The organism is Bradyrhizobium sp. 153 (assembly GCF_023073835.1).
In the GTDB taxonomy this organism is placed as follows: domain Bacteria; phylum Pseudomonadota; class Alphaproteobacteria; order Rhizobiales; family Xanthobacteraceae; genus Bradyrhizobium.
In genome coordinates, this window is the sequence record NZ_JADPKH010000082.1 from 1 (window position 1) to 55,782 (window position 55,782).

Annotated in this window: 57 protein-coding genes and 1 pseudogene (1 of these 58 only partly in view); 20 read left to right on the top strand and 38 right to left on the bottom strand. The window is 64.2% G+C overall.

What is annotated here, in order from left to right:
* Positions 1-132 precede the first annotated feature (132 nt).
* Positions 133-393: a hypothetical protein gene (locus tag IVA91_RS19240; RefSeq protein WP_247277783.1), complete on the bottom strand. Its 261-nt coding sequence runs from the start codon at positions 391-393 to the stop codon at positions 133-135.
* A 142-nt stretch (positions 394-535) separates the two neighbouring features.
* Here IVA91_RS19240 and IVA91_RS19245 point away from each other — a divergent pair, with 142 nt between their 5' ends.
* The gene (locus tag IVA91_RS19245; RefSeq protein WP_247277784.1) at positions 536-2,032 is read left to right on the top strand and encodes a sensor domain-containing diguanylate cyclase; all 1,497 of its coding nucleotides are present in this window, start codon (positions 536-538) and stop codon (positions 2,030-2,032) included.
* Positions 2,033-2,204: 172 nt separating this feature from the next.
* Here IVA91_RS19245 and galU read toward each other — a convergent pair whose 3' ends face one another.
* Positions 2,205-3,080 carry a UTP--glucose-1-phosphate uridylyltransferase GalU gene (gene galU, locus IVA91_RS19250; protein WP_247277785.1) on the bottom strand — a complete coding sequence of 292 codons (876 nt, stop codon included), beginning with the start codon at positions 3,078-3,080 and terminating at the stop codon, positions 2,205-2,207.
* A gap of 200 nt (positions 3,081-3,280) precedes the next feature.
* Between galU and IVA91_RS19255 the strand changes: the two genes are divergently transcribed.
* Positions 3,281-4,678 (top strand): lytic murein transglycosylase, encoded by a 1,398-nt coding sequence (locus IVA91_RS19255; RefSeq protein ID WP_247277933.1) that lies wholly within the window; start codon positions 3,281-3,283, stop codon positions 4,676-4,678.
* Positions 4,679-4,848: 170 nt separating this feature from the next.
* Positions 4,849-6,543, top strand: a complete 1,695-nt coding sequence (locus tag IVA91_RS19260) for an SGNH family hydrolase (RefSeq protein WP_247277786.1) — start codon at positions 4,849-4,851, stop codon at positions 6,541-6,543.
* A gap of 74 nt (positions 6,544-6,617) precedes the next feature.
* On the opposite strand, the gene IVA91_RS19265 is transcribed toward IVA91_RS19260, so the two are convergent.
* Positions 6,618-6,986: a CsbD family protein gene (locus tag IVA91_RS19265; protein WP_247277787.1), complete on the bottom strand. Its 369-nt coding sequence runs from the start codon at positions 6,984-6,986 to the stop codon at positions 6,618-6,620.
* Between the two features lie 64 nt (positions 6,987-7,050).
* On the bottom strand, positions 7,051-7,788 hold the full coding sequence (locus IVA91_RS19270; RefSeq protein ID WP_247417957.1) for an SDR family oxidoreductase: 738 nt from the start codon (positions 7,786-7,788) through the stop codon (positions 7,051-7,053).
* A 97-nt stretch (positions 7,789-7,885) separates the two neighbouring features.
* On the opposite strand from IVA91_RS19270, the gene IVA91_RS19275 reads away from it, so the two are divergent.
* Positions 7,886-8,665, top strand: coding sequence for an SDR family NAD(P)-dependent oxidoreductase (locus IVA91_RS19275; protein ID WP_247277789.1), 780 nt, complete (start codon positions 7,886-7,888; stop codon positions 8,663-8,665).
* A 97-nt stretch (positions 8,666-8,762) separates the two neighbouring features.
* Entirely contained in the window at positions 8,763-9,650 is an 888-nt protein-coding gene (locus tag IVA91_RS19280; RefSeq protein WP_247277790.1) for a TauD/TfdA family dioxygenase, read from the top strand.
* Positions 9,651-9,811: 161 nt separating this feature from the next.
* On the opposite strand, the gene IVA91_RS19285 is transcribed toward IVA91_RS19280, so the two are convergent.
* The gene (locus IVA91_RS19285; protein ID WP_247277791.1) at positions 9,812-10,456 is read right to left on the bottom strand and encodes a YqgE/AlgH family protein; all 645 of its coding nucleotides are present in this window, start codon (positions 10,454-10,456) and stop codon (positions 9,812-9,814) included.
* A gap of 141 nt (positions 10,457-10,597) precedes the next feature.
* Here IVA91_RS19285 and IVA91_RS19290 point away from each other — a divergent pair, with 141 nt between their 5' ends.
* The 3 genes from IVA91_RS19290 to IVA91_RS19300 all read left to right on the top strand — a co-directional run bounded on the left by IVA91_RS19290 (position 10,598) and on the right by IVA91_RS19300 (position 14,062).
* Complete coding sequence (locus IVA91_RS19290; RefSeq protein ID WP_247277792.1) at positions 10,598-11,437, top strand: protein-disulfide reductase DsbD domain-containing protein; 840 nt, start codon at positions 10,598-10,600, stop codon at positions 11,435-11,437.
* Between the two features lie 247 nt (positions 11,438-11,684).
* Entirely contained in the window at positions 11,685-13,052 is a 1,368-nt protein-coding gene (locus IVA91_RS19295) for a flippase (RefSeq protein WP_247277793.1), read from the top strand.
* Between the two features lie 185 nt (positions 13,053-13,237).
* Positions 13,238-14,062, top strand: a complete 825-nt coding sequence (locus IVA91_RS19300; RefSeq protein ID WP_247277794.1) for a sulfite exporter TauE/SafE family protein — start codon at positions 13,238-13,240, stop codon at positions 14,060-14,062.
* Between the two features lie 219 nt (positions 14,063-14,281).
* On the opposite strand, the gene IVA91_RS19305 is transcribed toward IVA91_RS19300, so the two are convergent.
* From IVA91_RS19305 to cysG, 12 genes are all read right to left on the bottom strand, one after another.
* The gene (locus tag IVA91_RS19305) at positions 14,282-15,070 is read right to left on the bottom strand and encodes a 3-hydroxybutyrate dehydrogenase (RefSeq protein ID WP_247277795.1); all 789 of its coding nucleotides are present in this window, start codon (positions 15,068-15,070) and stop codon (positions 14,282-14,284) included.
* A 1-nt stretch (position 15,071) separates the two neighbouring features.
* Positions 15,072-16,247 carry a DUF3734 domain-containing protein gene (locus tag IVA91_RS19310; protein WP_247277796.1) on the bottom strand — a complete coding sequence of 392 codons (1,176 nt, stop codon included), beginning with the start codon at positions 16,245-16,247 and terminating at the stop codon, positions 15,072-15,074.
* Positions 16,248-16,324: 77 nt separating this feature from the next.
* Complete coding sequence (locus tag IVA91_RS19315) at positions 16,325-16,828, bottom strand: CAP domain-containing protein (protein ID WP_247277797.1); 504 nt, start codon at positions 16,826-16,828, stop codon at positions 16,325-16,327.
* Positions 16,829-16,917: 89 nt separating this feature from the next.
* Entirely contained in the window at positions 16,918-17,955 is a 1,038-nt protein-coding gene (locus IVA91_RS19320) for a sulfate ABC transporter ATP-binding protein (protein ID WP_247277798.1), read from the bottom strand.
* Entirely contained in the window at positions 17,945-18,856 is a 912-nt protein-coding gene (gene cysW / locus IVA91_RS19325; RefSeq protein ID WP_247277799.1) for a sulfate ABC transporter permease subunit CysW, read from the bottom strand. Before cysW ends, IVA91_RS19320 begins: the two co-directional genes overlap by 11 nt.
* A gap of 9 nt (positions 18,857-18,865) precedes the next feature.
* Positions 18,866-19,702, bottom strand: coding sequence for a sulfate ABC transporter permease subunit CysT (cysT, locus tag IVA91_RS19330; protein ID WP_346015508.1), 837 nt, complete (start codon positions 19,700-19,702; stop codon positions 18,866-18,868).
* 38 nt (positions 19,703-19,740) lie between these two features.
* Positions 19,741-20,730: a sulfate ABC transporter substrate-binding protein gene (locus IVA91_RS19335; RefSeq protein ID WP_247277800.1), complete on the bottom strand. Its 990-nt coding sequence runs from the start codon at positions 20,728-20,730 to the stop codon at positions 19,741-19,743.
* A gap of 124 nt (positions 20,731-20,854) precedes the next feature.
* Complete coding sequence (locus IVA91_RS19340) at positions 20,855-21,580, bottom strand: phosphoadenylyl-sulfate reductase (protein WP_247277801.1); 726 nt, start codon at positions 21,578-21,580, stop codon at positions 20,855-20,857.
* Positions 21,577-22,092 (bottom strand): DUF934 domain-containing protein, encoded by a 516-nt coding sequence (locus tag IVA91_RS19345; RefSeq protein WP_247277802.1) that lies wholly within the window; start codon positions 22,090-22,092, stop codon positions 21,577-21,579. The genes IVA91_RS19340 and IVA91_RS19345 overlap by 4 nt, the downstream gene beginning before the upstream one ends.
* Positions 22,079-23,734, bottom strand: coding sequence for a nitrite/sulfite reductase (locus IVA91_RS19350; protein ID WP_247277803.1), 1,656 nt, complete (start codon positions 23,732-23,734; stop codon positions 22,079-22,081). The genes IVA91_RS19345 and IVA91_RS19350 overlap by 14 nt, the downstream gene beginning before the upstream one ends.
* Before the next feature lie 11 nt (positions 23,735-23,745).
* The gene (locus IVA91_RS19355; RefSeq protein ID WP_247277804.1) at positions 23,746-24,063 is read right to left on the bottom strand and encodes a DUF2849 domain-containing protein; all 318 of its coding nucleotides are present in this window, start codon (positions 24,061-24,063) and stop codon (positions 23,746-23,748) included.
* Complete coding sequence (gene cysG, locus IVA91_RS19360) at positions 24,060-25,496, bottom strand: siroheme synthase CysG (protein ID WP_247277805.1); 1,437 nt, start codon at positions 25,494-25,496, stop codon at positions 24,060-24,062. The genes IVA91_RS19355 and cysG overlap by 4 nt, the downstream gene beginning before the upstream one ends.
* 244 nt (positions 25,497-25,740) lie before the next feature.
* On the opposite strand from cysG, the gene cysD reads away from it, so the two are divergent.
* The 4 genes and pseudogenes from cysD (at position 25,741) to IVA91_RS19380 (ending at position 31,201) form a co-directional block, all read left to right on the top strand.
* The gene (gene cysD, locus IVA91_RS19365; RefSeq protein WP_247277935.1) at positions 25,741-26,535 is read left to right on the top strand and encodes a sulfate adenylyltransferase subunit CysD; all 795 of its coding nucleotides are present in this window, start codon (positions 25,741-25,743) and stop codon (positions 26,533-26,535) included.
* Positions 26,536-26,557: 22 nt separating this feature from the next.
* The gene (cysC, locus tag IVA91_RS19370) at positions 26,558-28,474 is read left to right on the top strand and encodes an adenylyl-sulfate kinase (protein ID WP_247277806.1); all 1,917 of its coding nucleotides are present in this window, start codon (positions 26,558-26,560) and stop codon (positions 28,472-28,474) included.
* A 267-nt stretch (positions 28,475-28,741) separates the two neighbouring features.
* Positions 28,742-30,907, top strand: coding sequence for a malate synthase G (locus IVA91_RS19375; RefSeq protein ID WP_247277807.1), 2,166 nt, complete (start codon positions 28,742-28,744; stop codon positions 30,905-30,907).
* A gap of 94 nt (positions 30,908-31,001) precedes the next feature.
* Positions 31,002-31,201: pseudogene (locus tag IVA91_RS19380) on the top strand (CsbD family protein).
* Positions 31,202-31,263: 62 nt separating this feature from the next.
* Here the strand turns inward: IVA91_RS19380 and IVA91_RS19385 are convergent.
* From IVA91_RS19385 to IVA91_RS19395, 3 genes are all read right to left on the bottom strand, one after another.
* Positions 31,264-31,419 (bottom strand): Thivi_2564 family membrane protein, encoded by a 156-nt coding sequence (locus tag IVA91_RS19385; RefSeq protein WP_008546817.1) that lies wholly within the window; start codon positions 31,417-31,419, stop codon positions 31,264-31,266.
* Positions 31,420-31,666: 247 nt separating this feature from the next.
* On the bottom strand, positions 31,667-32,317 hold the full coding sequence (locus tag IVA91_RS19390) for a DUF2865 domain-containing protein (RefSeq protein WP_247277809.1): 651 nt from the start codon (positions 32,315-32,317) through the stop codon (positions 31,667-31,669).
* A 16-nt stretch (positions 32,318-32,333) separates the two neighbouring features.
* The gene (locus IVA91_RS19395) at positions 32,334-33,107 is read right to left on the bottom strand and encodes a L,D-transpeptidase (protein ID WP_247277810.1); all 774 of its coding nucleotides are present in this window, start codon (positions 33,105-33,107) and stop codon (positions 32,334-32,336) included.
* Positions 33,108-33,316: 209 nt separating this feature from the next.
* Between IVA91_RS19395 and IVA91_RS19400 the strand changes: the two genes are divergently transcribed.
* The 5 genes from IVA91_RS19400 to IVA91_RS19420 all read left to right on the top strand — a co-directional run bounded on the left by IVA91_RS19400 (position 33,317) and on the right by IVA91_RS19420 (position 37,460).
* A complete protein-coding gene (locus tag IVA91_RS19400) occupies positions 33,317-34,429 on the top strand; it encodes an AI-2E family transporter (protein ID WP_247277811.1) in 1,113 nt (370 codons plus the stop codon).
* A 79-nt stretch (positions 34,430-34,508) separates the two neighbouring features.
* A complete protein-coding gene (locus tag IVA91_RS19405) occupies positions 34,509-34,880 on the top strand; it encodes a DUF883 family protein (protein ID WP_247277812.1) in 372 nt (123 codons plus the stop codon).
* A gap of 92 nt (positions 34,881-34,972) precedes the next feature.
* On the top strand, positions 34,973-35,428 hold the full coding sequence (locus tag IVA91_RS19410; protein ID WP_247277813.1) for a hypothetical protein: 456 nt from the start codon (positions 34,973-34,975) through the stop codon (positions 35,426-35,428).
* A gap of 187 nt (positions 35,429-35,615) precedes the next feature.
* Entirely contained in the window at positions 35,616-36,758 is a 1,143-nt protein-coding gene (locus IVA91_RS19415) for an OpgC domain-containing protein (RefSeq protein WP_247277814.1), read from the top strand.
* Between the two features lie 90 nt (positions 36,759-36,848).
* Entirely contained in the window at positions 36,849-37,460 is a 612-nt protein-coding gene (locus IVA91_RS19420) for a TetR/AcrR family transcriptional regulator (RefSeq protein ID WP_247277815.1), read from the top strand.
* Positions 37,461-37,469: 9 nt separating this feature from the next.
* On the opposite strand, the gene IVA91_RS19425 is transcribed toward IVA91_RS19420, so the two are convergent.
* The 16 genes from IVA91_RS19425 to urtA all read right to left on the bottom strand — a co-directional run bounded on the left by IVA91_RS19425 (position 37,470) and on the right by urtA (position 51,820).
* The gene (locus tag IVA91_RS19425) at positions 37,470-39,119 is read right to left on the bottom strand and encodes an HWE histidine kinase domain-containing protein (RefSeq protein ID WP_247277816.1); all 1,650 of its coding nucleotides are present in this window, start codon (positions 39,117-39,119) and stop codon (positions 37,470-37,472) included.
* A gap of 295 nt (positions 39,120-39,414) precedes the next feature.
* On the bottom strand, positions 39,415-40,038 hold the full coding sequence (gene ureG / locus IVA91_RS19430; protein ID WP_247277817.1) for an urease accessory protein UreG: 624 nt from the start codon (positions 40,036-40,038) through the stop codon (positions 39,415-39,417).
* Positions 40,039-40,083: 45 nt separating this feature from the next.
* Positions 40,084-40,812, bottom strand: coding sequence for an urease accessory protein UreF (locus IVA91_RS19435; RefSeq protein ID WP_247277936.1), 729 nt, complete (start codon positions 40,810-40,812; stop codon positions 40,084-40,086).
* Positions 40,793-41,389, bottom strand: a complete 597-nt coding sequence (locus IVA91_RS19440) for an urease accessory protein UreE (RefSeq protein ID WP_247277818.1) — start codon at positions 41,387-41,389, stop codon at positions 40,793-40,795. Before IVA91_RS19440 ends, IVA91_RS19435 begins: the two co-directional genes overlap by 20 nt.
* Before the next feature lie 13 nt (positions 41,390-41,402).
* Positions 41,403-41,702, bottom strand: a complete 300-nt coding sequence (locus tag IVA91_RS19445) for a putative quinol monooxygenase (RefSeq protein WP_247459087.1) — start codon at positions 41,700-41,702, stop codon at positions 41,403-41,405.
* 112 nt (positions 41,703-41,814) lie between these two features.
* The gene (ureC, locus tag IVA91_RS19450) at positions 41,815-43,530 is read right to left on the bottom strand and encodes an urease subunit alpha (protein WP_247277819.1); all 1,716 of its coding nucleotides are present in this window, start codon (positions 43,528-43,530) and stop codon (positions 41,815-41,817) included.
* Positions 43,531-43,564: 34 nt separating this feature from the next.
* Positions 43,565-44,104, bottom strand: a complete 540-nt coding sequence (locus IVA91_RS19455; protein WP_247277820.1) for an HD domain-containing protein — start codon at positions 44,102-44,104, stop codon at positions 43,565-43,567.
* Between the two features lie 3 nt (positions 44,105-44,107).
* Positions 44,108-44,548 carry an endonuclease domain-containing protein gene (locus IVA91_RS19460; RefSeq protein WP_247277821.1) on the bottom strand — a complete coding sequence of 147 codons (441 nt, stop codon included), beginning with the start codon at positions 44,546-44,548 and terminating at the stop codon, positions 44,108-44,110.
* Between the two features lie 117 nt (positions 44,549-44,665).
* A complete protein-coding gene (locus IVA91_RS19465; protein ID WP_247277822.1) occupies positions 44,666-44,971 on the bottom strand; it encodes an urease subunit beta in 306 nt (101 codons plus the stop codon).
* Positions 44,972-44,979: 8 nt separating this feature from the next.
* Entirely contained in the window at positions 44,980-45,282 is a 303-nt protein-coding gene (locus IVA91_RS19470) for an urease subunit gamma (RefSeq protein ID WP_027553946.1), read from the bottom strand.
* Between the two features lie 24 nt (positions 45,283-45,306).
* Complete coding sequence (locus IVA91_RS19475; RefSeq protein WP_247277823.1) at positions 45,307-46,137, bottom strand: urease accessory protein UreD; 831 nt, start codon at positions 46,135-46,137, stop codon at positions 45,307-45,309.
* 31 nt (positions 46,138-46,168) lie between these two features.
* Complete coding sequence (gene urtE / locus IVA91_RS19480) at positions 46,169-46,864, bottom strand: urea ABC transporter ATP-binding subunit UrtE (RefSeq protein ID WP_247277824.1); 696 nt, start codon at positions 46,862-46,864, stop codon at positions 46,169-46,171.
* Positions 46,865-46,867: 3 nt separating this feature from the next.
* Positions 46,868-47,629 carry an urea ABC transporter ATP-binding protein UrtD gene (gene urtD, locus IVA91_RS19485; protein WP_247277825.1) on the bottom strand — a complete coding sequence of 254 codons (762 nt, stop codon included), beginning with the start codon at positions 47,627-47,629 and terminating at the stop codon, positions 46,868-46,870.
* Between the two features lie 4 nt (positions 47,630-47,633).
* Positions 47,634-48,803: an urea ABC transporter permease subunit UrtC gene (gene urtC / locus IVA91_RS19490; protein WP_247277826.1), complete on the bottom strand. Its 1,170-nt coding sequence runs from the start codon at positions 48,801-48,803 to the stop codon at positions 47,634-47,636.
* Entirely contained in the window at positions 48,800-50,407 is a 1,608-nt protein-coding gene (urtB, locus tag IVA91_RS19495) for an urea ABC transporter permease subunit UrtB (protein WP_247277827.1), read from the bottom strand. The genes urtC and urtB overlap by 4 nt, the downstream gene beginning before the upstream one ends.
* Positions 50,408-50,491: 84 nt before the next feature.
* On the bottom strand, positions 50,492-51,820 hold the full coding sequence (urtA, locus tag IVA91_RS19500; RefSeq protein WP_247277828.1) for an urea ABC transporter substrate-binding protein: 1,329 nt from the start codon (positions 51,818-51,820) through the stop codon (positions 50,492-50,494).
* 480 nt (positions 51,821-52,300) lie between these two features.
* Between urtA and IVA91_RS19505 the strand changes: the two genes are divergently transcribed.
* From IVA91_RS19505 to IVA91_RS19515, 3 genes are all read left to right on the top strand, one after another.
* Positions 52,301-53,872 (top strand): DEAD/DEAH box helicase, encoded by a 1,572-nt coding sequence (locus IVA91_RS19505; protein ID WP_247459088.1) that lies wholly within the window; start codon positions 52,301-52,303, stop codon positions 53,870-53,872.
* Between the two features lie 23 nt (positions 53,873-53,895).
* On the top strand, positions 53,896-54,186 hold the full coding sequence (gene infA / locus IVA91_RS19510) for a translation initiation factor IF-1 (RefSeq protein WP_011084263.1): 291 nt from the start codon (positions 53,896-53,898) through the stop codon (positions 54,184-54,186).
* A gap of 264 nt (positions 54,187-54,450) precedes the next feature.
* Complete coding sequence (locus IVA91_RS19515) at positions 54,451-54,663, top strand: cold-shock protein (RefSeq protein WP_247277830.1); 213 nt, start codon at positions 54,451-54,453, stop codon at positions 54,661-54,663.
* A gap of 113 nt (positions 54,664-54,776) precedes the next feature.
* Here the strand turns inward: IVA91_RS19515 and IVA91_RS19520 are convergent, their stop codons facing one another.
* Positions 54,777-55,355: a TadE/TadG family type IV pilus assembly protein gene (locus tag IVA91_RS19520; protein ID WP_247277831.1), complete on the bottom strand. Its 579-nt coding sequence runs from the start codon at positions 55,353-55,355 to the stop codon at positions 54,777-54,779.
* A 23-nt stretch (positions 55,356-55,378) separates the two neighbouring features.
* Positions 55,379-55,782, bottom strand: partial view of a TadE/TadG family type IV pilus assembly protein gene (locus IVA91_RS19525; protein WP_247277832.1) — the 3' portion only. It continues 175 nt past the right edge of the window; only the last 404 of its 579 coding nucleotides appear in the window; its start codon lies beyond the right edge, outside the window — the gene reads right to left on this strand; its stop codon occupies positions 55,379-55,381.

Sequence of the window (55,782 nt, forward strand, 5' to 3'; positions counted from 1 at the left end):
TCACCCTGACACCACCATCTCCTTGCGCCTCAAGCTCAAGCGCGCCGGGTGGAACGATGCCTTTCTTTTTGAGCTCCTCGGCCACATGCGATAGCCCTGCCCTCCAGGGGAGGGTGGCAGCGCGCCGCTGCACTAACGCCGCCGCTCGCTCTTCTTCCTGAACCGGACGCTCACACCGTCAGGCATGCGCGTCGCCACGAAGCCGGCGGCGAGGCAGGCTTCGCGTTGCGGCATCTGGATGTCGGGGCTGCGCAGGCTGTCCCACCAGGAGGCACGATGCGCCGCGCGCGGCAGAGCCGCGCCGATGATCTCCTCGATCTGCTCGAAGCTCAGCACCAACTCATCCTGCTTCTGCCGCATCAGATAGTCGCGCAACGCGTCGTAGTCGTTCACAATCGTCCTCTCGTCCCGCTCGCATGAGGCTGCCCAAAACCGTGCGCCTCATAAACCGATTCTTAACTCATTGCGGCAAGGCCGTCCTGCCTTAAACACTACTCAAGCTTTCGGGCGCATCCACTAGGATCGGGAGCAAGCGATGCTGTCTCGATGGCGCGAAGTCACGGCCCGCCGGCCGTGGCGGATTTCGGCGAAGCTGCTGATCATCTCGTCCGTGGTGACGGTGATCGGCTTCTCCGCCATTTGCGTCAATGTGATGCTGGACATGCGCCGCGGCGAGGAGTCGCTCGCCCGCCAGACCCTGGAGAATTTGGCGACGACCATCGAGTCCGACGTCAGCCGCAACATCGAGATTTATGACCTGTCGCTGAAGGCGGTCGCCGCCAACATGCTGCTGCCCGAGCTTGCGACGGTCTCGAAGCCGATCCGTCATCTGATCCTGTTCGACCATGCGACCACCGCGAGGCATTTCGGCGCCATCCGGGTGTTCGATGCCGAGGGCCGGCTGACCATCGACGCCTCCACCCTCGACCCGCTGCCGGAGGTCAGGAGCGAGGAAGATTACTTCAGGGTTCATCGCGACAATCCGGACATCGGGCTCTTCATCAGCCGTCCCATGCTGTTTCGTGGCGCCTATTCCATCGTGCTAAGCCGGCGCGTCAGCGATACCGACGGCGGCTTCATGGGCGTCGTCGCCGGCTCGATCCGATTCAGCTATTTCCACGAATTGTTCGAGCGGCTGAACCTCGACCCCGACGACAGCATCACCGTGCTGAAGCGCGACCGCACCATCATGATGCGACGGCCGTTCGATCTCGACGTCATCGGCAAGAATCTCGGAACGCAGCAGAGCTGGAAGGCCGACAATCTCAAGGCCGGCGGGTCCTATGCCGGCCAGGGTCCGGTAGACGCGACGCCGCGGCTCTATTCCCGAAGCGGCGACAGCGGGCCGCTGTTCGTGGTGGCGGGCAAGCCGCTGACCGCCGTGTTCGAGCTCTGGCAGAGGGAAGCCTATCGCATCGGCGCCGTGGTCCTGGCGCTGATCCTGTTCATGCTGGCCTCGACGCTGGTGCTCGCGCGCGAGATTGGCCGACGTGCCGAGGCCGAGCACAAGCTCGAGGAGATGGCGACGACGGACGCGCTCACCGGCCTGAAAAACCGCCGCAAGTTCGATTCCGTCATCGACGTCGAATGGCGCCGCGCGATGCGCCAGAAGGCGCCGGTCGCACTGTTGATGATCGATGCCGATCACTTCAAGGCTTACAATGACACGTTCGGTCACCAGGCCGGCGACCAGGTGCTGGTCGGCATCGCCATCTGCATTTCCGACTCGGTGAGCCGCGCCGGCGACTGCGCCGCGCGCTACGGCGGCGAAGAATTCGCCGTACTGCTGCCGAACATTTCGGCCGCGGATGCCTACAAGATCGCCGAGACGATCCGGCTCAAGGTGCAGGGCTGGTCCGACGATCAGGCGAGCACAACGGTCTCCTGCGGCATCGCCAGCCTCGTTCCCAGTGCCGGCATGGACTGGCCGGTCCTGGTCGCCGCCGCCGACAAGGCGCTCTATGCCGCCAAGGCCGGTGGGCGCAACCAGTCGGTGGTCGCGAGCTTGCCGCAGTTGTCGCTGGTGGCGTGAGACGGCTGCCGTCGGCGACGAGCAGCGTGCCTAATTTCGGTGTCGTCCCCGGCTAAAGCCAGGCCCCCTTACCCAAAAAGAGTCGTGGCACGAGCTGATCACCACGCGCCTGCGCCAAACACCGTCTCGGGGTAATGGTCCTGGAGCGCTTGTCCAGGACGACGCGAAGGAGCTACTGCCCCAGATACTTCTTCATCTCCGCGATCAGCCCATCGCGCAGCTCCGGGCGCTTCATGCCGTAGGCGATGTTGGCGCGGAGGAAGCCGGGCTTGGAGCCGCAATCGTGACGCTCGCCCTCGAACTCGACGCCATAGAATTTCTGGGCCTTGGCAAGACCGATCATGGCGTCGGTGAGCTGGATCTCCCCGCCGGCACCGCGCTCCTGGGTTTCGAGGATCTTGAAGATCTCGGGCTGGAGGATGTAGCGGCCGGTGATCGAGAGGTTGGAGGGCGCGGTGCCCTTGGCCGGCTTCTCGACCATGCCGTCGACCTCGAACATCTTGCCGTTGCGCTTTCCGACCCCGCAGATGCCGTATTGATGCGTCAGGTGATCGGGCACCGCCTCGACCGCGACGAGATTGGATTTCTCGCCGAGCGACGATGCCATATCGATCATCTGCTTCAGGCAACCCGGCGTGTTGAGCACGAGCTCGTCCGGCAGCACGACTGCAAACGGCTCGTTGCCGACGATGTCGCGCGCGCACCAGACCGCGTGACCGAGGCCGAGCGGCGCCTGCTGGCGCGTGAAGCTGACGGCGCCAGCGTCCGGCTGGTTCTGCGCCAGGATCTCCTGCTCGGCCGTCTTGCCGCGCGCCTCCAGCGTCGCGTCGAGCTCGAACATCCGGTCGAAATGATCTTCGATGACGTTCTTGTTGCGGCCGGTGACGAAGATGAAGTGCTCGATGCCGGCCTCCTTCGCCTCGTCATAGACGTACTGGATCAGCGGCTTGTCGACGATGGTCAGCATTTCCTTCGGCATCGCTTTGGTGGCGGGCAGGACGCGGGTGCCGAGGCCGGCGACGGGGAATACGGCTTTGCGAATTTTCATGGGATCGATCGAATACCTGAGGACGTGAACACAGCAATGGCATCTTGCTAGCCTGTTTGCAGCCGCCAACAAAGGCGGATGTGGGGCCTCGCCCCGACAGAGTTAAGAAAAAGGCCGTCACCAAAATTTCACCTTTGTTAAGCTATTGGCAACGCCTACCAGGCCTCCTGATGGCGGAATTTCAGGCCGATGGGTGGGACATGATGCAATCAGTGGCACGACTGGCAGGACGGACTGGGTCCGTGACCGGCGCGACGATGATTGCGGCGGCTTTGCTGCTGCCTGCATGCGCGCACGCCCAGGCGCAGAACGGCCTATCGAACCTGTTCGGCGGCATCTTCTCCGCCCCGAACGCGGCGCCGTCGCAAGCCTTGCCCGGCCCCGGCAGCGCACAAACTGGAGCTCAACCTTGGAGCGGCGAGGACGGCGCCTCCGGCCATCCGCTGATGACGGCCGCTGCGATCCGCGAGGCCGCGGGCAATTTCAACAATTGTGTCGCCGCGATGTGGCCGGATGCCGCACGCCGCAGCATCACGCAGGAGAATTTCCAGCGCTTCACCGCAGGCCTCAGCCCCGATTTGCGCATCATGGATCTGATGGACTCGCAGCCGGAGTTCACCAAATCGATCTGGGACTACCTCGACATTCTCGTGAACGACAACCGCCTCGCCAAGGGCCGCGAGATCCTCGCCACATACAAGGCGCAGTTCGACGCCACCGAAAAGGCCACCGGCGTCGACCGCTACATCATCGCCTCGATCTGGGGCATCGAGTCCAATTACTCGACGCAGATGGGCGACCGCAGCGTGCTGCAATCGACCGCGACGCTCGCCTGCATCGGCCGCCGCCAAACCTATTTCAAGGACGAATTCCTCTCCGCGCTGGAGATCCTCAACCGCGGCGATCTCAGGCCTGAGCAGCTGCGCGGCTCCTGGGCCGGCGCCTTCGGCCCGACCCAGTTCATGCCGACCGCATTCAAGCGCTTTGCCGTCGACGGCGACGGCGACGGGCGGCGCGACGTCGTCGACAATCCGACCGACCTGATCGCGTCGACCGCCAACAATCTGAAGAAGGACGGCTGGCAGGCCGGCCAGACCTGGGGCTACGAGGTCGTGGTGCCGCAAGGCTTCAACTACATGCTGGCCGACCGCGCCAAGGCGATGACGATCGCCCAATGGGAGAAGCTCGGGCTGAAGCGCCCGAACAACCAGCCCTTCCCGCATCCGGCCGAGAAGGCCTATCTGCTCGCGCCGGCCGGCGCGCAAGGACCAGGCTTCCTGATGCTGCAGAATTATCGCGTCATCATGAAGTACAATCCGGCCGAGGCCTATGCGCTGGCGATCGGGCATTTCGCCGACCGCTTGCGCGGCGGGGGCCCCTTCGTGCAGCCCTGGCCGCGGCAGGAACGGGAGCTGTCGCGCACCGAGCGGCTGGAGCTGCAGCAGCTGCTGGCCCAGCGCGGCTTCTACAAGGGCACCCCGGATGGCCAGTTCGGCGGCCAGACCCGGGAAGCCCTGCGCAATTTCCAGGCCTCAATCGGCGTGCCGGCCGACGGTTTTGCCTCCTCCGACGTGCTGGACCGGCTGCGCGGGCGGTAAAATCGCGCCCAAAGTAACCCTGAACAGGGATTTTGGCAGGCAGCCTTGACCGGGGCGGCTGTTCCCCGGTGTATGGCAGAAGATTCTGCAACAGAATCTGCCCGTTTGGCGCCTGATTCCGTTATTATATTCGAGCCACTTCCAATCCCATTGCGCGTGCCCGAGATCGCATGTCGAAGAAGTCCCTGTTCAAGGCGCTGACCGAGACCGGCCCATTGATCGCGCTGGGGACGGCGCTTGCGATCCTGGTGTCCGTCGCGGCCCCGGCCTCGGCGCAATTCTTCAACTTCCCCGGCTTCGGCGGCCCGCCACAGCGCGCGGCGCCACCGCCACCACGTGGTGGAGGTGGCGGCGGCTGGTTCGGCGGCGACTTCTTCGCACCATTCCAGCAACAACAGCCGCAGGCGCCGCGCCAGGATTTTTCGCGCGCGCCGGCGCCGGCCAAGCGCGACACTATCCCCGACAAGAACGTGCTGGTGATCGGCGACGCCATGGCCGACTGGCTCGCCTATGGCCTCGAGGACGCCTACGCCGAGCAGCCCGACATGGGCGTGATCCGCAAGCACAAGACCACCTCGGGCCTCATCAAGTACCAGCCGAAGGGCGAGCCCGCGGATTGGGCGGCTGCGGCGAAGGGCATCCTCGAGACCGAGAAGCCCGAAATCATCGTGGTCATGCTCGGCCTCAACGACCGCATCGCGATCCGCGAGCCTGTGGCCGACAAGTCGGACAAGGCCTCTGACAAGGACAAGAAGAACGACAAGGGCGCGCGCGGCAAGCCACCGGGCAAGCCCGGCGATGCCAAGCCCGACACCGCTGCCAAGCCTGAGGACAAACCCGCCGCGGATACTGACCTGCCGCAGGATGACGCCGACAACGCCGATACGCCGGCAGCCGCTGCGCCGGAGAAGACGGCGCGCAACCCGAATGGTCTCTACGAATTCCGCGACGAGCGCTGGATCGAGCTCTACGGCAAGAAAATCGAGGAACTGGCCAACGTGCTCAAGGCCAAGGGCGTGCCGGTGCTCTGGGTCGGTCTTCCCGCCATCCGCGGGCAGAAGGGTACGGCGGACATGCTGTTCCTGGATTCGCTCTACCGTGAAGGCGCAGCCAAGGCCGGCATCACCTATGTCGACGTCTGGGACGGTTTTGTCGACGAGGCCGGTCGCTTCCTTCAGAAGGGTCCGGACTTCGAAGGCCAAATTCGTCAGCTCCGCAGCTCTGACGGCGTCTATTTCACAAAACCCGGCGCGCGCAAGCTCGCGCACTATGTCGAGCGCGAGATCACGCGCCTGCTTGCGGGCCGCTCCGGTCCGATCGCACTGCCGAGCGAGCCGGCGACGCCCGACACCAGCGCCGAGCCCGGCAAGCCCGCGCCGCGGCCGCTGGCCGGACCGATCGTGCCGCTGGTCGCGGCCTCGATCTCGACCGATCAATTGCTGGGCGGGCCAGGCTCGCGTCCGGCCGCGGTCGATGCGCTCGCTGCGAAGACGATGGTGAAAGGCGAGCCGCTGAGCGCCCCCGCCGGGCGCGCCGACGACTATGCCTGGCCGCGCCGCGAAGTCGGACGCGAGCAGGCCAAGGGCGATACGCCGATGGCGACGACGACGCCTGACGGCAGCGCTGCTCAGGGTTCACCGGGGGCGGCCGCCGCAATCGCGCCGCCAAAGCTCGCGCCGAAGAAGCCGCAGCAGCTTCCGCCGCAGCAGCCGGCACAGGCAGCGCCGTCATTCCGGGATTTCTTCGGCTTTGGCTCTCCGCAGCCACCGCGTCAACTGGCGCCAGCCCCAGGCTCCCGCAATCCGAATCCGGCGATCCCGCGGCCGCCGGGCAATGTCGGGCGCGCGGCGGAAGCGATCCGGTAAATCGTATCTCTGATTTGAGTCGTCATTCCGGGCGCGCGGAGCGCGCGCCCCGGATGACGGGTCTAGCTGTTAGCCTAATAGCGCCAGCGCGGCGGCGGACGGCGGGCGGGGCGCGACATCAGAAGCGCGAGTGCGAAGCCGATGCCGGCCGCAGTCAGCAGCGCGCCGAGCGGGTTGTCCTGCACCTTGCGGGCGATGGCTTGCGTGCCGTCGCGGAACGTATCGCCGCTGGCCTCATAGGCATCCTTGGCGTAGCTGGAGGCCGTGTCCGCAGCTTCGCGCGCCGCGTCCTTCGCCTGGCCGTACAGGTTCTGCACCGTGCCTGCGGCTTCCCGTGCCTTGCCTGAGGCCTGCGTTTTGGCGTCGCCCGCCATCTCGCCCACGGTGCCTTCCACGCCGCCTGCCATTTCCTTGGCTGATCCAATGATCCGATCCGCGTCCATGATAATCCTCCTCGGTGATCAGCCGAAGTAACCGATCAGAAGCAGCGCGGTTCCTTGCCATGGCCTACAGAATGAGGCCGCCATCGACGACCAGCGTCTGCCCCACGATGTAGGACGACAGCGGCGAGGCCAGGAACAGCGCCGCGCCCGCCATGTCGGCCGGCGTGCCCAATCGCCGGAGCGGGATGCGCGCGAGCGCGCCTTCGAGCCGCTTGGGATTGTCGGTGGTCACCTTCGTCATCTTGGTGTCGACCAGACCGGGCGCGATGCCGTTGACGCGGATGCCGTCCTCGGCCCAGGCCTCGCCCAGCGTACGTGTCAATCCGACAGCGCCGGTCTTCGAGGCGTTGTAGGCGGGATTGCCCATGGTGGAATGATAGGCCGCGGTCGAGGACACCATGATCAGCACGCCCTTCGCATCCCGCAGCATGGAATGAAACCGCGTCGCGCAGGCCATCAGGCTCATCAGATTGACCTCCACGACCTTGCGGAAGCCGGCCATCTCGAATTCGCCGCGGCGATAGAGCACCGCGCCTTGCGCGAGCACCAGGATGTCGAGCCGCTCGAAGGGTGGCTTGAACGCCTCGATCGCCCCGGCATTGCTGACGTCGAGCTGAGCGAAGGCGAGGCCGGTGAGATCAGAGCCTTCCTCAATCGAATAATCCTCGGGCCGAGCGCGCGTGCCGCAGACGGCGACATGCGCACCCCTGGCGCGAAAAGCTTGCGCAATGCCGTTGCCGATACCGCTGGAACCGCCGACCACCAGCACCTGCCTGCCTGAGAAATCGAGCTCGTTTGCCATCGCGGCCTCCCGCTTGTTTTTGCTTGTTTGACCTGTCTGCGGATCGATGCCAGCCTTGTCAATCATAACAAGAACAAGCAGGGCGCGAGGAAGCAGCATGTCCGAATTCAAACAGCTCAGCCGGTCAGTAAAGGGCCTGACCGTCCTCGTCACCGGCGCGGCCAGCGGCATGGGACGCGCCACCGCGCGCGTGTTCGCCACCGAAGGTGCGAACGTTGCCCTGACCGATTATGACGAGCAAGGCGCGCATGCGGTTGCCAAGGAAATCGCGGCAAGCGGCGGAGCAGCGAGGGCGTGGAAGCTCGATGTTGCCGATGGCGACGAGATCAAGCGCGTGGTCGGCGATGTCGCGGCGCATTTCGGCGGGCTCGACATCGTCGTCAACAATGCGGGCATCTCAGTGCGGGTCGCGATCGATGACGAGGCCTATGAGGACGCATGGGCCAAAGGCCTCGCCGTGATGCTGACGGCGCATCCGCGCGTGATCCGCGCCGCGCTGCCGCATTTGCGCAAGTCGAAGTGCCCGCGCATCCTCAACATCGCCTCGACCGAGGCGCTCGGCGCCACTGCCCTGCACAGCCCCTATTCGGCGGCGAAGGGCGGCGTTGCGAGCCTCACCCGTTCGCTGGCGGTGGAGCTCGGCCGCGAGGGCATCACCGTCAACTGCATCTGTCCCGGCCCGATCCGCACGGCCATCACCGATCGCATCTCGGAGGAGCACAAGACCATCTACGCCAAGCGCCGCACTGCACTCGGCCGTTACGGCGAGCCCGAAGAGGTCGCGCATGTGACGCTCAGCCTGTGCCTGCCGGCCGCCTCCTTCATCACCGGTGCGGTGATCCCGGTCGACGGCGGCCTGATGGCCCGGAACGCGTAAGAGCCATGCGCGCGGCGCGTTGACATCGCCGGGCGCGGGAGGCATTTTTTTCGCAAACGGAGCGGGAAAACTGCTCACAGATGCGGGAGAAATCGCCATGACGATCGCCATCCGGCAGCTTCAGAAGCATTTTGTCGGCGAGGTTTCGGGCCTCGATTTGCGCAAGCCACTCACGGCGGATGAGGCGCGCGAAGTCGAGGCCGCGATGGACAAATATGCGGTGCTGGTCTTCCACGATCAGGACATCACCGACGAGCAGCAGATGGCGTTCGCGCTGAATTTCGGCCAGCGCGAGGATGCGCGCGGCGGCACCGTCACCAAGGAGAAGGACTATCGGCTGCAATCCGGCCTGAACGATGTCAGCAATCTCGGCAAGGACGGCAAGCCGCTGGCGAAAGACAGCCGCGCGCATCTGTTCAATCTCGGCAACTGCCTCTGGCATTCCGACAGCTCGTTCCGTCCCATCCCGGCAAAATTCTCGCTGCTGTCCGCGCGCGTGGTGAACCCGAAGGGTGGCAACACCGAATTCGCCGATATGCGCGCGGCCTATGACGCGCTCGACGACGAGACCAAGGTTGAGATCGAGGACCTCGTCTGCGAGCACTCGCTGATGTATTCGCGCGGCTCGCTCGGCTTCACCGAATACACCGACGAGGAAAAGGAGATGTTCAAGCCGGTGCTGCAACGTCTGGTGCGCACGCACCCGGTGCATCGCCGCAAATCGCTGTACCTCTCATCGCATGCCGGCAAGGTCGTCGGCATGAGCGTGCCGGAGGGCCGTCTATTGCTGCGCGATCTCACCGAGCACGCGACGCAAGCAGAGTTCGTCTACGTCCACAAATGGAAGCTGCATGACCTCGTGATGTGGGACAACCGCCAGACCATGCACCGCGTCCGCCGCTACGACCAGTCGCAACCGCGCGACATGCGCCGCGCAACGGTGGCGGGCACCGAGCCAACGGTACAGCAGCAGGCGGCGGAGTAGCGCGTCATTCACGATGCGTGGTCATCGCCCGGCTTGATCCGGGCGATCCAGTACTCCGAGACGGTTGTGATCGCGCCGATAGGCTGCGGCGTACTGCATGCCCCGATCAAGCCGGGGCATGACAGCGAGGGTGACGTACGACACCGGACGACGGCTAACAACTACGCGTGCCCGGCCTCGTTGGAGAGCATGCCGGGATCAATGCCGATTTTCTGCAAAGCGCGGTTGTATTTGTCGTCGACGTCGTCGCCGAAGATCAGATCCGCGTCCGCGTCGCAATGCAGCCAGCCGTTGCTCTGGATCTCGGTTTCGAGCTGGCCCGGCGCCCAGCCGGCATAGCCGAGCGCGAGGATGGCGTGCTTGGGGCCGGAGCCGTTGGCGATCGCGCGCAGGATGTCGACGGTCGCGGTGAGGCAGACGCCATCGTCGATCCGCAGCGTCGCATTCTCGATGTAGAAGTCGCTGGAATGCAGCACGAAACCACGGCCGGTGTCGACAGGACCGCCGCGCAGCACCTTCATGCTTTCGGCATTTTCCGGCAGCTTGATGTGCTCGCCCTTCTTGATGATGCCGAGCTGCATCAGGAGCTCGGGGAAATCGATGGAGCCCGCGGGATGATTGACAATGATTCCCATCGCGCCTTCGGCGGAATGGGCGCAGAGATAGATCACGGAGCGCTCGAAACGGGGATCGCCCATCACGGGCATTGCAATCAGGAGCCGGCCGTCGAGATAACCGGCCGAATTGGGGAGCGCGGGGCCTGCGCTGCGGGTGCTGTCGCCCGTCCTCTTGCCTGTAGGAGCCATGGTGAAGCACTCCGGTTTCAATTCCTATCCTGATGTCGGGCCCGGCCGCTGTCAAATCAAGGCTTGCAGAGACCTGGTTCAGATGCATCCATCACAAGCAATTCAATGGTTTGCCCTAGGGCGCCCCTGTAAAGACGTGCCATGACCAGCATAGTTCCCCTGCGTGCGGCGATTGGCGTCGCGACAACCCTGATCGCAGCGTCGCTGGCATCCGCAGCCCGTGCCGACGACGCTTCGCCGTGGCAGCGCGACGGACATTCCGCAGTGCGGCTGGTTGCGGGCTCGCGCAGCGGCGCTGTCCTGCTTGGCGGTATCGCGTTCCAGCTCCAACCGGGATGGAAGACCTACTGGCGCGTGCCCGGCGACTCCGGCGTTCCGCCGCGGTTCGACTTCTCCAAGTCGGACAATGTCGAAGCGGTGACCGTGATGTGGCCGGCGCCGCTGAAGTTCGACGACGGCGCGGGCGGCCATTCGATCGGCTACCGCGACCAGATCGTGCTGCCCCTGCGCATCGTCGCCAAGGCCGCCGACAAGCCGGTGACCTTGCGCGCCGAGATCAACTATGCGGTGTGCGAGAAGCTCTGCATTCCCGTCGAAGCCCGCGCCGAACTCGGCTTCAACAGCGTCGCCTCGACCGAGGACGCCAATCTGCGCGCGGCGCTGGACACCGTGCCCAAGCCGGCCAATATCGGCGATCCCAATCCGCTTACCATCCGCGACGTCAAGCGCGAGGGCAACAAGGTGGTCGTCGACGTGGTCGCGCCGGCGGACGCGCGCAACATCAATCTGTTCGTGGAAGGGCCGACACCCGATTGGGCGCTGCCGATTCCGGCCCCGGTCCATCACAGCCCGCCGGACGTGAAGCGATTTTCCTTCGAGCTCGAGGGGCTGCCGCCGGGCGCCAAGCCCGACGGTGCGGCGCTGAAGTTCACGCTGGTGGGACCGGACAGGTCGTACGAGTTCAATACGAACTTGGAGTAGCGTCGTCCCAACCCGAGCCGTGGTCCGGGACAAGCGCAGCGAATCGGAGCGCGGACCCACTACCCCAGGGAGTAGTGGTGGCGCGAACTCGTCGCCCCGAGCCTTCGTCCAACTTCTCCCTGGGGCAACGGGTCCTGGCCTTCGCCGGGACGACGTTGCGGTTTCTACAGCACGCCCACCCAACCGAATCTTAACGAGTGGTTGCTAATTCCCGGGCCTGCCGCAGTATGCGGACGGGGAACTCGAATTGGCCGTGATGGATGCACAACCCGCAACGACCGGACCAGCCGGGTTGATCGCGCGGCTGCGCGGCACGCTGACGGGCGGCTCGAGCGAGGCCTCGCTGACGCGGCGGCTGGCCGCCATCATCTTCGTCATCCGCCTCATCAGTGCAGGCCTCGCCTATGTCTCGCAGATTCTGCTCGCGCGCTGGATGGGCACGTCCGACTACGGCATCTATGTCTATGTCTGGACCTGGGTGCTGCTGCTCGGCAGCATGATGGATTTCGGCATCTCCGCTTCCGCGCAAAAGATCATTCCGGAGTACCGCGCCAGCGGCGCGCACGCGTTGCTGCGCGGCTTTCTCTCCGGCAGCCGCTGGCTCACCTTTATCGTCTCGGCGCTGGTGTCGCTCGGTCTTGCCGGCATCGTCAGGCTGCTGTCACCCTGGATCGATCCGGCCGAGGTGCTGCCGCTCTATATCGGCTGCATGACGCTGCCGGCCTTCGTCGTCGCCAACACCCAGGACGGCATCGCGCGCTCGCACGACTGGATGCAGCTCGGCCTGATGCCGCAATTCATCATCCGACAGGCGCTGATCATCGGCATCACGGCGTGCGCCTTCCTGCTCGGCTATCATCTCGGCGCAGTCGCTGCGATGGTCGCGAGCCTAGGTGCGGTGTGGATCGCGATGGCCGGGCAGATGCTGGTGCTGAACCGCAAGCTCGCCGATCACATCGAGCCGGGCCCCAAGGCCTACGACATCGGCGGCTGGCTGGCCGTCTCGCTGCCGATCCTGCTGGTCGAGAGCTTCTACCTGCTGCTGTCCTACACCGACGTGCTGGTGCTCCAGCAGTTCCGCTCCTCTGACGAGGTCGGCGTCTATTTCGCCGTGGTGAAGACCCTGGCGCTGGTTTCCTTCATCCACTACGCGATGTCGGCGACGACGGCGCATCGCTTCGCCGAATACAACGCAAGCGGCGACAAGGCGCGGCTGTCTGCCTATGTGACGCACGCCATCAGCTGGACGTTCTGGCCGTCGCTGGCGGCGACCATCGTGCTGCTTGCGTTCGGCAAGCCGCTGCTCTGGCTGTTCGGGCCGCAATTCACCGTTGGCTACGATATCATGTTCGTCGCCGCGATCGGGCTGGTGGTGCGCTCCGCAATCGGGCCGGTGGAGCGGCTGCTCAACATGCTGGGCCAGCAGAAGATCTGCGCGCTCGCTTATGCGCTGGCTTTCGTGATGAACGTCGTGCTCTGCATCGCGCTGGTACCGCGCTACGGCGGCCACGGCGCCGCGGCCGCGACCTCGATCTCGCTCACCTTCGAGACGGTGCTCCTGTTCTGGATCGTGCGGCAGCGCCTCGGCCTGCACGTGCTGGCGTTTGGCAAATAGCGACCCGCGACCCTGCTCCTGGGGAACGGCGCGTTCGCAGCATGCATGGGAACGAAGCGAAATTCCTACCGATTTGCCGTCCGCAGCATGATTTTTCTTATTGGACCCAGGCAGTTGCATGCGGGAGGAATTTCATTCTACGTCGTGTTGCTCAACCGACGAGATCCACCTAAGATTCCCCTGACATGTTTGATCCACTCTACGTCGCCTCTGGATTCGGCGTCGGCTTGCTCGTCGGCATGACCGGCGTTGGCGGCGGTTCGTTGATGACGCCGCTGCTGATCCTGTTGTTCGGCATTCATCCCTCCACGGCGGTCGGGACCGACCTGCTCTATGCCGCCGCCACCAAGACCGGCGGCAGCGTGGTGCATGGCTGGTCGCGTAGCGTGCACTGGCCGGCGGTGCTGCGACTCGCCTGCGGCAGCATTCCAGCGAGCGCGGTGACGCTGCTGGTGCTGTGGAAGCTCGACCTCAGAAGCGATTCCGAGCGTAGCCTCGTCAATCTCGTGCTGTGCTTCGCGCTGATCCTGACTGCGACGTCGCTGATCTTCCGCAAGGCGATCATGGATCGCTACCGCAAACGCCTCGAGCAGGTCGACGAGCGCACCACCGCGATCGCGACCGTGATCACCGGAATCGTGCTCGGCGTGCTGGTCTCGATCTCGTCGGTCGGCGCCGGCGCAGTCGGCGTCACTGTGCTCCTGCTGCTCTATCCGCGCCTGCCGATGGCGAGCATCGTCGGCTCCGACATCGCCCATGCGGTGCCGCTGACGCTGGTTGCCGGCATCGGACACTGGGCGCTCGGTGACGTCGACTGGGCGCTGATGGGCGTGCTGCTGCTGGGCTCGCTGCCCGGCATCATCGTCGGCAGTTTTAGCGCAACGCGCGTGCCCGAGACGGTGCTGCGCCTGACGCTGGCGAGCGTGCTGTTCGTGGTCGCCGGCAAGATCATGTTCGCGGAATTGAATTTGTCGTCGGCGATCGTGACGGCGCTAGCGTGGACGCATTAGCCAGAGACCGCGCCCCACTCTCAGTGTTATCGCCCGGCTTGACCGGGCGATCCAGTATTCCGAGAAAGCTGTGATTGAATCGATAAGCCGCGGCGTACTTGATGCCCCGGTCCCGTCTCCGCCAAGGCTACGCCGGGGCCACAAGGGTACTCGGCCCGCCGGAGCTTTAGCGAAGGCGGCAAGCCGGGGCATGACAGCGAGCTAGCTGAACCGCGCGAACTACTCCGCCGTCCAGCCGCCGTCGATCGACAGATTGCTGCCGGTGATCTGCGCGGCATCGTCGCTGCACAGGAACAGGGCGAGCGCGGCAACCTGCTCGGAGGTGACGAACTCCTTGGTCGGCTGCGCGTCGAGCAGCACGTCGTTGATAACCTGCTCGCGCGTCAGATTGCGCGCCTTCATCGTGTCGGGGATCTGCTTCTCCACCAGCGGCGTCCAGACATAGCCCGGGCTGATGCAGTTGCAGGTGATCTTGTGGGTCGCGACCTCCAGCGCCACGGTTTTGGTGAGACCGGCGATGCCGTGCTTGGCCGACACGTAAGCCGATTTGAAGGGCGAGGCGACGAGTGAGTGTGCAGACGCCGTGTTGATGATGCGGCCCCAGCCCTTCTTCTTCATGCCGGGCACGGCGGCACGGATGGCATGGAAGGCCGACGACAGGTTGATGGCGATGATCTGGTCCCACTTCTCGAGCGGAAACTCCTCGATCGGCGAGACGAACTGGATGCCGGCATTGTTGACGAGAATGTCGACCGAGCCAAACGTCTTCTCGCCCAGCGCGATCATCCCGGCGATCTCGGCGGGCTTGGTCATGTCGGCGGGCGAGTAGATCACCTTGACCTTGAACTCGGATTCGATCTTGGTGCGCTCCTTCTCGATGTCCTCGGGCGAGCCGAAGCCGTTGATGACCACGTTGGCGCCGGCGGCGGCGAAGGCGCGTGCGTAAGCGAGCCCGATGCCGCTGGTCGACCCGGTCACGACCGCGTTCTTGCCTGACAGACTACCCATTCTATTCGCTCCTTTTTGCCGGGGGTGCGGTGACGTCCCCCGTGAGATCGTAGGTCACCATGGTCTCGCCGGACTGCGGCTTATCGAGCCAATCCTTGTGGCGCATCGACAGATGCACGTCGCGCACCCCGGCTTCCCAATGCTCGACCATGGCGACATGCGAGAAGTCGTAATCCTTGGACGAGGATTCGTAGTTCTTGCTGCGATAGATCAGATGCACCACCGTGACGGTGCTTTCGCGCGAGGCTTTCGCGAGGAATTCGACGGACGGATCGTTCTTCAGGTAATCCGGCAACTTGCTGATGAGATCTCGCACGGCCCTGCGGGCGTTGTGCAGCTGCTTGTTCTTGTCGGTGTTCATCCGCGTGCGGCTGGAATAGCGGATGTCTTTCTCGCGCTCGGCGGCTTCGAGCAGCGAGGTCGGCAGATCGCCGCGCGCGGAAAACAGGTCGACCTGGAAGATCAGCATGTCGCGGTCGACCTCGGCATCGAGCACGTAGTCGAGCGGCGTGTTGGAGGCGATGCCGCCGTCCCAGTAATGCTCGCCCTCGATCACGACGGACGGAAAGCCCGGCGGCAGCGCGCCGGAGGCCATGATGTGCTCGGGCCCGATGGTCTTGCCGAGCTTCTTGAACGCGTAATTGTCGAAATATTTGAAGTTGCCGGAGGTGACGCCGACCGCGCCGACGGACAAGCGCGTCTTCAGATCGTTGATGCGGTCGAAATCGACCAGACGCTCCAGCGTTTTCTTGAGCGGCGCGGTGTCGTAATAGCTTTCCGCCTCGGGGTGCCCCGGTGGCCAGAGCGGCGCCGGCGGAACGCGGGGTACGAAGAAGCCGGGCACGCCGAAGGTCGCGATCAGCGCTGCGCTCGTCGAATTGAACAGCTCGCGGCTGCGATCGCTCTTGCCGATCGGCTTCCACGGCACCGGCGCCGACACCATCTCCCAGAATTCCTTCAACCGCTTGACGCGGGTATGGCCCTCATTGCCGGCGATGATGGCTGCGTTGATAGCACCGATCGAGATGCCGGCGACCCATTCCGGCTCGAAGCCGTAGCCGCATAGCGCCTGGCAGGCGCCGGCCTGATACGAGCCGAGCGCGCCACCGCCCTGGAGGACCAGGACGCGTTGCGCATTCGCGGGGATGCTGGCGGTATCAGGACGATGATCTGTCATGAGGGAACAATAGCAAAAGGCAAGCCACCGTGGCGACACTGCGCCGCGGCGTCAATGCATCCGGGATCAAGTCTGGCTTATCGAGGGTCCGCCGAAGCCAAGATCATGGTCCAGAACACCTTGTATTTGGTGCCGGGAGCATAGCCCGCTGCGATGCCAAGTTTTGTGACACCGCTTTTGAGCATGTTGGCGCGGTGGGGTGGCGAGTCGCGCCAGCCGGAAAACGCTTCGGCGAGCGTATGATAGCCGGCCGAGACGTTCTCGACCGCCACGGTCGCGGGATAGCCGCCGGCGGCGAGCCGCTTGGCGAGTGGCGCGCGAACGTCATGGTCCATCTTGTTGGCGGCCGCCATAGCCTGGGACTGGGATTCGGCGAGCCGCATCAGATCGGGATCGATCACGACGGTGCTGAGCCCGTTGTTCTGGCGATATTGCGAGATCATCACGGCGGCAGCCTGCGCATCGAGCTTGGCGCCCGGGACCGCCATGTCGGTATACATGGACGGCTGCTGGACCGGCGCTTCGTTGCCGGCGCAGCCGGCTAGAAGCAAAGTGATGGATATTGCGGCCGCAGCGCGCATCAATCAGGCCCCCAAATGAGGGGCCGTTGTTGCATATCAACCGTGGCTGAAAGGTGAATTTTGAGGAAAATTTGACCCGACGAGGCGGCTCAAGCGCCCGCAAATATGCGGTAGCGGCGCGGCTCCAGCCCAATCGTGTCGCCGGCGCGCAGTTCCTTGTCGCGGGGGGCGTCGATCTCGATGGTCTCGCCACCTGATAGCGCGACCTCGGCGCGCTGCACGGGACCGAAATTGCGGACATGCCGAATCGCGCCCTCGAAGGCGCCGCTGCCGGGCGGGCCCACCAGCATGTCGTGTCGCCGCACGAACAGTTTTGACGCGCCAGGCGCAAGCCCGTCCGCGGCAAGCCGCAGCGGCCGGTCGCCGAGCCTGATCACGCCGCCCTCGACCTGGATCGGCAGCTCGATGGATTCGCCGATGAAGCCGTGGACGAAGGCGGTCGCCGGACTTTCGTAGACGTCGTCGGGCGAGCCGATCTGCTCGATTCTGCCCTTGTCCATCACAACGACGCGGTTGGCGACTTCCAGCGCCTCTTCCTGGTCATGGGTGACGAAGATCGAGGTGACGTTGATCTCATGATGCAGTGAGCGCAGCCATCGGCGCAGCTCTTTGCGCACCTTGGCATCGAGCGCGCCGAAGGGTTCGTCGAGCAACAGGATGCGCGGCTCGATTGCGAGCGCGCGGGCGAGCGCGATGCGCTGGCGCTGACCGCCGGAGAGTTGGCTCGGATAGCGGTCGGCAAGCCAGTCGAGCTGCACGAGATCGAGCAGCTCCTTCACCCGCGTACGGATCGTGGCCTCGTCCTTGCGAACCGCGCGCGGCTGCACGCGCAGGCCGAAGGCGACGTTCTCGAACACCGTCATGTGGCGGAACAGCGCATAGTGCTGGAACACGAAGCCGACATGCCGTTCGCGCGCGCCCTGCGCCAGCGCGTCCTCGCCGTTGAAGGAGACGTCGCCAGCGTCGGGCCAGTCGAGGCCGGCGATGATCCGCAGCAGCGTGGTTTTGCCGGAGCCGGAGGGGCCGAGCAGCGCCAGCAGCTCGCCGTTGTCGACCTTAAGATCCACGCCGTCGAGGGCTTTAAAGCTGCCGAACTTCTTGACGAGATTCTTGACTTCAATGGTCACGGGGCTCGTGTCCTTCGTTCAGGTGACGTTCGAGAACAGTTTTTGCGATCAGCGTGATCAGCGCCAGCATCGCCAGCAGCGAGGCGATCGCAAACGCGGCGACGAACTGGTACTCGTTGTAGAGGATCTCGACCAAGAGCGGCATGGTGTTGGTCTCGCCGCGGATATGTCCGGAGACGACCGAGACAGCGCCGAACTCGCCCATCGCGCGGGCGTTGCAGAGCAGGACGCCGTAGAGCACGCCCCATTTGATGTTGGGCAGCGTGACCCGGAAGAAGGTTTGCAGACCCGAGGCGCCGAGCGAGATCGCGGCCTCCTCCTCCTGCGTGCCCTGCTCCTGCATCAGGGGGATCAGTGCGCGCGCCACGAATGGGAAGGTCACGAAGGTGGTGGCGAGCGCAATGCCGGGCACCGCGAACAGGATCTGGATGTCGTGCTCACGCAGCCAGCTGCCGAAATAGCCCTGCGCGCCGAACAGCAGCACGAAGACGAGGCCCGAGATCACCGGGCTGACGGAGAACGGCAGGTCGATCAGCGTAATCAGAAAGGTCTTGCCCTTGAAATCGAACTTGGCGATGGCCCAGGCGGCGACGAGGCCGAACACGAGATTGAGGCCCACTGAAATCGCGGCGACCAGCAGCGTCAGCCTGATCGCGGCCAGCGCTTCCGGTTCGGCGAGCGCAGTGAGATAGGCGATGACCCCCTTCGAGAGCGCCTGTGCGAACACCACGACCAACGGCAGCACGACGAAGACGGTGAGGAAGGTCATCGCCAGCGCGATGATGGTGATGCGCACCGCCTTTGGCTCGGTGCGAAGGCTGTCGCGCGCGGCAGCCGCATGGGCACGTGCCTTGGCGTCGGGGGCCGGGAGAGAGACCGAATCTGCAATCTGCATCGTCATGGTCGGCCCTTAGCGCTCCGGAATCCGGCTCTGTGCCCAGCGCTGGAGCCGGTTCACAGCGAAGATGATGACGAAGGAGACGACGAGCATGACCACCGCGATCGCAGTCGCATCCGCGTAGCGGAATTCGGAGAGCCGGATCACGATCAAGAGCGGCGCGATCTCGGAGATGTTAGGCAGATTGCCGGCGATGAAGATCACCGAGCCGTATTCGCCCACCGCACGCGCGAAGGCGAGCGCAAGGCCCGTGAGCAGCGCCGGTGCGAGTGACGGCAGGATCACGCGGATGATGGTTTGCCAGCGGCTGGCGCCCAGACTGCCCGCGGCCTCCTCGATCTCGGGGTCGAGATCCTGGAGCACCGGCTGCACCGTGCGCACCACGAAGGGAATGCCGATGAAGATCATGGCGACGAAGATGCCGACCGGCGTGAATGCGACCTTGATGCCGAGCGCCGCGAGCGGGCCACCGAGCCAGCCCTTCTCGGCGAACAGCGCGGTCAACGCGACGCCGGCGACCGCAGTCGGCAGCGCGAAGGGCACGTCGACAATGGCATCGAACAGCCGCCGGCCGGGAAAGCGGTAGCGCACCAGCGCCCAGACGATGATGCTGCCCATGACGAGATTGACGCAGGCGGCCGCAAAGGCGAGGCCGAAGGAGACGCGGAGCGCGTTCAGCGTGCGGCGACTGGAAAGGATATTCCAGAACTGTTCCGGGCTCAGCTCGAGCGACCTCAGGAACAGACCGGCGAGCGGAATCAGGATGATGACGGACAGCCAGGAAAGCGTCAGCCCCATGGTGAGACCGAAGCCCGGCAATGTCCGGCGTCTTGCTGCGAGTGCGCTCACCAGGCCCCCTGCTAAAAGCCTCCTAAGACGGCGCTCGATCAGTTCTTGTAGATCTGATCAAAGACGCCGCCGTCGGCAAAATGTTCCCGCTGCGCCTTGGTCCAGCCGCCAAAGACGTCGTCGATCGTGAACAGCTCGACCTTGGCGAAGGCACTTTCGTACTTCTTGGCGACCTCGGCATCGCGCGGACGGTAGAAATTGCGCGCGGCGATCTCCTGCCCCTCTTTGGTATACCAATACTGGAGATAGGCGTCGGCGGCGTTGCGCGTGCCTTTTTTATCGGCAACTTTGTCGACGATGGTGACCGGCGGCTCGGCGAGGATCGATTGCGGCGGCGCCACGATCTCGAACTTGTTCGCGCCGAACTCCTTCAGCGCGAGAAACGCCTCGTTCTCCCAGGCGAGCAGCACGTCGCCGACGCCACGCTCGACGAACGTGACGGTGGCGCCGCGTGCGCCGGTATCGAGCACCGGCACCTGCTGATAGAGCTTTCCGATGAAGTCCTTGGCCTTGTCGGCCGAGCCGAACTTTTTCTGCGCAAAGCCCCACGCTGCGAGGTAATTCCAGCGCGCGCCCCCTGATGTTTTCGGGTTCGGCGTGATCACGGCGACGCCCGGTTTGATCAAATCGTCCCAGTCCTTGATGCCCTTGGGATTGCCCTTGCGCACCAGGAAGACGATGGTCGAGGTGTAGGGTGATGAATTTTGCGGCAGCCGTTTCTGCCAATCGGCTGTGGTGAGGCCTTTGGCAGCGATCGCGTCGATGTCATAGGCGAGCGCGAGCGTCACCACATCGGCCTGCAATCCGTCGATCACCGCGCGCGCCTGCGAACCGCTGCCGCCATGCGACTGCTTGATCTCGACGCTCCTGCCGGTTTCCTTCTGATAGGTGGCCGCAAACGCCTTGTTGAACTCGACATAGAGCTCACGCGTCGGATCGTATGACACGTTCAGCAGATTGATGTCAGCGGCGAGAGCCGAGCTTGCCCAGAGGAGTCCTGCAGCGAGCGGAACGATACGGCGCATCATGTCCATCTCCATTCACTTCGGCGACGTCGATGTCAGCGAAGGCGTGCAGGCATAACTCGGGTCGAAACGCTCTTAAGTCAACGGAACCGGATTTTCTTGTTCGTGGCGTGGCAGCGTAACCGTGCTACGAAGTCTTCATCGTGTGAATGCCGCATTCTGTCTTGGCCCGGCCGCGCCAGCGGCCGGCGCGTACATCCTCGCCCTCGGCCGTTCTGCTGGTGCAAGGCATACACCCGACCGACAGGAAACCGGAGGCGACGAGAGGGTGACGCGGCAATTTGGCGCGGACGAACATGGCCTCGAGTTCCTCGCGCGAGACATTGGCAAAGGGATTGAACTTCAATCGGGCGCCATCGTTCTCGACGACCGGAATGTCGGCCCTGGCATTGCCCTGGAAACGCTTGCGGCCGTTGAGCCAGGCATCGAACGGCTTCAGCGCACGCGCCAGCGGCTCGACTTTACGGATGCGGCAGCACGCGTCGGGATCGGAGAACCAGAGGTCGCGGTCGGGATCCTCGCGCAACAGCGTCTCCTCGGCGGGCTGGACCGAACGGACGTCCTTCAGGCCCAGCGTCGCGATCAAGGTGTCGCGATAGGCGAGCGTCTCCTCGAACAACCAGCCGGTGTCGAGAAAGATCACCGGGATCGCCGGATCGACGTCCGCCATCACTTTCAGCAGCGTCGCCGATTCCGTACCGAAGGACGATACCAGGGCGAGCTTGTTGCGTCCGACCGCCTTCAGCGCCGCAGCGATGACCTCTGCGGGCGAGGCATCGCGCAAGCTCCGATCGAGCTCGTCCGCCGGGGGCAGCGCAGAGATGGATGAAACCTGAGGCGCGATCGCGTTCACGTGCCGACACCTTCGGAATGGCGCAACTGCATGCGCCGGTGCAGGGCCGTGATGCGGCCGTCGCCGGTCGGCTGGTAGAACACCGAATAGCGCTTGGCGGTCTGCATGAACGCTTCCGCGTCGGCCTGCTTCTTGACCTCGAAGGCATCGAAGCCGGCGCGCAGCATGAACACGAACTGATCGCGCAGCACCTGGCCGGTGGCGCGCAATTCGCCGCGGTAATTGTAGCGCTCGCGCAGCAACCGGGCCTGGCTGTAGGCGCGTCCGTCACGGAAAGTCGGAAACACCAGCGCGACCGTGGCGACCTTGCTGAGATAGGGCACGAGTTCGGCGACGTCGCGATTGTTCGGCCAGATCACGCCGACCTTGCCGGCGCGCTTGAGCAAGCCTTCCGCTTCACCGAGAAAACGTTCGGCCGGCACCAGAATGTCGCCGCTCTCGGGCAGCGGGGTATCGACGGCGAGCTTGGCGAAGCCGTCGTCGACGATCTTTCCGCCGTTAACGAGTGGCATAGACGCGCTCCTTGAAGGGTTCGACGCCGAGGCGTCTCACCGTGTCCATGAACAGCTCTTCGGGCCGTTCGCGCAGCGCCAGATAAGCTTCCACGATGTCCTCGACGACGTCGGCGACCTCGTCGAACTTCACGCCGGGGCCGATCAGGGTGCCGAGCGCTGCGTTCTCGTCGGCGCGGCCGCCGATGGTGATCTGGTAGACCTCCTCTCCATTCTTCTCGACGCCGAGAATGCCGATGTGGCCGACATGGTGATGGCCGCAGGCATTGATGCAGCCGGAGATGTTGATGTGGAGACGGCCGATCAGGTTGGCGAGCTCGTGATTGGCAAACCGGCGCGTCAGCTCCTGCGCGATCGGGATCGAGCGCGCATTCGCCAGCGAGCAATAGTCGAGGCCCGGGCAGGCGATGATGTCGGTGATCAGATTGACGTTGGGCGTCGCAAGCCCGAGCTTGTCGAGCGCCTTCCAGAGCGCCGGCAGGTCGCGCTTGGCAACGTGCGGCAGCGCAAGGTTCTGCTCGTGGCCGACACGGATCTCGCCGAAGGAATATTTGTCGACGAGGTCGGCCAGCGCGTCCATCTGCTCGGCGGTGGCATCACCCGGAGGCCCACCGGTCGGCTTCAGCGAGATCGTGACGATGGAGTAACCCTGCACCTTGTGCGGGGCCACCGAATTCTTGCGCCACGCCTCGAAATCCGGATCGGCCGCGGCCTGGCGCAGCTCGTCAGGCATGTGCGGCAGCTTCTCGTAAGCCGGGTAGGTGAAGCGCGAGCGGATGTCCTCGATCACCTCGTCGTCGATCTGGAGCGAGGGGTTGCGGATGTGCTGCCACTCGTCCTCGACCTCGCGAGAGAACTTTTCGATGCCGAGCTCGTGCACCAGGATCTTGATGCGCGCCTTGTAGATGTTGTCGCGGCGGCCGTACTGGTTGTAGACGCGTAGGATCGCCTCGATGTAGCTGAGGATGTCGCGGCCATGCACGAAGTGCTTGATGGTCTTGGCGATGAACGGCGTGCGGCCGAGGCCACCGCCGACCAGAACCTCGAAGCCGGTCTCGCCCTTCTCGTTCTTGATCAGCCTCAGGCCGATGTCGTGAATCTTGATCGCGGCGCGGTCGTGGTCGGACGCGGTGATCGCGATCTTGAACTTGCGCGGCAGGAACGAGAATTCCGGATGCAGCGTGGTGTGCTGGCGGATCAGCTCCGACCAGATACGGGGATCCTCGATCTCACCGGGCGCGACGCCGGCCCACTGGTCCGAGGTGACGTTGCGCATGTTGTTGCCGGAAGTCTGCATCGCATGGATGCCGACCTTGGCGAGGTCAGCCAGCGCATCCGGCAGCTCGGCGAGCTTGATCCAGTTGAACTGGATGTTCTGCCGCGTGGTGAAATGGCCGTAGCCGCGATCGTATTTGCGCGCGACATGGGCGAGTGCCCGCAGCTGGTTCGTCGCCAGCGTGCCGTAGGGAATCGCGACCCGGAACATGTAGGCGTGCAGTTGCAGGTAGACGCCGTTCTGGAGCCGCAGGATCTTGAACTCGTCCTCAGTGAGCTCGCCGGACAGGCGGCGCTTCACCTGGTCGCGGAACTCCGAGACGCGCTCATTGACGAGCGTGCGATCGATTTCGTCGTAAGCATACATAAGAGAGCGCCTTAAACCTGGGCGGGCTGTCCGATGGTGACGCCGGAGCGGCGGATCTGTTCGCGCAGATTGCCGGGCTGGACCTTGCCGTCCGCACCGACCTGCACGGGCGCGATATAGGGACCGATCGCGCCGACGTCATCGGCAACGGACTCCGCAAGCAACGCCTTCGCCTCGTCGGAGTTGCGTACGATCGCGGCTTCCGAGAGGTCCGCGGACCAGCTCTTGGCGGCGGTGCGGTAAACCACGATGCCATCCCAGGTGCGGTTGGCGGTCACGACCGAGGGGCCAGCGATTTTGATCTTCTTCTGTTCAAGCGGGGAGGTCATTCGGCTGCATCCAGGAGGTCAGAGATGATTTGCTTTGGGGTTTTCTTGGGAGTTTGGCGGCCAAGCGAGCCGGCATGCCGGACCACCTCGCCGATGATGAGAATGGCAGGACCGCCATTGGTCCGCCGCACGAGCTCGGGCAGATCGCGCAGCGTGCCGATCACGCCTTGCGCATCGGGGCGCGTGACGCGGGCGAACACGCCGACCGGAGTTTCCGGCGAACGGCCGGCGGCGAAGAGGCCGGCGCGTATGGCGGGCGCGGCGGTCGCGCCCATGTAGACCACAACAGTCATCTTGGCGTCGGTCAGCGTCGACCAGTCCACGACTTCCGCGTCGCGCGCCTTGTGCGCGGTGAGAAAGGTGATGCGGGTTGCTTCATGACGGTAGGTGAGCGGCACCTCGAAATCGGCGGCACCGCCGAGACCTGCGGTGATACCGGGAATGATCGAATAGGCGACGCCGGCGGCGCGCAGGGCTTCGATCTCTTCGCCGCCACGGCCGAACACGAAGGGATCGCCGCCCTTCAGTCGCACCACGCGCTGACCGGATTGCGCGGCCTCGATCATGCGCTTGTTGATGGCGTCCTGGCCGATGCCGGGCTTGCCGACACGGCGGCCGACGGCAACACGCGTGGTATCGCGGCGGATGCGGTCGAGAACTTCAGGCGAGACCAGCTCGTCGTGGAAGACGATGTCGGCGTCCTGCAGCGCGCGCAGCGCCTTGATGGTGAGAAGATCGGGATCGCCGGGGCCTGCCCCGACCAGCGCGACCGAGCCTTCCGGCTTGTCGGCACGCGCGAAGGCGGCGGGATCGGCGATAGCCTTTAGCGCAGCGTCCGCCTCGGCCTTGCGGCCGGCGAGCACGGCGGCGCCGATCGGCCCGTCAATGACACGCTCCCAGAAGCGGCGGCGCAGCGGAAATTCAGCGATGCGCTCGTTGATGGATTTGCGGAAGCCGCCGATGAATTCGGCGAGCTCGCCGATGCGGGCGGGCAGCAGCGCCTCGATCTTCTCGCGCAGGCGCCGCGCCACCACCGGCGAGGTACCGCCGGTGCCAACCGCGACCACGACATCCCCGCGATCGACGATCGCGGGGAAAATGAAGCTGGAATGTTCGAGATCGTCCATCACGTTGACAGGCAAACCCAGCGCCTTGGCGCGAACCGACATCGCCACACCAACATCACCCGCGCCTGCGCAGACGATCGCGATGATGCCTGAGAGATCGGCAGTAAGCGGATCGCCGGACATGATTTCGACACGCGCTGCCTCCTCGGAGCTGAGGCTCAGATCACGATCGCCGTCGATCGCATGCACGCGGATGCGCGCGCCGGCAGCGGCGAGCACGCGCAGCTTGGCGCGCAAAAGCTCGCCCGCGCCGATGAGGACCACCGGACCGGCCTTGAGATCGAGAAACACCGGCAAGAACCGCATGCGATACTCGCTTCCCCACAAACGGGGTTGACTGGAATTATTTTCTATATATGTCTCGTTTCGAGCGCGCAAAGAGAAATTTTTTTCTTCTCTTCGGCAGTGCGACTATAGAATTTTCGCCTCCAAACGCAAAGTGGCAGAGATGCATCTTCTCAAGGACGATTCCGCTGCTGATCGACTGAGCAATCCGGCGCTGGCCGAGCGCGTGCGCGCGCAAGAATTTTCTGCCGAGCTTGCCCCAAGCATGGATCATCTCGACCAACTCGAGGCGCAGAGCGTCTACATCTTCCGCGAGGCCTTCGCCCGTCTGAAGAAGATCGCCCTGCTGTGGTCGCTCGGCAAGGATTCCAATGTCATGATCTGGCTGGCGCGGAAAGCGTTCTTCGGCAAAATGCCGTTCCCCGCCCTTCATGTCGACACCGGCAAGAAGTTTCCCGAGATGTATCGCTTCCGCGATCACTACGGGAAGGAGTGGGATCTCGATTTGCGCGTCGAGCCCTGCCCGCCGATCGACGCCGTCGACCCGACGCTGCCGCCGGCCGCACGCTCCGCCGCGCGCAAGACCGAAGGCCTCAAGATGGCGCTCGCAAAGTACGGCTTTGACGGCCTGATCGCCGGCATTCGCCGCGACGAGGAGGCGACGCGCGCCAAGGAGCGCGTGTTCTCGCCGCGCGGATTGGAAGGCAATTGGGACGTGCGCGACCAGCCACCGGAGTTCTGGGATCATTTCAATGCCTCGCCGCCGCAAGGCGCGCATTTGCGCATCCACCCGATCCTGCATTGGACCGAGGCCGACATCTGGGCCTACACCAAGCGCGAGAACATCCCGATCATCCCGCTGTATCTCGCCAAGGACGGCAAGCGCTATCGCTCGCTGGGCGATCAGGACATCACCAATCCGGTCGCTTCGACCGCCTCGAGTATCGACGAGATCCTGATCGAGCTCGAACAGACCAAGGTGCCGGAGCGCGCGGGACGCGCGCTCGACCACGAGACCGAGGACGCTTTCGAGCGCCTGCGCGTCGCCGGCTATCTCTGATTCCCAAGGACGCGAGCGTCGCATGAACATGATCGTCACCACGGCTTCGCCGGCCACTCCGAACGGCACCACGCGTCCGCAAGTGCGCATCGTCATCGTCGGCCATGTCGACCACGGCAAGTCGACGCTGGTCGGCCGCCTCCTGCACGAGACCGGCAGCCTGCCCGAGGGCAAGCTCGAAATGCTGAAAGCCGTCAGCGCGCGGCGCGGCATGCCGTTTGAATGGTCGTTTCTGCTCGATGCGCTCCAGACCGAGCGCGATCAGGGCATCACCATCGACACCACGCAGATCCGCTTCCGCACCAATTCGCGCGATATCGTGCTGATCGACGCACCCGGCCACGCCGAATTCCTGCGCAACATGATTACCGGCGCCTCGCAGGCCGACGGCGCGGTGCTGATCATCGACGCGCTCGAAGGCGTGCGCGACCAGACCCGGCGCCACGGCTATCTGCTGCATCTCTTGGGCGTGAAGCAGGTCGCGATCGTCGTCAACAAGATGGACCGCGTCGACTTCTCCGCCGAGCGCTTCAAGGACATCAGCGACGAGATCTCGGCACATCTGAGCGGCCTCGGCGTGACGCCGACGGCGGTGATCCCGATTTCCGCCCGCGACGGCGACGGCGTTGCGATGCGCACCGACCGGATCGGCTGGTACAAGGGCCCGACGGTGGTCGAGGCGCTCGACGGGCTTGAACCGGCGCGGCCGCTGGAAGCGCTGGCGCTGCGCCTGCCGGTGCAGGCGATCTACAAGTTCGATGACCGCCGCATCGTCGCGGGCCGGATCGAATCCGGCACCCTCATTGCGGGCGACGAGATCGTGATCATGCCGGCCGGCAAGATCGCAAAGATCAAGACTGTCGAGAGTTGGCCGGTGACGCCGGTCGCGGGCCGGCAGGGCGCCGGCCGCTCGGTCGGCATCACGCTCGACCGCGAATTGTTCCTCGAGCGCGGCGACATCATCGCGCATGCAGGCAGCGCACCGCGCGAGACGCGGCGGCTGCGCGCGCGCATCTTCTGGCTGCACGACAAGCCGCTCGCCAAGGGCGACCAGCTCCTGGTCCGCTGCGGGCCGAAGGAAAGCCGCGCCACCGTGGTCGCGATCGAAAAGGCGGTCGATCCCGGCGAATTGTCGAGTGTCGAGAACAAGGCGATCGGCCGCAACCACGTCGGCGAGATCGACATTTCGCTTTCGAATCCGATCGCAACGGATCCCTCTACCGAGAATCCGCGCACCGGCCGGCTCGTGATCGAGGTTTCCGGGCGCATCGCCGGCGGCGGCCTAGTGCTGTCGGTCGACGCCGGCCAGCGCGCCATGCCGGTCGACATCGTGCCGGTGGAATCGGCGCTGCGCTCGGACGAGCGCTCCGCGCGCTACCGCCACAACGGCGCCGTGGTCTGGCTCACCGGCCTGCCCGCCTCCGGCAAATCGACCCTGGCGAAAGCGCTGGAGCGGCGCCTGTTCAGCAATGGCGGCTCGCCGGTCCTGCTCGACGGCGACACGCTGCGCGCCGGGCTCAACAGCGATCTCGGCTTCTCCGCCGCTGATCGCAGCGAGAACATCCGCCGCCTTGCGGAAGTCGCCACCCACCTCGCCCGCAACGGCCATATCGCAATCGTCGCGGCGATCTCACCGGCGCGCGAGGATCGCGCCACCGCGCGCCGGATCGCCGACACCGCGTTCCGCGAGATCCATGTCGCAACGCCGGCTGAAGTGTGCGAGGAGCGCGACCCCAAGGGTCACTACAAGAAGGCCCGCGCCGGCACGCTGGCCTCGTTCACCGGCATTGGCAACGACTACGAGGCGCCGCAGGGGGCCGAGCTTGTGATCGATACATCGACGCGGACGGTCGCCGAAGCGGCAGATGCGATCGAAGAGATGCTGAAGACCACCGGCGTGCTGTTCGACGAAGTCGTGGACCTCGCCGCGAATATTTGAATGCTGTCGTCGCCCGGCTCGACCGGGCGACCCAGCCTTCCAGAGACAGCGCTGGATACGGAGAAGCCGCGGCGTTCCCCGCTTTCGCGGGGAATGACAGCGGTGCGCTGAGCCCAACTCACCTTGACATTTGACAAAGGCCCGGGGGTCTTCTCACGGCCTTGATTTTGGGGCTAATAGGCCCCCGAAAGCTGCCCCTATGGGCGCATTTTGCTGCTGACGGGTGAAAAGCAGCCAAAAACAGCCATTTCCAACAGAAAGCCCATCATGAAACGCGTCGATGCCCACGGATTGAAGATCGCTCCCGTCCTGTTCGATTTCATCGCCAAGGAAGCGGCCCCGAAAACAGGGATCGCGCCGGATGCGTTCTGGGCCGGGCTTGCCGGCATCATCAAGGAGCTGGGGCCGAAAAACCGGTCGTTGCTCGCGTTCCGCGACACGTTGCAGGCCAAGATCGACGACTGGCACCGGGCCAACAAGGGCAAGGCGTTCGACCTCAATGCCTATACCGCCTTCCTGAAGGAGATCGGCTATCTCGTTCCAGAGCCGGCGACGCAGAAGGTCGAGACCGCCAATGTCGACGAGGAGATCGGCAAGATCTGCGGTCCGCAGCTCGTCGTGCCGCTCACCAATGCGCGCTATGCGCTGAACGCTGCGAATGCGCGCTGGGGCTCGCTCTATGATGCCTTCTATGGCACCGACGCGATTCCGCATGATCCGTCCGAGAGCGGCAAAGGCTACAACAAGGCGCGCGGCGACAAGGTGATCGCCAAGGCCAAGGCGTTCCTCGATACCGCCGTGCCGCTCGCGACCGGCAGCCACACCGACGTCACGGCCTATAGCGTCGTCGCGGGCCAGCTCGCGGTGAAACTGAAGAGCGGCAACGCCACCGCGCTGAAGAACGCGGCGCAGTTCGCAGGCTTCCAGGGCGATGCGGCCGCACCGTCCGCCGTGCTGCTCGTCAACAACGGCCTGCACGTCGAGGTCAAGATCGACCGCAGCAGCGCGATCGGGAAAGACGATCCGGCCGGCGTCGCCGACATGATCATGGAGGCCGCGGTCTCCACCATCCTCGACATGGAGGACTCCGTCGCCGCGGTCGACGCCGAGGACAAGGTGCTGGTCTACCGCAACACGCTCGGCCTGATGAACGGCACGCTGTCGGCCGATTTCGAGAAGGGCGGCAAGACGCTGACGCGCTCGCTCAACGCGGACCGCAGCTACAGGACGCCCGATGGCAAGGGCGAGCTCAAGCTGCACGGCCGCAGCCTGCTCCTGATGCGCAATTGCGGTCACCACATGTTCACCGACGCGGTGCTGGACGAGAAGGGCGAGGAGATTCCGGAGGGCCTGCTCGATGCCGCCGTATCGGGCCTGCTCGCCATTCACGACCTCAAGGGCAATTCCAAGGTCAGGAACAGCCGCACCGGCTCGGCCTATATCGTCAAGCCGAAGATGCACGGCCCCGACGAGGTGTCGCTGACCTGCGAGATTTTCGACCGTGTCGAGAAGATGCTGGGCCTGCCCGAGAACACGCTCAAGGTCGGCATCATGGACGAGGAGCGGCGCACCACCGTCAACCTCAAGGCCTGCATCCAGCGCGCGTCCAAGCGCATCATGTTCATCAACACCGGCTTCCTCGATCGTACCGGCGACGAGATCCACACCTCCATGGAAGCGGGCCCGATGATCCGCAAGAACGAGATGAAGGCGCAGGCCTGGATCAAGGCTTATGAGGACTGGAACGTCGACATGGGCCTGATCGACGGCCTGCCCGGACATGCCCAGATCGGCAAGGGCATGTGGGCCGCGCCCGACAAGATGGCGGACATGCTGGCGCAGAAGCTTAGCCACCCGCAGGCCGGGGCCACCACCGCCTGGGTGCCCTCGCCGACGGCGGCGACGCTGCACGCGCTGCACTATCACCAAGTCAACGTCATCGCGCGCCAAGAGGAACTGGCCAAGGGCGGCCCGCGCGCAAAACTGTCGGACATCCTCACCATCCCGGTGTCGAAGTCGAACTGGGCGCCTGACGACGTCAAGCAGGAGATCGACAACAATTGCCAAGGTATTTTGGGCTATGTGGTGCGCTGGATCGACCAGGGCGTCGGCTGCTCGAAGGTGCCCGACATCCACGATGTCGGCCTGATGGAAGACCGCGCCACTTTACGCATTTCCAGCCAGCATCTCGCCAATTGGCTGCACCAGGGCGTCATCACCGAAGCGCAGGTGATGGAATCCTTGAAGCGCATGGCCGTCGTCGTCGACAAGCAGAACGCAGGCGATCCGATCTACAAGCCGATGGCGCCCGCCTTCGACGGCGTCGCCTTCAAGGCAGCCTGCGACCTCATCTTCAAGGGCCGCGAGCAGCCGAACGGTTACACCGAGTACATCCTCACCGCGCGCCGCCGCGAGGCGAAGGCAGCGGGTTAAATAGCTCGGTTCGAAGGGCGAAACCGTCCCGGCGCGCAGCGGAACGGCTGCGCGCTGCTTGCGTTGTAGGGCCATCAACGCGATGGAGATGGTCATGGACTGGAATCGCATCGAAGGAAACTGGAAGCAGTTCAAGGGATCGGCCAAGGAGAAATGGGGCAAGCTCACTGACGACGACCTCAGCTCGATCGAGGGACGCCGCGAGCAGCTCGAGGGCCGGCTCCAGGAACGCTATGGCAAGGCCAAGGACCAAGTTCGTCAGACGTCGACGACTGGCTCAAGTCGCTGCATTGAGGCAGCACGAAAGAAGCCCCGGCCCAAGCCGGGGCTTTTTTGTTGGAATATTCGGAGGCCCGCTAAAACACCGCAAGATATTTCAAGAGCGACACGATACCGATGATGATGACGATCACGCGCGCGATCTGTTTGGCGCGACCGTCCATCGGAAGCATGTTGATGAGATAAAGGACGAGAATAACGACGAGAAAGGTGACGAGTACGCCGACCAGCATCGTGAGGACCCCCCTTCAGGCAAATTTCCAATGAGGACTTAACGCCAGTCTCTCGCTCTGGTTCCATTGCCGCAACCCACTGCAAATTCTAAGGGATTACGTAGCTCTACAATCGGGTCGCGGCCCGAGGTTTCACCTTTCGCTCTCAGATATCTGTGCGCTCGCGCCGAGCGACGTGCGATTGCCGATGCCACCGCTCGACGGCGGAGATTGAGGCGCCAGCGGCGCCGCTCACTCAACGGCTCCCCTACTCCTTCGCCACCACCGGCACCTGACGGAATCTGGCGCGCACCGATTCCGGCAGTGGCGAGAAATTCATCGCGACGCCGCGGCGGTCGTTGGCATTGCGGTTGGCAACCACGAGACCGTTGGCCCCGGCGACGATGTCGCCCTTGCGCAAGGTGGGATCATCCTCGATCTTGACCTGGGCGAGGCCAGCCGGATCCTTGCCGTTGCAAGTGCAGCCCACGACGATCTCGTTGCGGTAACGGAAGGCGTTCGGCAGATCGGAATAGGACTTTCCGTTCTCCGTCGTGGCCTCGTCGATATTGCTGCCGTAGACCAGCGAGGTTTCGGACGCCGGGCAGAAGCTCTTGCAGGACTTCGCCTTGCTTTCGGCATCCGTTCCTTGCGCCGGAAAATAGCGGCCGTCGCATCCGCGCACGCAATAGGCGGTGCCGCCGCCATAGGCGGCTCGCTGGCGCGGCACGTCGTATCGCGGCATGTCATCGTTCGGGAACGGCGTCCGGATCTGCGGAGGCCGCGCGCCGAACGCACCGAACAACGCCGAGAAAAAGTCCTCCGCATGCGCCGGCGGCGTCAGTGCGAGGCCGAGAGAGATGATTGTGAACACGGCCGCCGCACCGCCAGTCAGCTTGCCAATCGAGCATTTACACATCTGACCTCGCTCAATCCTAATTCAGGGCCGACGTCGTGATGTTCAGCGCCTGTCGCCCCGAAGGCAACGCGGTCACCGCAGGACGCTTGCGCACGGAATCGCCGCCGCCTTTCGCCATCAGAGGCGCGTTCTTCGGCAGCACCACGACCTTGGCGCCGACACTGACGCGGTTAAAGAGATCGATGACGTCCTCGTTGGTCATGCGGATGCAGCCGGACGAGACGAACTTGCCGATGGTGCTGGGATCGTTGGTGCCGTGGATGCGGTATTCGCTCGAGCCGAGATACATCGCGCGGGCTCCGAGCGGGTTACCCGGACCGCCCGCGACGAAACGCGGGAGATAGGGCTGGCGCGCGATCATTTCGGCCGGCGGATGCCAGTCCGGCCACTCCGCCTTACGGCTGACGCTCTGCACGCCCGACCAGGTAAAGCCTTCGCGGCCGACGCCAACGCCATAACGAATGGCGCGGCCATTGCCGAGCACGTAGTAGAGATAGGTGTTGTTGGTATCGATGACGATGGTGCCGGCCGGCTCGCTCCTGTCGAAGCTGACGATCTGCCTGCGCAGCCGGTCGGGCAGCTGGGCATCTTCGTCGGCGGCTTGCGGCGCCTCGCTTCCATAGCCCTGTGAATAGCTCTGATCCTGCGGATACGACTGCGGCCGGATCGGCGCAAAGCCGAGGGTTTGCGCACTCGCGCTGCCAAAGGGCACGGTGAACAGAACGGTCGCGAAGGCAAACGCAGTGACGGCACGCGGCGAGAAGCGGCGGACGAGAGAGAAGCTTGTCATGTGCTGCCCCATTGGATGTGTGCATCCGGGTGATGCGCCAGCCAAGCAACGCCATCGGACCGATCTAAGTTCCGGCGCGGAGCGCGGCCGCGACGTCACAGTCAAGCGAGCGTTTCTTCACGAAGGCGCGATGGAACTGCTACCGCGATCGCGCGTTCTCATCCCGTAAATGGGCGCGCGGATCGCGGTTTCCGTGCGGGAGAGATATTGTGCGCGTCCTTCCCAGCGAACGTCTGCTTCCCGGCAAAAGCGAAGGTGAACCGCTTCCCGACAGCCATAGCGAGCTGCCGCCGGTCATCCGCCGCACCGAGTTCGTCGCTTTCGCGCTCGCAGGCCTGCTGCTGATTGCGGTCGTCACCGTACTCTATGTCGGAAGAGCGTTCTTCCTGCCCGTGGTAATGGCCTTCGTGATCGGCACCATGCTGTCGCCGGCGGCGAGCTTCCTGGAGCGATGCAAGGTGCCACGCGCGCTCGCCGCCGTCCTGATCGTGGTCGCTGGGACCGCGGTGGTTGCCTTCGCCCTGGCGCTGATCGCCTCACCGATTATGGAGTGGAGCACGCGCCTGCCGGAGCTCGGCGCGCAATTGAGGGACAAGCTGCACGTGTTCGACCGGCCGCTGGCGCTGTGGCGCGAGCTGCAAGGCATGGTCGGCGGCTCGGAGGCGTTCCCGAGCTTCCAGATGCCGAAGGTCGAGTGGGTGCAACCGACGCTGGAATTCCTGTCACCGACCTTTACTGAATTTCTGCTGTTCTTCGTCACCCTCATTCTGTTCATCGCAAGCTGGCGCGACCTGCGCCGGGCCATGATCATGACCTTCAGCGATCACGACGCGCGGCTGCGCACGCTGCGTATTCTCAACGAGATCGAGGTCCATCTCGGCAACTACCTGCTGACCGTCACTCTTATCAATGTCGGCGTCGGCGTCGCCACCGGCCTGATCTGCGCGCTCACCGGCATGCCCAATCCAGCCGGGCTCGGCGCGCTGGCGGCAACGCTCAATTTCATCCCGATCATCGGGCCAGTCGCGATGTTCGCCGTGCTGGTCGTCGTTGGGCTGGTCGCCTTCCCGACGATCAGCGGTGCCCTCATGGCGGCGCTCGCCTTCGGCGGCCTCACCTTCCTGGAAGGGCACTTCATCACGCCGACCATCATCGGCCGGCGGCTGGCCCTGAACGCGCTTGCGGTCCTGCTCGCGCTCGCGTTCTGGACCTGGATGTGGGGCCCGATGGGCGCGTTCCTGTCGTCGCCGCTCCTGATTGTCGGCCTGATCCTCAAGGAGCATCTGTTGCCGGCGGATTCGCCGCAGCTGCCGCAGGCCTGAGGCGGTTTCCGCAAACGGAACTTCCCCGACGACGAAACGTTCTCCGGCTATCTCAGCCGTCAACAGTTTGGAGCTCCCGATGTCCACGACCAATGCCGAAGCCGGGATGAAAGACTGGACCGACAACGCCACCAGAGAACGCCTCGAGAAGGATGTAGCAGCCGTGAAAAGCGATATCGCCGCCCTCACTGAACAAATCACCGACGCGCTCAATACCTTCGCCAATTCCAGCAGCAAGCAGGCTCGCCGCGGCTATCGCCAGGCGCGCGAGAACGTGGATTCCGCGATGGACGACATGTCCGAGCGCGGCAGCGCGATGATGGAGGCTGCGCAAGACGCCTACGGCTCGATCGAGGAGACGCTGGAAGAGGCCATCACGCAGCGGCCGCTCGCGACCGTCGGGCTCGCCCTCGGCATCGGCTTCCTGATCGGCGTCGCCTGGCGCCGGTAGGTTTGCGGAATGGATCTTGAGACGGCGACGCTGCCGCGCCGCCGATGCCGGCGTGTGGCGGCTCGGCTTGTGGGGATTTGAGGAGCAAGGCCATGTTTCAGCGCATCATCGACGGGATCAGTGCATCCACCGGGACCACTGTGCGACTGACCTCCCTTGCCGCAGGCGCGGCATTCGCGCTCTTCATCACCACGTGCTTCCTCTGCGCCGCGGCCTTCATCTTGGTGCTGGAGAAATATGGTCCGGTGCAAGCCTGCCTCGCGGGTGCCGGCGTTTTCTTTCTGCTTACCTTGGCCGCAGCAGTGAGCTATTGGGCCTATAAGCGGCAGTTGCGCAAGCAAGCCCAGATCGCGGCCGAGCGTGCCGCGAAGTCGGCGGCGCAGAGCATGCTCGCGGACCCCATGCTGCTCGCCACGGGACTCCAGATCGTCCGCGCCATCGGAATCAAGCGGCTGTTGCCGATCTTGGCGATCGGTGGCGTCGCACTCGGAATCATGGCGAGCCGCGCTGGCGTTCCCGACGAGGCATCGGCCGAACCCGCCGAGTGACGACGAGCGTGGGTTAGAAAATTTCGCCGCAACTGCTGCCAGCTGATCTGGCGGAGTTCGGCAGGAAGGCGCAGCGCAATTTTGCGCCATCCGGCACGGATGTCCCCCGCCATCACGCAAACGCTACTCGGATGGGCAGGCGGTTGCCGCTAAAAGCGGCGCCCCTGATTCCAAAAGTCTTTTCGCAATGAAACCGTCCGTCAAGGCGAACCTCGCCGCATTCCAACCCGACGCCAGGCTGTATTTGACACTCGGCATCGCCAATTGGTCGGTTTTCGTCGACCACATCCCGAACAACGTCGTCAACCTGCTGACGCTGCGAAATTTCGGCTTCAGCGGCGCCGCGGATTTGTTCGTGTTCGTGGTGGGCTATGGCGTCGCCATCATCCACGGCCGGATGGCGCTGGAGCGCGGCTACGTCGTCGCGGCGACGCGCATCTTTCGACGTGTCTGGCGGCTCTACGCCGCCTACGTCGTCCTGTTCGTCATCTATATCGACACCATCGCCTATGTCGCCTCGCAATCGATGGCACCGGAATTCATCCACGAATACAACATCTCGGGGATTCTCGAGCACCCGCTGCGCATCCTGATCCGCGGCCTCGTGCTCCAGGAGGAGCCGCTGAACCTCGACCTCCTGCAATTGATGATCCCGCTGATGGCCTTCTTTCCGCTTGTGCTGTGGGGCCTGTTGCGGCGGCCGAATGTGACGCTCGCGGCATCGGTTGCGCTGTACCTTGCCGCACGCTGGTTCGATTGGAATTTCCGGGTGTACCCGGATCAGGAGTGGACCTTCAATCCGCTCTGCTGGCAGATGCTGATGGTGCTGGGCGGCTGGTTCGCCGTGACAGGCGCACCCGGACGGACGTTGCGCAGCATGCCCTGGTTGCGGATCCTCGCCGGGACCTATCTCGTTTTGGCGATGGCCGTCACCTTGATGCGCCACTCACCGGCGCTCTCCGCTTATCTGCCGAACTTGCTCCTCGACGGCATCGCACCGACGGAAAAGGAAAACCTTGCGCCTTATCGCGTGCTTCACTTCCTCGCGTTCGCCTTCGTCGCGACCCATCTCATTCCGGCCGGTCATCCCGGCCTGCAATTGAAGCCGCTTCAGGCGGTCATCAGATGCGGCGAGGAATGGCTCGCCGTGTTCTGCGTCGGCGTCTTCCTGTCCTTTGCCGGTCATCTGATCCTGATCACGGGGCCCAATCTGGTGGGGATGCAGGTCGTGGTGAGCCTCGCCGGCTTCGCCGCGATGACCGCGGTCGCCTATTACATCGCCTGGTCGAAGTGGCAGGACCTGCCCGCCGCCCTGCGGCAGCAGGCCTAGTGGGGAGCCCATTTCGATTCTCCTAGGTTCGCCGCCGAGGCTGCGCTATGCGAATCGAGCGCAGGTTGCGCGAGGAGACCGGGCCAGATCATGGCGAGAAACGAGGGTGAAGGATCTGACGGCGCGCCGCCCCGGCGCGGCCGGCCGCGGTCGATCGAGACCGCCAACGCCATTCTCGAAAGCGCGTATGCGCTGATGGCTGCGACCGGCCTTGCCGCCACCACCATCGACGCAGTCGCGCGCAACTCCGACGTGTCCAAGATGACGATCTACAAATGGTGGCCATCCCGGGAGGCGCTTTTGATCGACGCCTTTCTCCACCACGCCGCACAGATGCTGCCGCTGCCCCCGGAAAGCTCCGGCACGCCTGCGGCGCGTGCACGCCGCCACGCCGCGGCCTATGCCGAGGCACTCCAGGGCGAGTTCGGCAAGGTGCAGCTTGCCGTGATCTCCGAATGCATTTCGAAGACCGGCTCCGCCGAGCTGTTCTACGCCCGCTATCTGCAATTCCGCCGCGACGCGCTGCTGGAGATGATCGCAGCAGGCCAGAAGGACGGCAGCATCCTGGCCCAGGGGCTGCCTGAGGATCTCTACGACGCGATCTACGGCGGCCTGTTCTACCGCTACGTCTTTGGCATCGCGCCGGTCACGCCGGCCTACGCGCGCAATCTGGTCGACCTGGTGTTGCGGCCGAAGGACTGAAGTGCCGCTCTACCGCACCGGCTGCGAAAACTTCTCGGTACGATCGCGCTCGGACATGTCGACCACCGTCTCCATCGGCGCCGTCAGCTCGTAGACGTAGGAGACGTCGGTGAAGTAGCGCTTGGCGGTGCCGCCGAGCGCCTCGGGCGCCACGCGGTCGAGCAGGATCAGGCCGAAATCGGAATCGGGACGGCGCGTCGCCTCGCTGGTGTTGAACTCCTCCCAGCGGAAATTGAAAATCTCGTCGGGCTCCTCGCCGGTCACCGTCCAATTGGCGGTGATGTGCGGATGCTTTCCGACCAGCGACAGGCCTTCGTCGGAATGCGAGGCGAGCTCGAAGAACAGCAGAGACAGGCTCTGCGCCGCGCGCGCGCTGACAGCGATATCGGGACCGGTGACGGCGATGCGTTCGGCATGCGGGATGGCGCGCGCTTCGAACAGGCCCTTCAGCTTGACACCCTGCCATTGGCTCTCGCTGAGCAGCGAGACCACGTTCGACATGGCGTGGATGCGGCCGATCAGGAGCTCGCGCGCGACGTCGATGTCCGAGCCGTGGCGCAGCGTGCGCGTCACGATCGACTGGATCACCGCCAGGATGTTCTTGACCCGGTGATTGAGCTCGTCGATGACAGCGGTCAGCCGGCGCTCGAAGCCAATCCGCACCTGGATTTCCCGGCTGAGCCGCAGGTTGTTGTAGGCGACATAGCCGAACAGGCCACATACCATCGCGGTGATCGCAAAGCCGATCGCCGCCACGATGATGGCAGTCTGCTCGGCGCGACGCGCCGAATTGGTCTTCGCGTAGTAGGCGAGCTGCCAGTCACGGCCACCGAAGCTCACCGTGCGCATGGCCGACGGGGCCAGCCCGTCCGCCGCCGTCGCGCGCGTGGAGACCACGCCCTGGTCGTTGGCGACGAGCTCGCCGCCGTCCTTGCGCGGATCCCTGAGCGCGACCGAGAACAACGACATGTCGTCATTGGTCAGCATCAGCGAGGCAAGCTCGTAGGAAAATGTGACGAACCCGGCCGGCTCCGTTGCCCCCTCGGGAATGACGGGCGCGGCCACGATGACGCCGATCGGCCCGTCGCCGCTGAGCAGCGGAATCGGATCCGAGGCAACCGACCGCTTCTCGGCGCGCGCACGCGTCAGCATGGCGCTGGAAACCGGATCCTGATCGTAGCTGCGGCCGGGCAGCGTCTTGGTCTCGTTGCTGCGCGGCTCGAGATCCATCAGCACGTCGATCGGCTGAGTAACGTCGGCGGGATTGATCGGCTTGTCGTCAAACGTGCGGATCCGCGGATTGGGGAAGCCGGCGCCGGCAATGGCAGCCTGCGCTGCCGCAAGCTCGTTCGGCTTCAGCCGGGCGATCCAGCCGGCCACCACGAAATCGGTCTTGAAGGCGTAGATGGCCGAGCGCAGCGGCTCCAGCATGTTCGGCTTGATCACGGATGGCGCACGGAACAAGCCGGAAGCGACACGCGCGAGCAACTCCCGCTCGGTGAGGCGGTCCTGGACCAGGCTTGCGTGAACGTCGATCGCACGCGCGAGCGCGATCCGGTCCAGCGCCAGCTCCTGATCGTGAACGCGATAGGCCGCAAGCCCGGAGAGCAGGGCTCCGAGCAAAGCGATGAAGCCGATGATGAAACCCAGCCGGACCACTTCGACTACTCAGGCGAAAGCAAGAGGTCGGCAATAATTGTGGACCATATGAACGCCGCTCGAACGGCCATCTGCCGAAACAGGGTGAACCCCAGTGGCGGAGATAATGGAGGAGGAGGCATCAGTACGCAACGTAGGTCGGCTGACAAGCTTAATCCGCCCGGCCGATGGTCAGGCCGGAATGGCTGCCCCGAGGCGGAGGTAGTTAATCTCCGCGTCTAAAATTTGTTCCGCCGCTCTGGGCCTGCTTCACCCGTCAACGGCGAAAATCACCTGCGCCAAGTCGTCGCGTCGGTCAGCCTGCCCGCCTCAGGCCACCTTTGGCCTCGATGAACTCGACAATGCGGTCGAGCCCCTGGCTCTTCTTCAGGTTGGTCATGACGAAGGGACGCTGGCCGCGCATGCGCTTGGCGTCCGTCTCCATCTTTTCCAGGGAGGCCCCGACATGGGGCGCCAGGTCGATCTTGTTGATGACAAGAAGGTCTGACCGGGTGATGCCCGGGCCGCCCTTGGACGGAATCTTGTCGCCGGCGGCAACGTCGATGACGTAGATGGTGAGGTCGGCCAGCTCTGGGGAAAAAGTGGCAGCGAGATTGTCGCCGCCGGACTCGATCAGCACGAGATCGAGGCCCGGAAATTTCGCGCGCATGTCCGCCACCGCCGCGAGATTCATCGAGGCGTCCTCGCGAATCGCGGTGTGCGGGCAGCCGCCGGTCTCGACCCCGGCGATCCGATCCGGTGTCAGCGAACCCGAACGCACGAGGTATTCGGCATCCCATTTGGTGTAGATGTCGTTGGTGATCGCGGCGATGTCATAGCGCTCGCGCATGGTCTTGCAGAGCAGGTCCATCAGCGCGGTCTTGCCCGATCCGACCGGGCCGCCGACGCCGACACGTAAGGGGCCGTGAGACGTAGCCATTGATTCCTTCCTATCGTCGTCCTGGCGGAGTGTGACGCAACGTGCTCACGATCTGAACAGCCGCGTATATTGTGTCTCGTGCCGGAGGCTGGCGAGATCGGCGCGGAAAGTCGCGCTGCCGAGATCGTCCAATGTCGCCTTCAGCGCACGATTGGCGGTCGCGGCGACGGCGGCTTCCAGCGTCACCAGCACACGCTGGCTGTCGGTCTGGCCCAGCGGAATGAGACGGCTGGCCGCGGAAATCCAGTTTGAGACCAGCGCATGCAGGAAAGCGTGCAGCGTCGGCGCCAGCGGGACACCATGCATCGCGGCGACCACGCCGACGGCGACCGGATAGACCAATGGCGCGCGGCATGCCGCGACCATCACATCCAGCCCATCGGCATCCCACGCCGCGCGCGCGATGTCGATGAAGGCGCGGCCTTGGGAGGTCGTTTCCAGCTGTCGTTCGCGCGACGGCACGAAGGCGGCCGCGAGCTCGGCGGTATCGTTCAAAGTGGTGCTCTCGTCGGCTTCCGCGGCGCGATAGGCATGGACCAGGAACGTCGCATCGCAAAGGCCGGAGCCGTCGCCGAGCATAGTGTCGAGCCAGTCGGCCAGCGTCGCGGTATCGGTGATGTCGCCGGCCTCGACGGCCCATTCGATGCCGCTGGAGTAGGAGAAACCACCGACAGGAAACGCCGGCGACAACCAGGTCATCAACCGGTACAGCGCCGCCGCCTCGCGCTCGGCGAGGTCAGCGGCGCCGACCGGCTCATTTGTGGTCATGAGCATGCTTGTGGCCGTGGTGATGGTCGCGGTGGTCGCAATGCTCGTCGTGGTGATGGTGATGATCGTGACCATGATCATCATGGTCACGTTCGTGATGATGGTGGCCGTGATCGTGATGCGCATGGGCGTCGTGACCATGCGCGTGACCGGCGTCGGCATAGGCGCCGCCTTCGGGATCGAACGGCGCCTCGATCTCGATCACGCGGGCGCCGAGACCCTTCACCATGGCTTCGATGACGTGGTCGCGGCGGATACGCAAGGCCTTGGCCATGATCTGCGTCGGCAGGTGGCGGTTGCCGAGGTGCCAGCCGACGCGGATGAGATGGTGCGGATCGTGGCCGCGGATCTCCAGCAGCGGTTCGGGCGCCGCCACCACCTCCACCAGCCGGCCGTCCTCCAGCACCAGCGCATCGCCGCCGCGCAGCGCGACGGCATGCTCCAGGTCGAGCAGGAATTCGAGCCCCCGCGTCCCCGTCATGGCCATGCGGCGACGGTGCCGATCGTCGAAATCAAGCACCACCGTATCCACGGGTGCTTCCGTGAAGCGGTGCTGCCCCCTGACCTGCGTCGCCCGGATCATGCGTTTACCCCGTTTACCGTGTCTCGACCTTCTCGGGCGTGATCACCTCGATCTTCGGCGGCGCCGTGAAGCACTTCACCGCGACGCGGCCGAACGTCTTCATATGCTCCATGGCACGATGCGGCACCAGCGCCTCGGCGTTCTCCCACTGCTCGACGAACACCATTTTGGCAGGGTCGGTGACGCTCTCGTGCAAATCATAAGCGATATTGCCGGCCTCCTTCCGCGTCTCCTTGATGCAGGCGGTGGCGGCTGCAATGAATTCGGCGCGCGTTTCGGGCTTGATGGTCAAGGTGGCAACGACATAGATCACGAGAAATCCTCCCGGCTTTTCTTCTGGGTTCAAGATACCGGCGGGACATTAGACCAGGCAGGGTCGAACTCAAGACCGGAAAACAACCCCGAGGCATGCAGCACAGGCTATTTCAGTACATGAAATATCGCTGCGCCATCGGCAGCACCTCGGCGGGGGCGCAGGTGAGCAGCTCGCCGTCGGCGCGCACCTCATAGGTCTCCGGATCGACCTCGATCTTGGGCATGGCGTCGTTGTGGATCATGCTCTTCTTGGAGATCTTGCCGCGGGTATTCTCGACGGCATAGAGCGTCTTGTCGATGCCGAGTTTTCGCGCAAGACCTCCGGTGACGGCGGCCTTCGAGGTAAAGACAACGGAGGACGCCGTGCGCGCCTTGCCGAAGGCACCGAACATCGGTTGGTAGTGCACCGGTTGCGGCGTCGGGATCGAGGCGTTGGGATCGCCCATGGGCGCTGCGACGATGCTGCCGCCCTTGACGATGCAGTCCGGCTTGACGCCGAAGAAGGCCGGCGACCACAGCACGAGATCGGCGAGCTTGCCCTTCTCGACCGAGCCGATCAGTTTCGACACGCCGTGCGCGATCGCGGGATTAATGGTGTATTTGGCGATGTAGCGCTTGACGCGGAAATTGTCGTTGCCCTTGCCCTTGTCCTGCGGCAGCGATCCGCGCTGCTTCTTCATCTTGTCGGCGGTCTGCCAGGTCCGGATGATGACCTCGCCGAGGCGGCCCATCGCCTGCGAGTCCGAGGACATCATCGAGAGCGCGCCGAGATCATGCAGGATGTCCTCGGCGGCGATGGTCTCCTTGCGGATGCGGCTCTCGGCGAAAGCCAGATCTTCCGCGATCGAGGGGTCGAGGTGGTGGCACACCATCAGCATATCGAGATGCTCGTCGATGGTGTTGCGCGTGAAGGGCCGCGTCGGATTGGTCGAGGACGGCAGCACGTTTTTCAGGCCCGCGACCTTGATGATGTCGGGGGCGTGACCACCGCCCGCCCCTTCGGTGTGGAAGGCATGGATGGTGCGGCCCTTGAACGCCTTGATCGTATCCTCGACGAAACCGGATTCGTTGAGCGTGTCGGTGTGGATCATGACCTGGATGTCGTGATCGTCGGCGACCGACAGGCAGTTGTCGATCGCTGCTGGCGTCGTGCCCCAATCCTCGTGCAGCTTCAGCGCACAGGCGCCGGCTCTGATCATCTCGACCAGCGCGGCGGGCCGCGAGGCGTTCCCTTTGCCGGAAATGCCGAGATTAACCGGAAAGGCGTCGAACGACTGGATCATCCGGGCGATATGCCAGGGCCCCGGCGTGCAGGTCGTGGCGAAGGTGCCGTGCGAGGGGCCGGTGCCGCCGCCCAGCATCGAGGTGACGCCGCTCATCAGCGCGTGCTCGATCTGTTGCGGGCAGATGAAATGGATGTGGCTGTCGAAACCGCCGGCCGTGAGAATCTTGCCTTCGCCCGCGATCACATCGGTGCCGGGACCGATGATGATGGTCACGCCCGGCTGGATGTCTGGGTTGCCGGCCTTGCCGATCGCGGAAATCATGCCATCCTTGATGGCGACGTCGGCTTTCACGATGCCCCAATGGTCGACGATCAGCGCATTGGTGATGACCGTGTCGGCGGCGCCCTGCTTGTTGGTGACCTGCGACTGGCCCATGCCGTCGCGGATCACCTTGCCGCCGCCGAACTTCACCTCTTCGCCGTAGGTTGTGAAATCCTTCTCGACTTCGATGATGAGGTCGGTATCAGCTAGACGCACCTTGTCGCCGGTGGTCGGGCCGAACATGTCGGAATAGACGGACCGCTTTATTTTGACGGACATCACAAGCCCCGTATGCGTTTGAATAACTGGTCGGTCACAGCACGGCCCTCGCTGCTTTCACGGCATCGTCGAACTTCTCGTCGAGCCACGCGTTGCCGCCGCGGCAGCCCGCAACGACTTGCGTGGCCCACTCAACGTAATCGACGAGTTCGTCGTGCTCCTCGGCACTCAAATCGGTTTGAATGCGCGCCGCTGTATTGCTGATCTTGTCGGCAATCTTGATCAGCTTCGCGCCGGCGGATTTTTTTGGCGCGTCCATCGCCTGCCGACGCCGTCGCTCGGCTTTCGGCAGACTCATGTCGTCGGTGCATTCCGCGACGAGGGCGGCGACACGCTCGGAGAATCTCTGCGCCAGCTCCTCGCGCGTGGTGTCGGTGTCCTCGATGGAATCATGCAACCATCCGGCCGCCACCAGCTCGGCATCGGCACCACCGGTCGCGGTCGCAAGCAGGTTCGCGACCTCTGCGAGATGATTGATATAGGGCTCGTTGCCGCGCCCCTTGCGCGCCATGCCGTTATGACGGCGCGCAGCGAGTTCGGCAGCTTCAGAGACGAGGCGGATGGGTGAGAGCATGGCTTAGGCCTCCTTCGCGCCATCAGATACACCGATCTCTCCGTTCCCTCCCCTCTTGCGGGGGAGGGCCAGGGAGAGGGGTGCTCCGGGCTCCGCTACCTGAAGGATGGCGAGAACCACTCCCTCCAGGTTCTTCATTACGTCGTTATTGGTGAAGCGCAACACGCGATATCCGCGCGACGCGAACCACTCGTCGCGCACCTCATCGTGACGTATGCGCGCCGCGAATTCGTGGCTTTCACCGTCGACCTCGACGACGAGCTTGCAGGAATGCGCAACGAAATCGGCTATGTAATCGCCCATTGGAGCTCGACGGCGAAACCCGAGGCGAGCCAAGCGGTGAGCTTTAAGATGGCGCCAGAGAAGCGTCTCCGCGGGCGTCATCGCCCGCCGCAATTGCTTGGCACGGGTTCTTTGCGACCGGGAGACTTCGTCGTGTGGCATACCCCCCTCCCCGCCCCTCCCCCGCAAGGGGGGAGGGAGCGCGACAGTTGCGCTCACCTCACCGTGGATCACTGCACTCGCCTCAATCGCGTCGCGCTGCGCTCGCCGTTATTGCACTCACAGCCTCCCCATCACCTCGCCACGAAAACCGTAGATCGTCTTCTTGCCGGCCATGGCGACGAGCTGGACATCGCGGGTCTGGCCCGGCTCGAAGCGGACGGCGGTGCCGGCCGCGATGTCGAGGCGCATGCCGCGGGCGCGTCTGCGGTCGAACTTCAACGCCGGGTTGGTTTCAAAAAAATGGTAGTGCGAGCCGACCTGGATCGGACGGTCGCCGGTGTTGGCGACTGTCAGCGTCACGGTCTTGCGGCCAGCATTAAGCTCGATCTCGCCGTCCTGGATGAAGAGTTCGCCGGGAATCATGTCTGCTCCTACCTGATCGGCTCGTGGACGGTGACGAGCTTGGTGCCGTCCGGAAAGGTCGCCTCGACCTGGATATCGTGGATCATCTCCGGAATTCCCGGCATCACCTGATCGCGGGTCAACACCTGCGCGCCGGATTGCATCAGTTCGGCGACGGTGCGGCCGTCACGGGCGCCTTCGAGGATAAAATCGGAGATGATCGCGACCGCCTCGGGATGGTTGAGCTTGACGCCGCGGTCCAGCCGGCGGCGCGCCACGATGGCGGCCATGGAGATCAGAAGCTTGTCCTTTTCGCGGGGAGACAGGTTCATGCGAAATCTCTTCCGTTCAACACGTCAATTCAACCACAGCCGCGGCAGCACGGCGCCGGTGCGCGCCAGCACCGCCATCATGTCAGCGCGCAAACGCGCCGCATCTTGGGCACAGAACCGCGCCATTGCAAAGCCATTCCAGGCGGATATCCCGACCTCGCCCGCGAACGAGTCCGATGCTTCGCGCAGGCGCTCAACCAGGGCCTCGTCTCCAGGCAGGATCAGGGCCGTGCCGATCGCGGCGCCATCTTTGGCAACGGCAGATCGGCCGAGTTTTGCGCCGATATTGCCGTCGAGCCTGATGGTTTCGGCGAACACCAGCTTGCCGCCGCGAGAGAGCCGCCAGCGATCGACAAACTCGCCCTGCTCCATCCGCTCGCCCATGGCGGTGCGACCGAACACCACGATCTCGCAGAGCAGAAGCGAAGCCGTCTCATCAAGCGCGATGTCGAAGCGGCGATAGACACGGGCGCGATCGAACAGGATGGTCTCCTGAGGCAGCCAGGACAGATGCGCGCCTGCGCCGACCTTCAGCGCGATATTGAGCTCGGCCGCCTGTCCCGGCGCACGATAGACCTTTTCTGCGGCCGCAGTAGTCAGCGTCAGCCGCGCAGCATCAGCGGCCGTGATCTCAATGTCGAAGCGGTCGCCGCCAGCGACCCCGCCGGCCGTGTTGACGAACACGCCAGACAGCCCCTCGCCTTCTGGCGACGGAAAGCGCACGCGCAGCGAGCCGCTTTCATGCAACGTGCCACGCCGCGTCACGCCGTCGCGCGCCTGAACATCGAAGCTCACCGCGCCGCGGGCACGGTTCGCCTCGAAAACGGTTGATGTGACTGAAAAGTCGCTGCGCATCCGCCTCCCCAGCCGGTCGCGGCAGAATGGCCTACAGCGCCATCTGGCGGCTGATTTCGCTCGCGTCGAGATTGGAGCGGTCGCAGGTGAACTTCACCGCGCCGCGATCCATCACCGCGAAACTGTCGCCGAGTTCGCAAGCAAAGTCGAGATATTGTTCGACCAGCACGATCGCAATGTTGCCGAGGTTGCGCAGGTAGGAGATGGCGCGGCCTATGTCCTTGATGATCGACGGCTGGATGCCTTCGGTCGGCTCGTCGAGCAGCAGCAGCTTTGGCCGCATCACCAGCGCGCGCCCGATCGCGAGCTGCTGCTGCTGACCGCCGGAGAGGTCGCCACCGCGCCGGCCGAGCATGGATTGCAGCACCGGGAAGAGCGAGAACACGTCATCCGGAATGTGCTTGTCCTCGCGCTTGAGCGGGCCGAAGCCGGTCTTGAGGTTCTCCTCGACCGTGAGCAACGGAAATATCTCGCGGCCCTGCGGCACGAAGCCGATGCCCCTGCGCGCGCGCTCGTAGGGCTTCAGGCCCGTGATGTCTGTGCCGTCGAGCACGATCGCGCCCGAGGAGATCGGATATTGCCCGACCATGGCGCGCAAGAGCGAGGTCTTGCCGACGCCGTTGCGGCCGAGCACGCAAGTCACCTTGCCCGGCTCCGCCGAGATCGAGACGCCGCGCAGCGCCTGCGCCGCGCCGTAGAACAGGTTGATGTCCTTGACCTCAAGCATCGCTCAGCGTCCCAGATAGACTTCGATGACCCGCTCGTTGGACGAGACCTGGTCGATGGTGCCTTCCGCCAGCACGGTGCCTTCATGCAAGCAGGTGACCTTGACCCCGAGCTCGCGTACGAAAGTCATGTCGTGCTCGACCACCATCACGGTGTGGGTCTTGTTGATCTCTTTCAGCAGCTCGGCGGTGAGATGCGTCTCGACGTCGGTCATCCCGGCGACCGGCTCGTCGACGAGGAGCAGCTTTGGGTCCTGCGCGAGCAGCATGCCGATCTCGAGCCACTGCTTCTGGCCATGGCTGAGGCTGCCGGCGAGACGGTTGCGGGCGTCGGTGAGCCGGATCGTCTCCAGCACCTTGTCGATGCGCTCGGACTCCGCTTTGCTGCCGCGCCAGAACAGCGTGCCCCGGACCGAGTGATCGACATTGAGCGCGAGCAGGAGATTGTCCTGCACGCTCTGGCTCTCGAACACGGTCGGCTTCTGGAATTTGCGGCCGATGCCGAGCTCGGCGATCCGGGTCTCATCGAGCCGCGTCAGATCGGTGACCCCATCGAACAGCACAGTGCCCTCGTCCGGCTTGGTCTTGCCCGTGATGATGTCCATCATCGTGGTCTTGCCGGCGCCGTTCGGGCCGATGATGGCGCGCATCTCGCCGGGCTCGAGTGTCAGCGACAGGTTGTTGATGGCGCGGAAGCCGTCGAACGAGACGTGCACGCCGTCGAGATAGAGCATCGCGGAGGTGGCGCGGGTATCCATGACGTTCATCGCGCTACTCCGCCATCTTGGGTTCGGTGACGCCATCTTCGGCCGCAGCGCTCGCAATGGCCGCGGCGGTGCGCTTTTCCTTCGATGAGTCCCACCAGGCGTTGAAGGTGCCGACGATGCCCTTCGGCAGCAGCAGCGTCACCAGGATGAACAACGCACCCAGCATGAACAGCCAGTACGGCGCGAGCACGCCGGAGGTGAAGAAGGTCTTGGCGTAATTGACGACGACGGCGCCGAGCGCCGCGCCGACCAGTGTGCCGCGGCCGCCGACCGCAACCCAGATCACCGCCTCGATCGAATTGCCCGGCGCAAATTCGGATGGATTGATGATGCCGACCTGCGGCACGTAGAGCGCGCCGGCGACGCCGGCCATGCAGGCCGACACCGTGAACACGAACAGTTTGTAGGATTCGACGCGGTAGCCGAGGAAGCGCGTCCGCGATTCCGCGTCACGCACCGCAATCAGCACCTTGCCTAGCTTGGAGGAGACGATGGCGCGACAGATCAGGAAGCCGACGATCAGCGCCAGGCAGCTCAGCGCGAACAATGCGGCGCGCGTACCCTCCGCCTGCACGTTGAAGCCGAGGATGTCCTTGAAATCGGTCAGGCCGTTGTTGCCGCCGAAGCCGAAATCATTGCGGAAGAAGGCGAGCAGCAGCGCATAGGTCATCGCCTGCGTGATGATCGACAGATATACGCCTGTGACGCGGGAGCGGAAGGCGAGCCAGCCGAAGCAAAAGGCGAGAAGGCCCGGCACGACCAGCACCATCAGCGCCGCAAACCAGAACATGTCGAAGCCGTACCAGTACCAGGGCAGCTTCTGCCAGTTCAGGAACACCATGAAGTCGGGCAGGACCGGATTGCCGTAGACGCCGCGGGTGCCGATCTGTCGCATCAGATACATGCCCATGGCGTAGCCGCCGAGTGCGAAGAAGGCGCCGTGGCCGAGCGAGAGGATGCCGCAATAGCCCCAGATCAAGTCGATCGCGAGCGCGAGGATGGCGTAGCAGACATATTTGCCCCAGAGCGCGACGAGATAGGTCGGCACCTGAAGGAACGAGCCCGCAGGCAGCAGCAGGTTGGAGAGCGGGATGAGGATGCCGCAGGCCGCGACGACGGCGAGGAAAATCGTCGCGCTGCGGTCCAGCGATCGCGTCAGCATGTGAGGGGTCATGCTTCCACCGCACGGCCCTTGAGCGCGAACAAGCCGCGCGGCCGTTTTTGGATGAACAGGATGATCAGAACCAGGATGGCGATTTTGCCGAGCACGGCGCCTGCGACCGGCTCCAGGAACTTGTTGGCGATGCCGAGCGTGAAGGCGCCGACCAGGGTGCCCCAGAGATTGCCCACGCCGCCGAACACCACGACCATGAAACTATCGATGATGTAGCTCTGGCCGAGATTGGGGCTGACATTGTCGATCTGCGACAATGCCACGCCTGCAATGCCGGCGATGCCCGAGCCGAGCCCGAAGGTGAGCGCATCGACGCGCGAGGTGGCGATGCCCATCGAGGCCGCCATGCGGCGGTTCTGCGTCACCGCGCGCATCTCGAGGCCGAGCGCGGTGTAGCGCAGCATCGCGAGCAGGATCGCGAACACGGCCAGCGTGAAGCAGAGGATCCAGAGCCGGTTATACGTGATAGTGATCTGGCCGAGTTCGAACGCGCCGCTCATCCAGGAGGGATTGCCGACCTCGCGGTTGGTCGGGCCGAACATGGTGCGCACCGCCTGCTGCAACACCAGCGACAGGCCCCAGGTCGCCAGCAGCGTCTCCAGCGGACGGCCGTAGAGAAAGCGGATGATGCTGCGCTCGATGAGGACGCCGATGGCGCCGGCGACGAGAAAGGCGAGCGGCACGGCAATCAGCAGCGAATAGTCGAACAGGGCGGGATAGCGGGTACGGATCACCTCCTGCACCACGAAGGTGGTGTAGGCCCCGATCATCACCATCTCGCCATGCGCCATGTTGATGACGCCCATCACGCCGAAGGTGATGGCGAGCCCGATCGCAGCGAGCAGCAGCACCGAGCCGAGTGAGAGGCCGTACCAGGCGTTCTGCACCATCGACCAGACCGCAAGCGAGCTTTGGATCGAGCCGATCGCGCTCGCGGCAGCCTTGGTCACCGAGGCCGGCTGGTCGCCCATGCCGGTGAGCAGCGCCAGCGCCTCCTGATCGCCGCGCGCCTTGAGCGTGGCGACGGCCTCCAGCTTCTCGACCTCGGTGGCGTCCGACTTGAACAGCAGGATGGCCGCCCGGGCTTCGCCTAGCGCAGCCTTGACGGATCGGTTGGTTTCCTTGGCGAGGGCGCCATCGACGGCTTCGAGTGCGGTCTCCTCATGCGACTTGAACACGGATTGCGCGGCCTGGAGGCGCGTTCCGACATCCGGCGACTGCAGCGTGAGGCCGCCGACCGCGGCATCGACGCTGCGGCGCAGACGGTTGTTGAGGCGAACCGCGCTCGCGCTGTCGGGAATGCTGGTCACCGGCTGGCCGGTCGCGGCATCGATCGACTTGCCGTCGGCGCCGGTAACATAGACCTTCTTGCTATCTGGATCGGCCATGAGGCGGCCGTCTTGAAGCGCGCTGATGATCGGCAATGCCAGCGGGTTGCCGCTGCTTGCGACCGCGCCGATCGCCTCTTCCGTATCGGAAAAATCGTCGTTGGCGAATTTTGCGACCGCATCCTCGAACGGACCGGCGAAGGCCGGCAGCGCGAACGCGATCAGGAACAACGAGAGCAGGAGCGAACGGAGACGGGCGGACAAATGGGCTGGCACTGTGAATGACCCCGGCGGAAATGGGTGGAGAAGGCGGCGGGATCGCCGCCCTCTCCAATCTTGCAATGGAGCGTCAGATCGGGATCAGGAGCCCGAACCGAGGCACTTGTTGGTCTTGGTATTGAAGTTGCCGCACTTCTTGCCGACCCAGTCGCCGATCAGGTCCTTGGAGCCGTCGAGCTCCTTCGACCAGGCATCGCCAGCAACGAGACCCGGGGTCTTCCAGACCACGTCGAACTGGCCGTTGCCCTTGATCTCGCCAATGAACACCGGCTTGGTGATGTGGTGGTTCGGCAGCATCTTCGACACGCCGCCGGTCAAGTTCGGCGCCTCGATGCCCGGAAGCGCATCGATCACCTTGTCCGGATCAGTCGACTTCACCTTCTCGACTGCCTTCACCCACATGTTGAAGCCGATCACGTGTGCTTCCATAGGGTCGTTGGTCACGCGCTTCGGGTTCTTGGTGTAGGCCTGCCAATCCTTGATGAACTTCTCGTTCGACCCGTCCTTGGTCTTGATCGACTGGAAGTAGTTCCAGGCGGCGAGATGCCCGACCAGCGGCTTGGTGTCGATGCCGGCAAGCTCTTCCTCACCCACCGAGAACGCGACCACGGGGATGTCCTTGGCCTTGATGCCCTGGTTGCCGAGTTCCTTGTAGAAGGGAACGTTGGCGTCGCCGTTGATGGTCGAGACCACCGCGGTCTTCTTGCCAGCCGAGCCGAACTTCTTGATGTCGGCAACGATCGTCTGCCAGTCGGAGTGACCGAACGGCGTGTAGTTGATCATGATGTCTTCCTGAGCCACACCCTTCGACTTCAGATAGGCTTCCAGGATCTTGTTGGTGGTGCGCGGATAGACGTAGTCGGTGCCCGCGAGCACCCAGCGCTTCACCTTCTCTTCCTTCATCAGATAGTCGACGGCGGGAATCGCCTGCTGGTTCGGCGCAGCGCCGGTGTAGAATACGTTGCGCTCGCTCTCCTCGCCCTCGTACTGCACGGGGTAGAACAGGATGTTGTTCAGCTCCTTGAAGACCGGCAGCACGGACTTGCGCGACACCGAGGTCCAGCAGCCGAACACGACCGCGACCTTGTCCTTCGTGATCAGCTCGCGCGCCTTCTCGGCGAACAGCGGCCAATTGGAAGCGGGGTCGACGACGACGGCCTCGAGCTTTTTGCCGAGCACGCCGCCCTTCTTGTTCTGCTCGTCGATCAGGAAGAGGATGGTGTCCTTCAGCGTGGTCTCGCTGATGGCCATGGTGCCGGAAAGGGAGTGAAGCACGCCGACCTTGATCGTGTCGTCCGCGGCCTTGGCGCCAGTCAATGAAGCCAGACCGAGCATCAGCCCGGCGGTCGCGGCGAGGACGCCGCGGCGGCTAAATGACGCCGCTATATCGTGAGTGGATTTGCTAAGCATGAGTGTATCATCTCCCTGACGCAGACGTGAAAAACGCTGCGAAACGGCCCCACGGCCGCCTGCGATTAACGGATTCGCAAGAACCATGCCATGGGCTAGACAGCCCTCAAGCCGTTGGTTTTGCTGTGAAAACGGCTTATTTTCTAAGTCTCGCCGCGATCTGCTCGCCTAAACCCTAGGCAATGGGAATGTATGCGAAAGCGGCAGATGGCCTGTTTTATATGCAAATCGTCCGTCTTGGCTAAATTTCCGGCACAACTATTTCTGCGCCGCAACCACCGTTTAGGACGAACCCGCCTTGAAAGCGCCCCGACGATGTTCCATATGAACGGTCGAGACTGCTTGCGAATCAAGCCGTCGTTGCGAGCTGCGTGTTCTTAAGCCCCTACGGGCCTCTGGCTTGCCCCATATCTCCCAAGCCCATCCGACACCCCAAACACGCAGGTGTCTTCTCGACACCCTATGCGCGCGCCGCGCCGAATGCGCCGGGCGCCCGCCTTTGACATGGAAAGAACCCCTCTTTTGACTTCGTTTCAGGATTTCGGCCTCGCCGAACCCATCGCACGCGCTCTTCGTGAAGAGAACTACGTCACCCCCACCCCGATCCAGGCTCAGACCGTCCCGCTGGCGCTGACCGGCCGCGACGTCGTCGGCATTGCCCAGACCGGCACCGGCAAGACCGCGTCCTTCGCGCTGCCGATCCTGCATCGCCTGCTCGATAACCGCATCAAGCCGCAGCCCAAGACCGCCCGCGTCCTGGTGCTGTCGCCCACCCGCGAGCTGTCCGGCCAGATCCTCGACAGCTTCAATGCCTATGGCCGCCACATCCGCCTGTCCTCAACACTCGCCATCGGCGGCGTGCCGATGGGCCGCCAGGTCCGCTCGCTGATGCAGGGCGTCGAGGTTCTGGTCGCCACTCCCGGCCGCCTGCTCGATCTTGTCCAGAGCAACGGGCTGAAGCTTTCAAGTGTCGAATTCCTCGTGCTCGACGAGGCCGACCGCATGCTCGACATGGGCTTCATCAACGACATCCGCAAAATCGTTGCCAAGCTGCCGATCAAGCGGCAGACGCTGTTCTTCTCGGCCACCATGCCGAAGGACATCGCCGAGCTCGCCGACGCTATGCTGCGTGATCCCGCCCGCGTCGCGGTGACCCCGGTCTCCTCGACCGCCGAACGGATCAACCAGCGCATCCTCCAGGTCGACTTCTCGGCCAAGCCGGCCTTCCTCGCCAAGCTGCTGAAGGAAGAACCGGTCAACCGGGCGCTGGTCTTCACCCGCACCAAGCACGGCGCCGACAAGGTCGTAAAGACACTGGAGAAGGCGGGCATCCCCGCCAGCGCCATTCATGGGAACAAGTCACAGAACCATCGCGAACGAACGCTGGGCCAGTTCCGGTCGGGCGAGATCCGTACCCTGGTCGCCACCGACATCGCCGCCCGCGGCATCGACGTCGACGGCATCACCCACGTCATCAATTTCGATCTGCCCAACGTGCCCGAGACTTACGTCCACCGCATCGGCCGCACTGCGCGCGCCGGCGCCGACGGCACCGCGATCTCGCTGGTTGCCGGCGGTGACGAGCTCGGCTATCTCCGCGACATCGAGCGCCTGATCCGCGTTGCGTTGACGCGTGAGGACCACCGCACCGATGCCGGTCGCCGGGATGCCGGTCCTCCCCCGCCGCAGCAACGACAAGGTCGGCCAGGCCGCCCGGGCCAGCGTCCGCAGGGCGCACGGCACGGGCAGGGTGACGGGCGGCGTGCCGACGAAAGGCATGGCGACGGGCGCCACCACAGCGCCGGCAAGCAGGGCGACGGACGCCCCGGCGAGGGACGGCATATTGACGGGCGGCCCGGCACTGGCCCGAAAGCTTCGAAGGCATCTCGTCGCTGCCGTTCCGGTGCTAAGATGCATTCGTCGCTAACCGACCGTCCGGAACAGCGTTCCGCGCATAGCGCCGGGACGCCTGATGGGATACAAGGCGTTGCCTTTTTGCGCCGCGAGAGTCGGCCGAACGGTCAACCGAATCGCAAACCCTTTTCGCACTAGCCGTCCACGACCTGGAGAAATTCATGGCTAAGGAAGAGCTGATCCAGTTCGAAGGACTGGTCACCGAAATCCTCCCCGACGCACGCTACCGCGTGCAGCTCGACGCCGGACACGAGATCGTTGCTTACACCGCCGGCAAGATGAAGAAGAACCGGATCAAGACGCTCGCGGGCGACCGCGTGACGGTGGAGATGTCGCCCTATGACCTCGAGAAGGGCCGACTGATTTTCCGCCACAAGGACGAGCGTCCCGCCACGTCCGGCGGCCCGCCGCGGGGTGGAGCGCAGCGCGGCGGCCAGTTCCGCCGCCGTTAGTCTTCGGGCGCCTCAGCGCGGAAGTAAAATTCTGGTCTGTATGCTGATCCGCCGCGCACCTCGCGGCGGATCAAAAAATCGTGCGCTCCGGATTGTTTTGAAGCCCTAATTCCGATAAAATGAATTAATCGATTTTCGGCCGGACGACATTAGCATCCACCGGTACAGCCGGTTCAGACACGCTGACGACCTTTCCAAAAATTCGATCTAACCTGCCTGCGCGAGCGGGCTCTTACATGGTGCTATCTAGAAGGGACTACCCCAGTGAGCATGGGAACCGTGAAGTGGTTTAACGCGACCAAGGGTTATGGCTTCATTCAGCCCGATGACGGTGGCAAGGACGTGTTCGTTCACATCAGCGCCGTCGAGCGCGCCGGCCTCGGCTCGCTGCACGAAGGCCAGAAGGTCTCCTACGAGATCGTGGCCGACCGCCGCTCCGGAAAGTCGGCAGCGGACAACCTCCGCGCCGCAGGCTGAGCCCGCCGGGCCCATAGCCCGGATATTGCCCCGGACCAGCTCAGGCGAGCCAAGGAATCAAAAAGGCCGTGCGCAACGCACGGCCTTTTTCATGTCGGAAGGAGGCGCTGCGATCAGTAGACCGTGCAGGCCGTAGCCGGGCTGTAATAGACGCAGGTGGACTGGCGCGGGCGGGTATAGGCAACATCGCTCAGCGTGACCGCGTTCTTGAGCACGTAACCGATCGTCGGCGTGTAGGTGTAGCTGACCTCACTGAAGATCAGGTAGGTGCCGCCGACCGCAAGCGTCGTGGGAATCGTGACCGGGGACTTCTCCGTGCGCGGCGCGGATCCCTTGCTCCACTGCACATGCGCCTGCAGGGTCGATGGGTCGACATAGAGTTCGCTGATCGTCGCCGACACCGTCGTGGTGGGATACGGCGTCATGACGCCGGTCGAGGCCGCGAAGAAATTGGTCATGTCGGTATCGCCGACCGAAATCGATTGCGAGGTGAGGTCGGACAGCGTCCGCGCCATCAGCGTCACCTTGCGATCGATCGCCACCGCCGACGAGAACTCGACCGTGCCGAAGAACATCACCAGCATCAGCGGCACGATCACCGCGAATTCGGTCGCCGCGAGCGCCCTGCTGTCCGCGACGAACTCGCCCACGGCGCAGCGGGCCGCCCACCAGATTCTCGACATCGTCTGCATCGTTCCGTCCAGATCCATTGGTCTTAGTAAGGCTCGTTCTTGAACGCGGCCGTGGCAACCAGCAGCCGCTTGCTGCCCGCAAGATTGGAGGTGTTGTAGCCGAGGCCGGTGACGAACAGCGGCCATTGATAGAACAGCCGCACCACCACGATGTCGCCCGCACCGCCCGGGCTGTAGCTCGTGTTCGTGTCGAAATTTCCGGAGCCGTCGATATGGGTCGGCAGCGTCACCGCAGCGAAGGACGAGAAGCTCGTGACTTCGACATAGAGCTTGCTGCAATCGAACAGCGCCGGAATCTGGCTACAGACATAGGACTTGAACGTTGCTTGCGTGCAGGGCTTGCTCACGCCGGAGACGGCGCAGGCCGTCACTGAACCGGATTGCGCCTGCCCGGTCAGAACCACGCGCGCGGAATTCTGCGTGATGG

Excerpts from the sequence above, each read along its gene's own strand:
- IVA91_RS19310 (WP_247277796.1), bottom strand. The coding sequence starts at position 16,247 with ATGACAGATCATCGTCCTGATACCGCCAGCATCCCCGCGAATGCGCAA.
- cysD (WP_247277935.1), top strand. The coding sequence starts at position 25,741 with ATGGATCATCTCGACCAACTCGAGGCGCAGAGCGTCTACATCTTCCGC.
- infA (WP_011084263.1), top strand. The coding sequence starts at position 53,896 with ATGGCTAAGGAAGAGCTGATCCAGTTCGAAGGACTGGTCACCGAAATC.
- IVA91_RS19315 (WP_247277797.1), bottom strand. The coding sequence starts at position 16,828 with ATGCGCGCTGCGGCCGCAATATCCATCACTTTGCTTCTAGCCGGCTGC.
- IVA91_RS19475 (WP_247277823.1), bottom strand. The coding sequence starts at position 46,137 with ATGCGCAGCGACTTTTCAGTCACATCAACCGTTTTCGAGGCGAACCGT.
- IVA91_RS19285 (WP_247277791.1), bottom strand. The coding sequence starts at position 10,456 with ATGGCTCCTACAGGCAAGAGGACGGGCGACAGCACCCGCAGCGCAGGC.
- IVA91_RS19505 (WP_247459088.1), top strand. The coding sequence starts at position 52,301 with ATGCGCCGGGCGCCCGCCTTTGACATGGAAAGAACCCCTCTTTTGACT.
- ureC (WP_247277819.1), bottom strand. The coding sequence starts at position 43,530 with ATGTCCGTCAAAATAAAGCGGTCCGTCTATTCCGACATGTTCGGCCCG.
- ureG (WP_247277817.1), bottom strand. The coding sequence starts at position 40,038 with ATGGCTACGTCTCACGGCCCCTTACGTGTCGGCGTCGGCGGCCCGGTC.
- IVA91_RS19435 (WP_247277936.1), bottom strand. The coding sequence starts at position 40,812 with ATGCTCATGACCACAAATGAGCCGGTCGGCGCCGCTGACCTCGCCGAG.
- urtD (WP_247277825.1), bottom strand. The coding sequence starts at position 47,629 with ATGAACGTCATGGATACCCGCGCCACCTCCGCGATGCTCTATCTCGAC.
- IVA91_RS19290 (WP_247277792.1), top strand. The coding sequence starts at position 10,598 with ATGACCAGCATAGTTCCCCTGCGTGCGGCGATTGGCGTCGCGACAACC.
- IVA91_RS19470 (WP_027553946.1), bottom strand. The coding sequence starts at position 45,282 with ATGAACCTGTCTCCCCGCGAAAAGGACAAGCTTCTGATCTCCATGGCC.
- IVA91_RS19385 (WP_008546817.1), bottom strand. The coding sequence starts at position 31,419 with ATGCTGGTCGGCGTACTCGTCACCTTTCTCGTCGTTATTCTCGTCCTT.
- IVA91_RS19390 (WP_247277809.1), bottom strand. The coding sequence starts at position 32,317 with ATGTGTAAATGCTCGATTGGCAAGCTGACTGGCGGTGCGGCGGCCGTG.
- cysG (WP_247277805.1), bottom strand. The coding sequence starts at position 25,496 with ATGCGGTTCTTGCCGGTGTTTCTCGATCTCAAGGCCGGTCCGGTGGTC.
- IVA91_RS19305 (WP_247277795.1), bottom strand. The coding sequence starts at position 15,070 with ATGGGTAGTCTGTCAGGCAAGAACGCGGTCGTGACCGGGTCGACCAGC.
- IVA91_RS19335 (WP_247277800.1), bottom strand. The coding sequence starts at position 20,730 with ATGATGCGCCGTATCGTTCCGCTCGCTGCAGGACTCCTCTGGGCAAGC.
- IVA91_RS19405 (WP_247277812.1), top strand. The coding sequence starts at position 34,509 with ATGTCCACGACCAATGCCGAAGCCGGGATGAAAGACTGGACCGACAAC.
- IVA91_RS19410 (WP_247277813.1), top strand. The coding sequence starts at position 34,973 with ATGTTTCAGCGCATCATCGACGGGATCAGTGCATCCACCGGGACCACT.
- urtE (WP_247277824.1), bottom strand. The coding sequence starts at position 46,864 with ATGCTTGAGGTCAAGGACATCAACCTGTTCTACGGCGCGGCGCAGGCG.
- IVA91_RS19350 (WP_247277803.1), bottom strand. The coding sequence starts at position 23,734 with ATGTATGCTTACGACGAAATCGATCGCACGCTCGTCAATGAGCGCGTC.
- IVA91_RS19270 (WP_247417957.1), bottom strand. The coding sequence starts at position 7,788 with ATGGCAAACGAGCTCGATTTCTCAGGCAGGCAGGTGCTGGTGGTCGGC.
- IVA91_RS19260 (WP_247277786.1), top strand. The coding sequence starts at position 4,849 with ATGTCGAAGAAGTCCCTGTTCAAGGCGCTGACCGAGACCGGCCCATTG.
- IVA91_RS19465 (WP_247277822.1), bottom strand. The coding sequence starts at position 44,971 with ATGATTCCCGGCGAACTCTTCATCCAGGACGGCGAGATCGAGCTTAAT.
- urtC (WP_247277826.1), bottom strand. The coding sequence starts at position 48,803 with ATGACCCCTCACATGCTGACGCGATCGCTGGACCGCAGCGCGACGATT.
- IVA91_RS19355 (WP_247277804.1), bottom strand. The coding sequence starts at position 24,063 with ATGACCTCCCCGCTTGAACAGAAGAAGATCAAAATCGCTGGCCCCTCG.
- IVA91_RS19275 (WP_247277789.1), top strand. The coding sequence starts at position 7,886 with ATGTCCGAATTCAAACAGCTCAGCCGGTCAGTAAAGGGCCTGACCGTC.
- IVA91_RS19455 (WP_247277820.1), bottom strand. The coding sequence starts at position 44,104 with ATGCTCTCACCCATCCGCCTCGTCTCTGAAGCTGCCGAACTCGCTGCG.
- IVA91_RS19395 (WP_247277810.1), bottom strand. The coding sequence starts at position 33,107 with ATGACAAGCTTCTCTCTCGTCCGCCGCTTCTCGCCGCGTGCCGTCACT.
- IVA91_RS19280 (WP_247277790.1), top strand. The coding sequence starts at position 8,763 with ATGACGATCGCCATCCGGCAGCTTCAGAAGCATTTTGTCGGCGAGGTT.
- IVA91_RS19375 (WP_247277807.1), top strand. The coding sequence starts at position 28,742 with ATGAAACGCGTCGATGCCCACGGATTGAAGATCGCTCCCGTCCTGTTC.
- cysW (WP_247277799.1), bottom strand. The coding sequence starts at position 18,856 with ATGACGATGCAGATTGCAGATTCGGTCTCTCTCCCGGCCCCCGACGCC.
- IVA91_RS19265 (WP_247277787.1), bottom strand. The coding sequence starts at position 6,986 with ATGGACGCGGATCGGATCATTGGATCAGCCAAGGAAATGGCAGGCGGC.
- IVA91_RS19255 (WP_247277933.1), top strand. The coding sequence starts at position 3,281 with ATGATGCAATCAGTGGCACGACTGGCAGGACGGACTGGGTCCGTGACC.
- IVA91_RS19420 (WP_247277815.1), top strand. The coding sequence starts at position 36,849 with ATGGCGAGAAACGAGGGTGAAGGATCTGACGGCGCGCCGCCCCGGCGC.
- IVA91_RS19415 (WP_247277814.1), top strand. The coding sequence starts at position 35,616 with ATGAAACCGTCCGTCAAGGCGAACCTCGCCGCATTCCAACCCGACGCC.
- IVA91_RS19440 (WP_247277818.1), bottom strand. The coding sequence starts at position 41,389 with ATGATCCGGGCGACGCAGGTCAGGGGGCAGCACCGCTTCACGGAAGCA.
- urtA (WP_247277828.1), bottom strand. The coding sequence starts at position 51,820 with ATGCTTAGCAAATCCACTCACGATATAGCGGCGTCATTTAGCCGCCGC.
- IVA91_RS19460 (WP_247277821.1), bottom strand. The coding sequence starts at position 44,548 with ATGCCACACGACGAAGTCTCCCGGTCGCAAAGAACCCGTGCCAAGCAA.
- IVA91_RS19345 (WP_247277802.1), bottom strand. The coding sequence starts at position 22,092 with ATGCCACTCGTTAACGGCGGAAAGATCGTCGACGACGGCTTCGCCAAG.
- IVA91_RS19520 (WP_247277831.1), bottom strand. The coding sequence starts at position 55,355 with ATGCAGACGATGTCGAGAATCTGGTGGGCGGCCCGCTGCGCCGTGGGC.
- IVA91_RS19245 (WP_247277784.1), top strand. The coding sequence starts at position 536 with ATGCTGTCTCGATGGCGCGAAGTCACGGCCCGCCGGCCGTGGCGGATT.
- IVA91_RS19300 (WP_247277794.1), top strand. The coding sequence starts at position 13,238 with ATGTTTGATCCACTCTACGTCGCCTCTGGATTCGGCGTCGGCTTGCTC.
- galU (WP_247277785.1), bottom strand. The coding sequence starts at position 3,080 with ATGAAAATTCGCAAAGCCGTATTCCCCGTCGCCGGCCTCGGCACCCGC.
- cysC (WP_247277806.1), top strand. The coding sequence starts at position 26,558 with ATGAACATGATCGTCACCACGGCTTCGCCGGCCACTCCGAACGGCACC.